At 70.9% G+C, this 57,029-nt stretch carries 50 protein-coding genes (2 of these 50 cut by a window edge); 19 read left to right on the plus strand and 31 right to left on the minus strand.

What is annotated here, in order from left to right; genetic code table 11:
- The 4 genes from ABZ738_RS10435 to ABZ738_RS10450 form a co-directional block, all read right to left on the minus strand.
- Positions 1-942, minus strand: the beginning of a protein-coding gene (locus ABZ738_RS10435) for a 3-hydroxyacyl-CoA dehydrogenase NAD-binding domain-containing protein (protein WP_357212334.1). Its footprint begins 1,125 nt before the window's first position; the window shows 942 of its 2,067 coding nt (coding positions 1-942); it begins with the start codon at positions 940-942; the stop codon falls past the left edge of the window.
- The gene (locus tag ABZ738_RS10440) at positions 939-2,135 is read right to left on the minus strand and encodes an acetyl-CoA C-acyltransferase (protein WP_131051954.1); all 1,197 of its coding nucleotides are present in this window, start codon (positions 2,133-2,135) and stop codon (positions 939-941) included. Before ABZ738_RS10440 ends, ABZ738_RS10435 begins: the two co-directional genes overlap by 4 nt.
- A 240-nt stretch (positions 2,136-2,375) precedes the next feature.
- On the minus strand, positions 2,376-3,740 hold the full coding sequence (locus tag ABZ738_RS10445) for a ribonuclease D (protein ID WP_357212336.1): 1,365 nt from the start codon (positions 3,738-3,740) through the stop codon (positions 2,376-2,378).
- A gap of 91 nt (positions 3,741-3,831) precedes the next feature.
- Complete coding sequence (locus ABZ738_RS10450; protein ID WP_131056944.1) at positions 3,832-4,404, minus strand: DUF3000 domain-containing protein; 573 nt, start codon at positions 4,402-4,404, stop codon at positions 3,832-3,834.
- A gap of 209 nt (positions 4,405-4,613) precedes the next feature.
- On the opposite strand from ABZ738_RS10450, the gene hemE reads away from it, so the two are divergent.
- From hemE to hemQ, 3 genes are read left to right on the plus strand one after another with little or no spacing between them, the layout of a single operon-like run.
- Positions 4,614-5,699: a uroporphyrinogen decarboxylase gene (hemE, locus tag ABZ738_RS10455; protein WP_131056946.1), complete on the plus strand. Its 1,086-nt coding sequence runs from the start codon at positions 4,614-4,616 to the stop codon at positions 5,697-5,699.
- 5 nt (positions 5,700-5,704) lie between these two features.
- Positions 5,705-7,114 (plus strand): protoporphyrinogen oxidase, encoded by a 1,410-nt coding sequence (gene hemG / locus ABZ738_RS10460; protein WP_357212338.1) that lies wholly within the window; start codon positions 5,705-5,707, stop codon positions 7,112-7,114.
- The gene (hemQ, locus tag ABZ738_RS10465) at positions 7,111-7,812 is read left to right on the plus strand and encodes a hydrogen peroxide-dependent heme synthase (RefSeq protein ID WP_131057853.1); all 702 of its coding nucleotides are present in this window, start codon (positions 7,111-7,113) and stop codon (positions 7,810-7,812) included. Before hemG ends, hemQ begins: the two co-directional genes overlap by 4 nt.
- Before the next feature lie 235 nt (positions 7,813-8,047).
- Here the strand turns inward: hemQ and ABZ738_RS10470 are convergent, their stop codons facing one another.
- The 3 genes from ABZ738_RS10470 to ABZ738_RS10480 all read right to left on the minus strand — a co-directional run bounded on the left by ABZ738_RS10470 (position 8,048) and on the right by ABZ738_RS10480 (position 10,218).
- Positions 8,048-9,076, minus strand: a complete 1,029-nt coding sequence (locus ABZ738_RS10470) for a lytic polysaccharide monooxygenase (RefSeq protein ID WP_236146023.1) — start codon at positions 9,074-9,076, stop codon at positions 8,048-8,050.
- A gap of 219 nt (positions 9,077-9,295) precedes the next feature.
- Complete coding sequence (locus tag ABZ738_RS10475) at positions 9,296-9,736, minus strand: GNAT family N-acetyltransferase (RefSeq protein ID WP_357212340.1); 441 nt, start codon at positions 9,734-9,736, stop codon at positions 9,296-9,298.
- Positions 9,737-9,957: 221 nt separating this feature from the next.
- Positions 9,958-10,218, minus strand: a complete 261-nt coding sequence (locus ABZ738_RS10480) for a Prokaryotic metallothionein (protein ID WP_131057241.1) — start codon at positions 10,216-10,218, stop codon at positions 9,958-9,960.
- Between the two features lie 359 nt (positions 10,219-10,577).
- Between ABZ738_RS10480 and ABZ738_RS10485 the strand changes: the two genes are divergently transcribed.
- Positions 10,578-11,321 (plus strand): lytic polysaccharide monooxygenase, encoded by a 744-nt coding sequence (locus tag ABZ738_RS10485; RefSeq protein WP_357212342.1) that lies wholly within the window; start codon positions 10,578-10,580, stop codon positions 11,319-11,321.
- 92 nt (positions 11,322-11,413) lie between these two features.
- The gene (locus ABZ738_RS10490; protein ID WP_357212344.1) at positions 11,414-12,022 is read left to right on the plus strand and encodes a DUF305 domain-containing protein; all 609 of its coding nucleotides are present in this window, start codon (positions 11,414-11,416) and stop codon (positions 12,020-12,022) included.
- A gap of 42 nt (positions 12,023-12,064) precedes the next feature.
- On the opposite strand, the gene msrB is transcribed toward ABZ738_RS10490, so the two are convergent.
- The gene (gene msrB / locus ABZ738_RS10495; protein ID WP_131052832.1) at positions 12,065-12,475 is read right to left on the minus strand and encodes a peptide-methionine (R)-S-oxide reductase MsrB; all 411 of its coding nucleotides are present in this window, start codon (positions 12,473-12,475) and stop codon (positions 12,065-12,067) included.
- 47 nt (positions 12,476-12,522) lie between these two features.
- Here msrB and ligD point away from each other — a divergent pair, with 47 nt between their 5' ends.
- Positions 12,523-13,548, plus strand: a complete 1,026-nt coding sequence (gene ligD / locus ABZ738_RS10500) for a non-homologous end-joining DNA ligase (protein WP_357212347.1) — start codon at positions 12,523-12,525, stop codon at positions 13,546-13,548.
- A gap of 152 nt (positions 13,549-13,700) precedes the next feature.
- On the opposite strand, the gene ABZ738_RS10505 is transcribed toward ligD, so the two are convergent.
- From ABZ738_RS10505 to ABZ738_RS10515, 3 genes are all read right to left on the minus strand, one after another.
- Positions 13,701-14,153, minus strand: coding sequence for a GNAT family N-acetyltransferase (locus ABZ738_RS10505; protein WP_131052830.1), 453 nt, complete (start codon positions 14,151-14,153; stop codon positions 13,701-13,703).
- 194 nt (positions 14,154-14,347) lie between these two features.
- Entirely contained in the window at positions 14,348-15,874 is a 1,527-nt protein-coding gene (locus ABZ738_RS10510; RefSeq protein WP_357212720.1) for an alpha/beta hydrolase, read from the minus strand.
- 114 nt (positions 15,875-15,988) lie between these two features.
- Complete coding sequence (locus ABZ738_RS10515) at positions 15,989-17,095, minus strand: ATP-dependent DNA ligase (protein ID WP_357212349.1); 1,107 nt, start codon at positions 17,093-17,095, stop codon at positions 15,989-15,991.
- A 136-nt stretch (positions 17,096-17,231) separates the two neighbouring features.
- Between ABZ738_RS10515 and ABZ738_RS10520 the strand changes: the two genes are divergently transcribed.
- On the plus strand, positions 17,232-17,444 hold the full coding sequence (locus ABZ738_RS10520) for a hypothetical protein (RefSeq protein WP_131052828.1): 213 nt from the start codon (positions 17,232-17,234) through the stop codon (positions 17,442-17,444).
- 29 nt (positions 17,445-17,473) lie between these two features.
- Here the strand turns inward: ABZ738_RS10520 and ABZ738_RS10525 are convergent, their stop codons facing one another.
- Positions 17,474-18,391 (minus strand): DNA-3-methyladenine glycosylase 2 family protein, encoded by a 918-nt coding sequence (locus ABZ738_RS10525; RefSeq protein ID WP_357212351.1) that lies wholly within the window; start codon positions 18,389-18,391, stop codon positions 17,474-17,476.
- Positions 18,392-18,868: 477 nt separating this feature from the next.
- On the opposite strand from ABZ738_RS10525, the gene ABZ738_RS10530 reads away from it, so the two are divergent.
- On the plus strand, positions 18,869-20,665 hold the full coding sequence (locus tag ABZ738_RS10530; RefSeq protein WP_131052826.1) for a stealth family protein: 1,797 nt from the start codon (positions 18,869-18,871) through the stop codon (positions 20,663-20,665).
- Between the two features lie 49 nt (positions 20,666-20,714).
- On the opposite strand, the gene ABZ738_RS10535 is transcribed toward ABZ738_RS10530, so the two are convergent.
- The 13 genes from ABZ738_RS10535 to ABZ738_RS10595 form a co-directional block, all read right to left on the minus strand.
- Positions 20,715-23,561: a stealth conserved region 3 domain-containing protein gene (locus tag ABZ738_RS10535; protein ID WP_131052825.1), complete on the minus strand. Its 2,847-nt coding sequence runs from the start codon at positions 23,559-23,561 to the stop codon at positions 20,715-20,717.
- Positions 23,558-24,550 carry a hypothetical protein gene (locus tag ABZ738_RS10540; protein ID WP_131052824.1) on the minus strand — a complete coding sequence of 331 codons (993 nt, stop codon included), beginning with the start codon at positions 24,548-24,550 and terminating at the stop codon, positions 23,558-23,560. The genes ABZ738_RS10535 and ABZ738_RS10540 overlap by 4 nt, the downstream gene beginning before the upstream one ends.
- On the minus strand, positions 24,547-26,352 hold the full coding sequence (locus tag ABZ738_RS10545) for a stealth family protein (RefSeq protein ID WP_236145693.1): 1,806 nt from the start codon (positions 26,350-26,352) through the stop codon (positions 24,547-24,549). The genes ABZ738_RS10540 and ABZ738_RS10545 overlap by 4 nt, the downstream gene beginning before the upstream one ends.
- A gap of 368 nt (positions 26,353-26,720) precedes the next feature.
- Complete coding sequence (locus tag ABZ738_RS10550; RefSeq protein ID WP_357212354.1) at positions 26,721-27,407, minus strand: hypothetical protein; 687 nt, start codon at positions 27,405-27,407, stop codon at positions 26,721-26,723.
- 195 nt (positions 27,408-27,602) lie between these two features.
- Positions 27,603-28,379 (minus strand): zf-HC2 domain-containing protein, encoded by a 777-nt coding sequence (locus ABZ738_RS10555; protein WP_131052822.1) that lies wholly within the window; start codon positions 28,377-28,379, stop codon positions 27,603-27,605.
- On the minus strand, positions 28,376-29,068 hold the full coding sequence (locus ABZ738_RS10560; protein WP_357212357.1) for a sigma-70 family RNA polymerase sigma factor: 693 nt from the start codon (positions 29,066-29,068) through the stop codon (positions 28,376-28,378). Before ABZ738_RS10560 ends, ABZ738_RS10555 begins: the two co-directional genes overlap by 4 nt.
- An 84-nt stretch (positions 29,069-29,152) precedes the next feature.
- On the minus strand, positions 29,153-30,010 hold the full coding sequence (locus tag ABZ738_RS10565; protein WP_357212359.1) for a fused MFS/spermidine synthase: 858 nt from the start codon (positions 30,008-30,010) through the stop codon (positions 29,153-29,155).
- Positions 30,010-30,966 carry a hypothetical protein gene (locus tag ABZ738_RS10570; RefSeq protein WP_357212361.1) on the minus strand — a complete coding sequence of 319 codons (957 nt, stop codon included), beginning with the start codon at positions 30,964-30,966 and terminating at the stop codon, positions 30,010-30,012. Before ABZ738_RS10570 ends, ABZ738_RS10565 begins: the two co-directional genes overlap by 1 nt.
- 115 nt (positions 30,967-31,081) lie before the next feature.
- Positions 31,082-33,556, minus strand: coding sequence for an SMC family ATPase (locus tag ABZ738_RS10575; RefSeq protein WP_357212363.1), 2,475 nt, complete (start codon positions 33,554-33,556; stop codon positions 31,082-31,084).
- Complete coding sequence (locus ABZ738_RS10580; RefSeq protein WP_131051780.1) at positions 33,556-34,704, minus strand: exonuclease SbcCD subunit D; 1,149 nt, start codon at positions 34,702-34,704, stop codon at positions 33,556-33,558. The genes ABZ738_RS10575 and ABZ738_RS10580 overlap by 1 nt, the downstream gene beginning before the upstream one ends.
- Before the next feature lie 35 nt (positions 34,705-34,739).
- Complete coding sequence (locus ABZ738_RS10585) at positions 34,740-36,545, minus strand: ATP-binding protein (protein ID WP_236145592.1); 1,806 nt, start codon at positions 36,543-36,545, stop codon at positions 34,740-34,742.
- A 160-nt stretch (positions 36,546-36,705) separates the two neighbouring features.
- Entirely contained in the window at positions 36,706-39,009 is a 2,304-nt protein-coding gene (locus ABZ738_RS10590; protein ID WP_357212366.1) for a hypothetical protein, read from the minus strand.
- A 56-nt stretch (positions 39,010-39,065) separates the two neighbouring features.
- Complete coding sequence (locus tag ABZ738_RS10595) at positions 39,066-39,812, minus strand: pyrimidine reductase family protein (RefSeq protein ID WP_131051778.1); 747 nt, start codon at positions 39,810-39,812, stop codon at positions 39,066-39,068.
- A 150-nt stretch (positions 39,813-39,962) separates the two neighbouring features.
- On the opposite strand from ABZ738_RS10595, the gene ABZ738_RS10600 reads away from it, so the two are divergent.
- The 7 genes from ABZ738_RS10600 to ABZ738_RS10630 all read left to right on the plus strand — a co-directional run bounded on the left by ABZ738_RS10600 (position 39,963) and on the right by ABZ738_RS10630 (position 49,108).
- The gene (locus ABZ738_RS10600; protein ID WP_131051777.1) at positions 39,963-40,508 is read left to right on the plus strand and encodes a plasmid pRiA4b ORF-3 family protein; all 546 of its coding nucleotides are present in this window, start codon (positions 39,963-39,965) and stop codon (positions 40,506-40,508) included.
- Between the two features lie 268 nt (positions 40,509-40,776).
- Positions 40,777-42,063 (plus strand): extracellular solute-binding protein, encoded by a 1,287-nt coding sequence (locus ABZ738_RS10605; protein ID WP_131051776.1) that lies wholly within the window; start codon positions 40,777-40,779, stop codon positions 42,061-42,063.
- A gap of 119 nt (positions 42,064-42,182) precedes the next feature.
- Complete coding sequence (locus ABZ738_RS10610) at positions 42,183-43,148, plus strand: sugar ABC transporter permease (RefSeq protein WP_357212369.1); 966 nt, start codon at positions 42,183-42,185, stop codon at positions 43,146-43,148.
- A 10-nt stretch (positions 43,149-43,158) separates the two neighbouring features.
- A complete protein-coding gene (locus ABZ738_RS10615) occupies positions 43,159-44,001 on the plus strand; it encodes a carbohydrate ABC transporter permease (RefSeq protein ID WP_357212371.1) in 843 nt (280 codons plus the stop codon).
- Positions 43,998-45,431, plus strand: a complete 1,434-nt coding sequence (locus ABZ738_RS10620) for a GH1 family beta-glucosidase (RefSeq protein WP_131051773.1) — start codon at positions 43,998-44,000, stop codon at positions 45,429-45,431. Before ABZ738_RS10615 ends, ABZ738_RS10620 begins: the two co-directional genes overlap by 4 nt.
- 81 nt (positions 45,432-45,512) lie before the next feature.
- Positions 45,513-46,559: a LacI family DNA-binding transcriptional regulator gene (locus ABZ738_RS10625; protein WP_176093100.1), complete on the plus strand. Its 1,047-nt coding sequence runs from the start codon at positions 45,513-45,515 to the stop codon at positions 46,557-46,559.
- A 119-nt stretch (positions 46,560-46,678) separates the two neighbouring features.
- A complete protein-coding gene (locus ABZ738_RS10630; RefSeq protein ID WP_357212373.1) occupies positions 46,679-49,108 on the plus strand; it encodes a hypothetical protein in 2,430 nt (809 codons plus the stop codon).
- Here ABZ738_RS10630 and ABZ738_RS10635 read toward each other — a convergent pair.
- Both ABZ738_RS10635 and ABZ738_RS10640 read right to left on the minus strand, forming a co-directional pair.
- On the minus strand, positions 49,082-50,302 hold the full coding sequence (locus tag ABZ738_RS10635) for an acyl-CoA dehydrogenase family protein (protein ID WP_357212722.1): 1,221 nt from the start codon (positions 50,300-50,302) through the stop codon (positions 49,082-49,084). The genes ABZ738_RS10630 and ABZ738_RS10635 overlap by 27 nt on opposite strands.
- Positions 50,302-51,366: a phosphotransferase family protein gene (locus ABZ738_RS10640; RefSeq protein WP_357212375.1), complete on the minus strand. Its 1,065-nt coding sequence runs from the start codon at positions 51,364-51,366 to the stop codon at positions 50,302-50,304. Before ABZ738_RS10640 ends, ABZ738_RS10635 begins: the two co-directional genes overlap by 1 nt.
- 146 nt (positions 51,367-51,512) lie before the next feature.
- Between ABZ738_RS10640 and ABZ738_RS10645 the strand changes: the two genes are divergently transcribed.
- Complete coding sequence (locus ABZ738_RS10645) at positions 51,513-52,211, plus strand: amino acid-binding protein (RefSeq protein ID WP_131051769.1); 699 nt, start codon at positions 51,513-51,515, stop codon at positions 52,209-52,211.
- Between the two features lie 111 nt (positions 52,212-52,322).
- Positions 52,323-53,384, plus strand: a complete 1,062-nt coding sequence (locus ABZ738_RS10650) for a GNAT family N-acetyltransferase (protein ID WP_357212378.1) — start codon at positions 52,323-52,325, stop codon at positions 53,382-53,384.
- A 343-nt stretch (positions 53,385-53,727) separates the two neighbouring features.
- Here ABZ738_RS10650 and ABZ738_RS10655 read toward each other — a convergent pair whose 3' ends face one another.
- Positions 53,728-53,919 carry a DUF397 domain-containing protein gene (locus ABZ738_RS10655; RefSeq protein WP_131051767.1) on the minus strand — a complete coding sequence of 64 codons (192 nt, stop codon included), beginning with the start codon at positions 53,917-53,919 and terminating at the stop codon, positions 53,728-53,730.
- Positions 53,910-54,677: a Scr1 family TA system antitoxin-like transcriptional regulator gene (locus tag ABZ738_RS10660; RefSeq protein ID WP_357212381.1), complete on the minus strand. Its 768-nt coding sequence runs from the start codon at positions 54,675-54,677 to the stop codon at positions 53,910-53,912. Before ABZ738_RS10660 ends, ABZ738_RS10655 begins: the two co-directional genes overlap by 10 nt.
- A 208-nt stretch (positions 54,678-54,885) precedes the next feature.
- On the opposite strand from ABZ738_RS10660, the gene ABZ738_RS10665 reads away from it, so the two are divergent.
- Both ABZ738_RS10665 and ABZ738_RS10670 read left to right on the plus strand, forming a co-directional pair.
- A complete protein-coding gene (locus ABZ738_RS10665) occupies positions 54,886-55,233 on the plus strand; it encodes a hypothetical protein (protein ID WP_357212383.1) in 348 nt (115 codons plus the stop codon).
- A gap of 25 nt (positions 55,234-55,258) precedes the next feature.
- The gene (locus ABZ738_RS10670; protein ID WP_357212385.1) at positions 55,259-55,543 is read left to right on the plus strand and encodes a hypothetical protein; all 285 of its coding nucleotides are present in this window, start codon (positions 55,259-55,261) and stop codon (positions 55,541-55,543) included.
- Positions 55,544-55,647: 104 nt separating this feature from the next.
- On the opposite strand, the gene ABZ738_RS10675 is transcribed toward ABZ738_RS10670, so the two are convergent.
- Both ABZ738_RS10675 and ABZ738_RS10680 read right to left on the minus strand, forming a co-directional pair.
- Positions 55,648-56,376 (minus strand): cutinase family protein, encoded by a 729-nt coding sequence (locus ABZ738_RS10675; RefSeq protein ID WP_131051763.1) that lies wholly within the window; start codon positions 56,374-56,376, stop codon positions 55,648-55,650.
- 178 nt (positions 56,377-56,554) lie between these two features.
- A protein-coding gene (locus ABZ738_RS10680; RefSeq protein ID WP_357212388.1) for a glycoside hydrolase family 9 protein crosses the window boundary here: on the minus strand, positions 56,555-57,029 show its final stretch. It continues 2,219 nt past the right edge of the window; 475 of the gene's 2,694 nt are visible here — the last part of the coding sequence; its start codon lies beyond the right edge, outside the window; the stop codon is at positions 56,555-56,557.

A 57,029-nucleotide genomic window follows, 5' to 3' on the forward strand; every position in this document is an offset into this window, starting at 1 on the left:
CGCGCCGGCCGGTCGCTTGGCCCGCCGCTGCACCAGGTCGAAGGCGTACAGGCCGCTGCGCAGCTCCTCGGAGAAGACCAGGTCGGCCAGGGCATCGTCCTCGGCGGCGGTGCCGGTGCCGAAGTCGGCGTCCTTCGCCGTCTCCAGCAGGTCCAACGCCCGGTACGCGGACGGGACCGCGCCGTGCAGCCGCTGGTCCAGGGTCTGGCGGGCGAAGTAGAGCACGCCCGCCCACATGTCCTTGTCGACCTCGGGTCGGGTGACGGTCACCTCGCCGCGCACCACCCCGGCGGCCCACTCCAGCGACCGCTCCAGGAAGTCGGCCGGCTCCAGCAGCACGTCGGCGATGCCCAGCTCGGCGGCCTGCTTCGGCTTGAGCATCTTGTTCTGCATCAACGGGTTCTGGATGATCACCTGGGTGGCCGCCGGGATGCCGATCAGGTTCGGCAGGAGCTGGGTGCCGCCCCAACCCGGGATCAGGCCGAGGGACACCTCGGGCAGGGCCAGCGCCGCCGCGCCGCCGGAGAGCGTCCGGTAGTGGCAGTGCAGGGCCAGCTCCAGGCCGCCGCCCATCGCCGCCCCGTTGACGAAGGCGAAGGTCGGGACCGGGCTGTCCTTGAGTCGGGCGAAGACCCGGTGCCCCAGCCGGCCGATCTCCAGCGCCTGCGCCCGGTCCGCCAGCAGCGGCAGACTGGTGATGTCCGCGCCGACACAGAAGATGTACGGCTTGCCGGTCACCGCGATGAACGCCGGATCGGCCGCCAGCGCGGCGCTGATCGCCTCGTCCAGGCTGGTGAGGCCGCCCGGGCCGAAGGTGTTCGGCTTGGTGTGGTCGAATCCGTTGTCGAGGGTGATCAGGGCGGCCGGGCGGTCCAGCCCGGGCACGTTCACCTGACGCAGCAGCGCCCTGGTGACCACCTCGTTCGGTGCCGCAAGGCTCATTTGTCTCCACCCTCCCGGTGCGGGTTCTCCCAGATGACCGTGCCGCCCATGCCGATGCCGATGCACATCGCGGTGAGGCCGTAGCGGACCTCCGGGTGCTCGGCGAACTGCCGGGCGAGCTGGGTCATCAGCCGTACGCCGGAGGAGGCGAGCGGGTGCCCGATGGCGATCGCGCCGCCCCACTGGTTGACCCGGGGGTCGTCGTCGGCGATGCCGAAATGGTCGAGGAAGGCGAGCACCTGCACGGCGAACGCCTCGTTCAGCTCGAACAGGCCGATGTCGTCGATGGTCAGGCCGGCGATGCGCAGCGCCTTCTCGGTCGACGGGATCGGGCCCACGCCCATCACCTCGGGCTCGACGCCGACGAAGCCGTACGACACCAGCCGCATGGCGATCGGCAGGCCCAGCTCACGGGCGACGTCCTCGGCGACCAGCAGGCTGGCGGTCGCGCCGTCGTTCAGCCCGGCCGCGTTGCCCGCGGTCACCTTGCCGTGCGGGCGGAACGGGGTCTTGAGCGTTGCCAGCTTCTCCAGGGAGGTGTCCCGGGGCGCCTCGTCCACGGTCGCCAGGCCCCAGCCGGTCTCCGGATCGCGGACCGCCACCGACACCAGGTCGTCCTGCAACTTGCCGTCGGCGTACGCCTTCGCGGTCTTCTGCTGCGAGGCGAGGGCGAACGCGTCGGTGCGCTCCTTGGTGATGTGCGGGACCCGGTCGTGCAGGTTCTCCGCGGTGGAGCCCATCACCAGCGCGGACGGGTCGACCAGCTTCTCCGCGACGATGCGCGGGTTCGGGTCGACGCCCTCGCCCATCGGGTGGCGGCCCATGTGCTCGACACCGCCGGCGATCGCGACGTCGTACGCGCCCACGGCGATGCCGCTGGCGACGGTGGTCACCGCGGTCATCGCACCGGCGCACATCCGGTCGATGGCGAAGCCGGGCACCGTCTTGGGCAGGCCGGCCAGCAACGCGGCGGTACGGCCGATGGTCAGGCCCTGGTCACCGGTCTGGGTGGTGGCGGCGATGGCCACCTCCTCGACCCGTTCCGGGGGGAGCTGCGGGTTGCGGCGCAGCAGTTCGCGGATGCATCGGATCACCAGGTCGTCGGCGCGGGTGTTGGCGTACATCCCACCCGCCTTGCCGAACGGGGTGCGGACGCCGTCCACGAAGACGACATCCCGAACTTCACGGGGCACTTGAGCCTCCTAGCCAGCACTGGCGTTTCCCCCGAATGCTACTCGCCAGTAATAACCAGTGCCGCCGTCCCCACTGTGGCCCACCCCACACCCACCCCCACACCGACCCCCACCCCCGCCCCCACCGCTCTCGCCGACGGCCGCTCTCACCGCTCTCGCCGACGGCCGCTCTCGTTGATCAAGAGGTTTGCGTCGGCGAACGGCCGCCTGCCGGACGCAAACCTCTTGATCAACCGCGGGTCAGGCGGGTGGGGTGGGGGAGGTGGGGGAGGCGGGGGGTGGGGGTGGGGGTGGGGCGGTCAGGGCTTCGGCCAGGTCGGGGAGGAGGAGGTCGATCTGCCAGTCCCGGGCGTGGTGGCTGCGCAGCGCCTCGGCGACGGTGTGTTCGGTGATCTCCTCGGGAGGCTGCCAGGCGACGCGGCGGATGGTGTCCGGGGAGATCAGGTTCTCCGGCGGCAGATGGTGCGCGCCGGCCACCCGCAGCACCACCTCACGGGAACGGGCCAGCCGGGCGGCGGCGGCCGGGTCCCGTTCGGCCCACCGGTGCGGTGGTGGCGGGCCCTCCACCGTCGGCGTCACCGGCAACTCGTCGTCCGGCAACTGCCGGGCGTCGTCCAGCGCCGTCAGCCAGGTCCGCGCCAGCCGGCGTACCGACCGACCGCCGAAACCGGGCAGGGTGAGCAGCGTCTTCTCGTCCTTCGGGTCCAGCTCGGCGGCGGCCACGATGGCCGAGTCGGGCAGGACCCGCCCCGGTGCCGCATCCCGACGGGCGGCGATCTGGTCGCGGGCGTACCAGAGGGAGCGCACCCGGGCCTGCGCCCGCGCTCCGCGTACCCGGTGGATGCCGGAGGTGCGCCGCCACGGGTCGGCCCGGACCCGGGGTGGACGGTCCCCGCTGTTCACCAGAGCAGCGAACTCCTCGGCCGCCCACGCGGACTTGCCCTGCCGGGACAGTTCCGCGTCGAGCGCGTCCCGCAGGTCGGTCAGCAGCTCCACGTCCAGGGCGGCGTAGGTGAGCCAGGACTCCGGCAACGGCCGGCTGGACCAGTCTGCCGCCGAGTGGTGCTTCTCCAGGCTGAACCCGAGCAACTGCTCGGTGAGCGCGGCCAGGCCGACCCGCTCGAACCCGGCCAGCCGGGCGGCCAGCTCGGTGTCGAACAGTCGGCGTGGTCGCAACCCCAGCTCGGCGAGGCAGGGCAGATCCTGGTTGGCCGCGTGCAGCACCCACTCCGTGTCGGCTATCGCCGCGTCGAGCGTGCTCAGGTCGGGTAGCGGCAACGGGTCGATCAGCACGGTGCCGGCGCCCTGGCGGCGTAACTGCACCAGGTACGCCCGTTGGCTGTAGCGGTAGCCGGAGGCGCGCTCGGCGTCCAGGGCCACCGGACCGGTGCCGGCCGCGAAACGGGCCACCACCTCGGTGAGTTGGTCCGGTGTCGCCACCGGTTCGGGAGTGCCCTCACGTGGGGCGGTCAACGGCACGGACTCGCCGCCAGTGGGTTCGGTCCCCGCGTCCGACGGCTCCGGCCGCGCCGACGGCTCGTGGTGCGTGTCGTTTCCCGTACGGCTTGCGGCGGTCCGACGGCGCAGGGGTGGTTCGTCGGTCACCTGGCAACCCTAGTGCGCCAATGGATCGTGCGGCGCGCACCCGCCCCGCCGCGTGTCGGCGGTTCGCCGCCTGGGTGCCGTACCGGCCCCGTCAACCGGCGGCCGCGGCGCGCCGCTCGGGCAGCGCGGTGACGCCCGGCGGCGGCAGACCCGCCGTCGAGGCGAGCAGCGTGCACCAGGCGTACAGGTGCGGGGTGAGCTCGATGCCGGTCGGGGTCCACGACGCGCGGATCTCGATGTCACAGGCGGCCGGCGGACCCGCCAGGTCGCCGAACCGGTTCGACGCCGTCTGGGTGATCGTGCCGCCGATCGCCCGGTGCCCGGCGTCGTGCGTCTCCAGCGCGTCGGTGAGCCAGGTCCAGGCCACCCCGGGCAGCAGCGGGTCGGTGGCCAGGTCGACCTCCAGCTCGGCGCTCACGTAGGTGACCAGTCGCAGGGTGCCCTGCCACCCCTCGTGGCCGGCGGGGTCGTGCAGCAGGATCAGCCGGGCGGTGGCCACCTCGTCACCGTCGCGCAGCACCGCCGCGGAGAGGGCGAAGGAGTACGGCGCCAGCCGCTGCGGCGCGCCGACCTCCTCCAGCACGATCTCCGGTCGAGGCGCCGACACCCGGAGCCCGGTGACCGCGCGGGCGAAGGTGTCCGGGAGCGCGATCGGGGCGGCCATGTTCGCAGCCTAAGCCGCCGCCCGGTTCCCGGCCCGGATGGCGCGCCGACGATCTCCCCACACGGGCGCGCTCCGCCCGCTTCTGTGTTAGCAGGGGTCCCCTGCTCTACCGCAGGCGTTAGCAGGGGGCCCTTCCTTGCACGCCCGCTACGTCACAAAGCCGGCGGTGGGCGCGGGGTGGGGATCGGCCGCGTGGCACGATGGCCGCGATGGCCACCGAGACCACGGGCGACGCCGCCCGAGACGACGCAACCCGCCCCGACGGGCCGGCCGACTCGCCCTTCGTGCGGGCGTGCCGCCGCCGGTCCGTCCCACACACCCCGGTCTGGTTCATGCGCCAGGCCGGCCGCTCGCTGCCGGAGTACCGCCAGATCCGGGCCAACGTGGCGATGCTGGAGTCCTGCCGCCGCCCCGAGCTGGTCACCGAGATCACCCTCCAGCCGGTACGCCGGCACCACGTGGACGCGGCGATCCTCTTCAGCGACATCGTGGTGCCGGTCGCCGCCGCCGGGGTCGACCTGGACATCGTGCCCGGGACCGGCCCGGTGGTGGCCGAACCGGTCCGCACCGCCGCCGACGTCGCGCGGATCCGACCCATCGACCGCAGCGACGTCGGGTACGTCGACGAGGCGGTCCGGATGCTGGTCAAGGAGTTGGGCGACACGCCGCTGATCGGCTTCGCCGGTGCCCCCTTCACGCTCGCCAGCTACCTGGTCGAGGGCGGGCCGTCGCGGACCCACGCCAAGACCAAGGCCCTGATGTACGGCGAGCCCGAGCTGTGGCACGCGCTGGCCGGCCGGCTGGCCGAGGTGACGTTGGCCTTCCTGCGCGTACAGATCGAGGCCGGGGTCTCCGCCGTGCAGCTCTTCGACTCCTGGGCCGGCGCGCTCTCCGAGGCCGACTACCGTCGCTTCGTGCTGCCCCACTCGACGGCCGTGCTCAGCGGGCTGGCCGACTCGGGTGTGCCCCGGATCCACTTCGGGGTGGGCACCGCCGAGCTGCTCGGCGCGATGGGCGAGGCCGGTGCCGACGTGGTCGGCGTGGACTGGCGTACGCCGCTGGACGTCGCGACCGGCCGGATCGGGCCGGACAAGGCCGTGCAGGGCAACCTCGACCCGTGCCTGCTGTTCGCCCCGTGGCCGGTGATCGAGGCCGAGGTGCGGCGGATCCTCGACGAGGGCCGGGCCACCCCCGGTCACGTGTTCAACCTCGGCCACGGCGTCCTGCCGGAGACCGATCCGGAGGTGTTGACCCGGGTGGTCGCGCTGGTCCACGAGCTCTCCGCCCGGGACTGACCGCCATGGCGACGCGGTGGCGGGTGGCGGTGGTCGGCGGCGGCATCACCGGGCTGGCCGCCGCGTTGCGGTTGCGCGACCGGGCCCCCGAGGGCACCGAGATCACCGTGTACGAGCAGTCCGGCGTGATCGGTGGCAAGCTGCGCACCGGCGAGCTGGCCGGCGGGCCGGTGGAGTTCGGCGCCGAGTCGTTCCTGATGCGTGACCCGGCCGGCGGTGAGTCGGCCGCGGTGACCCTGGTCCGCCGACTCGGGCTGGCCGACCGGATCGTGCACCCGACCGTCGGGCAGGCCGCCCTCGCCGTCGACGGCGGGCTGCGCCCGATCCCGGGCGGGACGCTGGTGGGCGTACCCGGGGATCTGGCGAAGGTGACGGCGGTGGCCCGGCCGACGCCGGTGGCCGACCACGACGGCGGTCGGCCGCTGCTCGGCCCGGACGAGGACGTCGCCGTCGGCGCGCTGGTCCGCGCCCGCTTCGGCGACGAGGTGGTCGACCGGCTGGTCGACCCGATGCTCGGCGGCGTGTACGCCGGCCGCGCCGACGACCTCTCACTGGCCACCACCATGCCGGCGCTGGCCCGGGCGGCCCGGACGGAGCACACGCTGCTCGGTGCGGTACGCGCGGCGCAGGCCGCCACCCCCCGCGCCCCCGGCGAGCCGGTCTTCGGCACCCTGTCCGGCGGACTGGGCACCCTGGTCGACGCCGCCGCGACGGCCGGCGGGGCGACCGTCCGGCGCAACGCGGCGGTCCGCGAACTGGCCCCGGTCGGCTCCGGCTGGCGGCTCACCGTCGGCCCCACCCGCGACCCGGAGCACGTCGAGGTCGACGCGGTGGTGCTGGCCGTACCGGCCCGCCCGGCGGCCCGCCTGCTCGCCGAGACGGCCGCCGAGGTGGCGGCGCGGATCGGCGAGTTGGACTACGCCAGCGTCGCCCTGGTCACCCTGGCCCTGCCGGAGCCGGCGCTGCCGGCGCTCTCCGGCTTCCTGGTGCCCGGCACCGAGGGCCTGCTGATCAAGGCGTCCACCTTCTTCACCACCAAGTGGGGACACCTGCGCCGGTCCGACGGGCTGGCCCTGGTCCGCGCCTCGGTCGGCCGCTACCGCGACGAGGCCCAGCTCCAGCGCCCCGACCAGGACCTCGCCGCCACCGTGCACCGGGAGCTGTCGGGGGTGCTCGACACGCCACTGCCCGCCCCGGTGGACGGGCACGTGCAGCGGTGGGGCGGCGCGTTGCCGCAGTACACCCCCGGTCATCTCGACCGGGTGGCCGCCGCGCGGGCCGCGCTGCGGGCGACACGTCCGACGCTGGCGCTGGCCGGTGCGGGCTACGACGGGGTCGGCATTCCGGTCTGCGTCCGCTCCGGCGAGACGGCGGCCGAAGAGATCATCACAGCACTGGAGGGATCGGGCAGATGACCGAGCAGAGCAACGCGGCCCGGCTGCGGGAACTCAACGACACCATCCGCTACACGATGTGGTCGGTGTTCCGGGCCAGCGCGCCGCTGCCGTCACTGCGCGACAACGTGACCGGCGAGGTCGAGTCGCTGATCGAGGAGTTGGCCGGCAAGGACGTCGTGGTGCGCGGCACGTACGACGTCTCCGGTCTGCGCGCCGACGCGGACCTGATGATCTGGTGGCACTCCTCGTCCAGTGACGACCTCCAGGACGCGTACCTGCGACTGCGGCGGACCGCCCTGGGGCGGGCGCTGACCCCGGTCTGGTCACAGATGGCGCTGCACCGGCCGGCCGAGTTCAACAAGAGTCACATCCCGGCCTTCCTGGCCGGCGAGGAGGCCCGCGCCTACCTGTGCGTCTACCCGTTCGTGCGCTCGTACGACTGGTACCTGCTGCCCGACGCCGAGCGGCGTGAGCTGCTCGCCGAGCACGGCAAGATGGCCCGGGGCTACCCGGACGTCCGCGCCAACACGGTCGCCTCGTTCGCGCTCGGCGACTACGAGTGGATGCTGGCCTTCGAGGCGGACGAACTGCACCGCATCGTCGACCTGATGCGTGACCTGCGCGGCTCGCGGGCACGGCTGCACGTCCGCGAGGAGGTGCCGTTCTACACCGGCCGCCGCCGCCCGATCGCCGACATCGTCTCCGCACTCGCTTGATACGCCGGCCGAGGTGTAAGGAAGGGCCCCGTGCTAACGCCTCGTGCATAGCAGGGGACCCCTGCTAACACCAACGCGTAGCGCACGGCACCAACGCGTAGCGCACGGCACCAACGCCCGGCGGACGCCGGCATCGCGCAGCGCAGCCGGCATCGCCCGGCGTGCGGCGGCATCGGCCGACGCGACGAGCCGGCCGGGGCCGCGCCCGAGGGAGTAGGCGCGGCCCCGTCCGGGGTCAGGTGGTCGCCGTGCAGGTCAGCGTCGGTGCGCTCGACCCGCTGCCGGAGGCCAGGAAGCCGAAGGTGGTGCTGGCTCCGGCTCCGAGGCCGCCGTTGTAGCTGACGTTCTGGGCGGTCACCGTCGAACCGCTGGAACTGAGGGTGGCGTTCCACGCCTGGCTGACCTGCTGGCCGCTGGCGTACGTCCAGGTCACCCGCCAACTCCGGATGGCCGCGCTGCCCGCGGTCACCTGCACCTCACCCTGGAAACCACCGGACCAGGTCGAGGTCACCCGGTACGTCGCCGCGCAGGCACCCGCCACCGGCGGTGCGGTGGTCGTCGGCGGCGTGGTGGGCGGGTCGAAGGTCGGCGTCGGCGTCGGCGAGGCCGGCGGGGTGGTCGGGGGAGGCGTGGTGCCGCCACCGAACTGCACGTCGCTGCAGATGTAGTACGACTGGTCCGTGTGGCTGGCCTGCCAGACGGTGAACAGCACGTGCCGTCCGCTGCGACCCGGCGCGTTCACCGGGATCTCGGTGGACACCCCGTCGACCTCGCGCTGCCACTGCGAGGCCGGAGTGTTACCGATCTGGCCGACCAGTTCCAGGTCGGACCAGGCCAGTGGCTTGGTCAGGACGTCGTAGCCCTGCCGGGAGGCGTACACCCGGATGTAGTCGGCACCGTGGCTGGCCTGGTCGAAGAACTTGAGCCGGAAGCTGTTGGCCACCGAGGTGGTCCGCCAGGCGCCGACGGCGTCCAACGCGTTGTAGCGCCCGCTCTCGGTACGGCCTCCGGAGCAGAGCTGGCCGTTCGGGATGGCGCCCTGGTGGTTGCCGGCCACCCCCTCGCGGAACAGGCCGTTCCAGTTCCACATGGCGTTCGGGTTGGCCTGCCAGGCCTGCCAGCACATCGGGTCCTCGGTGGCCATCCGCGGGTTCTGGAAGTCACCGCCCCAGCGCTGCCAGCAGCCGTAGTTGCGGGAGATCGGGTTGGCCACCGAACCGTGCGCGGACACCGGAGCGACAAGCGCTGTGGAGAGCAGCAGCATGGCACCGGCCGCCACACCCAACAGCGACAGTGCCCGTGATTTTCGAACTAGCTTGGACATGGAGCCCCCAGGGGGAGTCGTCGGATCGCGACATCGCCCGGATCGCACGGGAGTTGCCTCTCCCGGCCTGATCACGTTGCCCTGGCTTCGCCCGAAGAATGGCACACACCATCGCCACTGGTCAATTCGATGGTGGGCTGGGCGGGACTGCCCGGCTGCTCAGGCCACGCGGCGCATCGGGGTGTGCGAGATGCCGTCCTCGACGTACTCGGGCCCGCTGGCCGTGAAGCCGTACCTGGCGTAGAGCGCCACCAGGTGTGACTGGGCGTCCAGCACGCAGGGACGGTCACCGATCCGGGCCAGCGCCTCCGTCATCAGCCGCCCGGCGTGCCCGCCGCCGCGCGCCGCCGGGGCCACCACCACCCGTCCGATCCTGGCGACGCCGTCCGGGTCGGCCAGGATCCGCAGGTACGCGACGGGTGCGCCGCCGTGGGCCAGCCAGAGGTGCCAGGTGCCCGGTTCGACGTCCCGTCCGTCGAGTTCCGGGTACGGGCACTGCTGCTCGACCACGAACACGTCGGCGCGCAGGCGTACCAGGTCGTGGAAGGTCCGGGCGTCCAGGTCGGTGAAGCGCGCGACCCGCAGTTCGGTGCTCGACACCCGGCCAGGTTAGGCCGTGCCCGGTCGCGTGAAAGGAGGGGTCCCCTGCTAACGCCTCGTGCATAGCAGGGGACCCCTGCTAACGCGTGGGCCCGGCGGCGCCAGCGTGCGCGGCGGCGCTAGTGCGGTGCGGCGGCGCTAGTGCGGTGCGGCGGCGCTAGTGCGGTGCGGCGCTGGCGCGCGTGGGGCGGCGTTCAGCGGGGGAGCCGTCGCGCGGTGGGTCAGGCGGGGCGGGCGCCGACGGCGTCGCGGATCTCGGCACCCTGCTCCGTCTCCACCGCCCGTGCGCAGTGCCCGCAGCAGAAGAAGCGGCCGGAGACCTCCACGCCGTGTCCGAGGATCTTGACGCCGCAGTGTTCGCAGATGGGGGCCAGCTTGTGGCTGGCGCACTCGAAGCTGTCGAACGTGTGCACGTCACCGCTGACCGTGCGCACCTCGAACGCCAGCCAGTAGTCGTTACCGCAGACCTCACAGGTGGCCACGACGGATCCCTCCAGTTAGAGCCTTTTGTGCAAGTTTGCCCTGATCTCGGCTTGGTGCGACGCGAAATCGCGCTGACTCGTCCGGTTCGCTCGGCGTGTCGCCGACGCGCGTCGGCCACGGCGCGAGGCGTCCGGCCGGGCGCGGGCGGGCCGGTGGGCCGACGTCGGGCGGGCGCTGCCGGCTGATGATCGTGAGGCGGGAGGAAGTGTGGGCGGACCTGGATCGACGCGCGGGCGCGACCTGAGGGGCCTCGGATGCGCGCACCGTGCGTTTTATCGATAGCGGTCTTTACTGTTAACAAGGTTTAAATTATGTTGGTGGCACCTCACCAGGCAACATGCCGAAAGGGAGTGCCGCCATGCGTCGAAGAATCACCCTCCCGCTCGTCGCCGCCGGGGCCATGGTCTCCACCCTGGCCGTCGCGACCCCGGCCCAGGCCCACGGCTACGTCTCGTCGCCGCCTAGCCGCCAGGCGCTCTGCGCCCAGAACCGCGTACCGGACTGCGGCCAGATCCGCTGGGAGCCGCAGAGCGTGGAAGGCCCCAAGGGGCTCCGCACCTGCCACGCCAACATCTCCCACTTCGCCGTCCTCAACGACGACAACCGGGGCTGGCCCGCCACCTCGGTCGGCACCACGGTGACCTTCACCTGGGTCAACACCGCGCAGCACGCCACCCGCGACTGGGAGTACTTCATCGGCAACACCCGGGTCGCGGTGTTCAGCGGCGGCAATCGCCAGCCGGGTCCCACCGTCTCGCACACCGTGAACCTGTCCGGTTACTCGGGCCGTCAGAAGCTGCTGGCAGTCTGGAACATCTCGGACACCGCCAACGCCTTCTACTCCTGCGTCGACCTGCAGGTCGGTGGCGGCGGCAACCCCACGCCGAGCCCGAGCCCGACCACCCCGCCGGCACCGTCGCCCACCCCGACGACCGGCCCGACCACCAACCCGCCGGTCGGGGGCACGTGGACCGCCGGCCGGGCGTACGCCGTGGGCGACCAGGTCACCTACGGCGGGCGCACGTACCGCTGCCGGCAGGCGCACACCGCCATCGCCGGATGGGAGCCGCCGAACGTACCGGCGCTGTGGACCCAGGTCTGACCAGCGTGAGGTGCGGTCGGGCCCGGCCCGCACCGCACCTCGCGCCGGCTCCCCACCCGGCGGTACGCGCCGCCGCGTCCCACCGGCGTGCCGTGCGGTCCGTCGCGTCGCGTCGCTGGCCTGCCGCACTGCCCGCCCTGCTCGTCGTGCTGCTCGCCGTCGGATGCGGCGGCTCGTCCGGGTCTGCCGGGGACCAGGCGCCGAGCGGTACGCCGTCAGCGGTCGCCGCCCCGGCCACGCCCTCCGTCACGACCGAGATGACCGGCATCGACCTGCTGTTCCTGTCGATGATGGCCGGGCACACCGAGCAGACCCTGGAGATCGTCCGGCTGGTGCGGGGCCGGCTGGTCGACGATGAGCTACGGACCCTGGTGGCCGCCATCGAGGTGACCGAGACCGACGAGCTGGCCGACGCGCGTGCCTGGCTGGCGCAGGCCGGTCGCACCGCGCGGGCCGACGATCACGCCGGGCACGGCACCGGCCCGGACCAGTTGGCCCGGCTCCGCGACGCCGCGCCCGGCCAGGTCGACGCGGTACTCGTCGAGGTGCTCGGCGCCCACCAACAGGCCGCCGCCGACCTGGCCCGGGCGCACCTCGCGGCCGGCACCGACGAGCGGGTACGCGACCTCGCCCAACGCGTCGGGCAGTCGCGTACCGCCCAGGTGGCGATGCTGACCGCGCGCCCGGCGGCCGACGGCTGACCCGGCACGACGCGGGCCGACGGCTGGTGCCGCCGGCCGGGGTCAGGCGGTGCTGGGGTCCAGGCGGATGGAGAGCGAGTTCACGCAGTGCCGGGTGTTCTTCGAGGTGAAGCCCTCGCCTCGGAAGACGTGCCCCAGGTGGCTGTCGCAGCGGGCGCAGCGGATCTCGACCCGCCGCATGCCGTGGCTGTCGTCCTCGATCTCGGTGATCGCGCCCGGGATGGCGTCGTCGAAGCTCGGCCAGCCGCAGTGCGAGTCGAACTTGGTGTCGCTCGGGTACAGCTCCGCGCCGCAGGCACGGCAGCGGTACATCCCCGGCGTCTTGGTGTCGACGTACTCTCCGGTCCATGCCGGTTCGGTGCCGGCCTCGCGCAGTACCCGGAACTCCTCGGGGCTGAGCCGGACCCGCCACTCGTCGTCGGTGCGGGGCAGTTCGCTGTCGGGAAGACTCACCGGACAACCGTACGTCGAAGGTCGGACCCATCGCATATGGTCGCGCCATGGCAGGTGCGAAGGCTGCGGCCGAGGAGATCGAGGTCGCCGGGCACACGGTACGGCTCTCCAGCCCGGATCGGGTGATCTTCCCGAAGCGCGGCTTCACCAAGGCCGACGTCTTCCACTACTACCGCAGCGTCGGCGACGGCATCATGCGGGCGCTGGGCGACCGCCCGACGACCCTGCAACGCTTTCCGGACGGCATCGAGGGCGAGATGTTCTTCCAGAAGCGGGTGCCGACGCGGGGTGTGCCGCCCTGGGTGCGTACCGCCGAGATCAGCTTCCCCAGCGGACGCAGGGCGGCGGAGCTGTGCCCGGCGGACCTCGCCCACGTGGCGTGGGCCGCGCAGATGGGCACCGTGGTGTTCCACCCCTGGCCGGTACGCGCCGCCGACGTCGACCGTCCCGACGAGCTGCGCGTCGACCTCGACCCGCAGCCCGGCACCGACTTCGCCCACGCGGCCACCGCCGCCGCCGAGCTGCGCGTGATCCTCGACGAGCTGGGGGCGCCGGGCTGGCCGAAGACCTCCGGCGGCCGGGGCGTGCACGTCTACCTGCGTATCCAGCCGCACTGGAGCTTCGTCGAGGTGCGCCGGGCCACCATCGCGCTGGCCCGGGAACTGGCCCGCCGCCGCCCCGAGCTGGTCACCACCGCGTGGTGGAAGGAGGAACGCGGCGAACGCGTCTTCGTCGACTACAACCAGATGGCCCGGGACCGCACCATCGCGTGCGCGTACTCGTTGCGGGCCAACGCCCGGGCCACCGTCTCCACCCCGGTCACCTGGGACGAGCTGCCCGACGTCGACCCCGACGACTTCGACCTGCGGACCGTGCCGCAGCGGTTGGCCGAGCGCGGCGACCCGCACGCCGGCATCGACGACGCCGCGTGGGACATCACCCCGCTGCTGGAGTGGGCCGAGCGGGACGCGGCAGCCGGCGAGGGCGACCTGCCGTACCCGCCGGACCACCCGAAGATGCCCGGCGAACCGAAGCGGGTCCAACCCTCCAAGGACCGCGACCGCCCCCGCTGACCCGTGCCGTGCCGTGCCGCTGTCGACCCGGTGTGCTCGGCAAGGTCACGCTCGATCCTGGATCGAGTGGCTTTGGAGCGCGCGGACAACCACTCGATCCAGGATCGAGCGGGATCTTGAGCGGCTCACGGGACCGTCGGCCGAGGAGAGGGTCAGATACTGAGCTTCATGCCCTCGTGACTCGGGACGAAGCCGAGGCCGAGATAGAAACGGTGTGCGTCATGGCGGCTCTTGTCGCTGGTGAGCTGCACCAGCCCGCAGCCGCGCTGCCGGGCGCGGTCGATCGCCCAGGTCATCATCAGGCGGCCCACGCCCCGCCCGCGCCGGTCCGAGCGGATCCGCACCGCCTCGATCAACAGCCGCTCCGTGCCGTGCCGGCCGAGTCCCGGGATGTAGGTGAGCTGCATGCATCCCAGCACCTCACCGTCGGCCTCGGCGACGACGAGGTGGTTACGCGGATCGGCACCGATGTCGGCGAACGCCTTCTCGTAGACGGCGTCGACCTCCCCGACGTCACGGGTACGCCCCAACACGTCGTCGGCGAGGAGATCGAGGACGGCGGGTAGGTCGGCCCGGACCGCCTCCCGGAAGAACACGTCGCTCATCCCGCGAGCGTCCCACAGCGGCGCGAACCGATGCGCGGCGGAGCAGCGTCATCCGTCGTTCTGGCGGGTGACGCCCTGTATCACCGCGATCGGGGCGCCGGCGGGTCCGCACTCGACCGGCAGGGGCGGCAGGTGGCCCGGCGGCTCGTCCTCGGTGAGTGGGGCCTCGACGTATCCGGATCTTCCTCGGGTCGCTAACGGGCGGGGCAGCGCTTGCCTTCGGCGGGGACGGTGAGGTCGATCAGGTACGCGTCGACGGCCTCGGTGATGCAGGGCGTCTGCGGGTATGCGGTGTGCCCCTCGCCCTCCCAGGTCAGTACGCGTCCGACGCCGAGCATCTCGGCCAGGGCCGGGGTCTGTTCGTAGGGCGTGGCCGGGTCGCCGGTGGTGCCGATGACCAGGATCGGCGGGGCACCTTCGGCGCGACCGGTGGGGTAGGGGTCGCTGCCGCCGGGCCACTCGGTGCAGGAGATCAGGCCGGTGGCGAGCGCCGGACCGAAGAGCGGGTACTGCGTACGCCACTCGGACTGCAACTGGCGGATCCGTTCCAGGCTGGGGCGTTCCTCGTCGTCGGCGCAGTTGATCGCCGTGTTGGCGTCGAAGAGGTTGGTGTAGCGGCCGTTGTCGTCGCGGTCGGTGTAGTTGTCGGCGAGCTGGAACACCGCGTCGGGGTTGCCCTGGTCCAGCTGGTCGATGGCGCGGGCGAGCTGCCGCCAGCCGGTCTCGTTGTAGAGCGACGAGATGACCGCGTAGAAGATCCAGCCGGAGGTGGCCTCGCGGCCGTCGGCGGAGCGGACGGGGGAGGACCTGGCCTTGTCGATGGCGGAGACGACCGCGGCTCGGGCGTCGGGGGCGATCGGGCAGTTGCCGGCGTTGGCCGCGCACCACCGGCCGAAGTTGTCGAAGGCGCGCTCGAAGCCCTTGGCCTGGCTCTCCGAACCGGCGATCAGATTCTGCCGGGGGTCGACCGCGCCGTCGAGCACCAGCGCCCGCACCCGCTGCGGGAAGAGTTGGGCGTACGTGGCGCCGAGCAGCGTGCCGTAGGAGTATCCGAGGTAGGTCATCTTGTCGTCGCCGACGGCCGCGCGGATCGCGTCCATGTCCCGGGCGGTCTGCTCGGTGGAGTAGAGCTTGAGCTGGTCGCCGTACTTGTCGCCGCAGCTCTGGCCGATCCGCTTGGCCATGGTGACGTAGACGTCGAACTTCTCCTGGCTCTCCGGGTCGGGGTCGTAGCCGAAGACGCCGTCCAGGTCGGCGTCGGAGATGCACTCGACCGGGCTGGACCGGGCCACGCCGCGCGGGTCGAAGCCGATGATGTCGAACCGTTGCAGGATGCTGTCGGGCAGGCCGCCGAACTGCTCGCCGAAGGAGAGGTAGACGGCGGTGTCCACGCCCGAGCCACCCGGGCCGCCCGGGTTGATCAGCAGCGAGCCGATGCGGTTGCGCTGGTTGTCGGAACGGACCCGCAACAGGGCGATCTCGAAGGTCTCGTCGGCACCGGGACCGGTGGTGGCGCCGGTGCCGCCGGCCCAGTCGCGCGGCACCTGGATGCGGGCGCAGTCGTACCGGACGCCGGGGGCGCTGCGTCCGACCAGGTCGTCGGGGACCTCGGGGCAGGCCCGCCAGTCGGGTGCCGTGCCGGGTGGGGCGGCCGACCCTTGCGCCTCGACGTCGGCGCGCGGCGCGAAGGCCGGCAGCGTACAGCCGGCGGTGACGACCATGGCGGCGGTCAGGCCGGCCAGGGTGAGCCGCAGGCGGCGGATCCGGTCGGAAGTACGGGTCACGAGCTGGGCCTCCGTGATCGGGTCGACGGCCGCGGGTCGGTCGGGTGCGGGTCAGTCGGACGCGGATCCCACCGGCACCGCCGGGTCACCCCGCAGGACCTGGTCCACGTCGAACCGCACCGGCCGGTCGAGTTGATCGTATCGGCAGGAACGCGGGTCGCGGTCGGGCCGCCAGCGGACGAACCGCGCGGTGTGCCGGAACCGGTCGCCCTCCATCGCGTCGTACGCCACCTCGACCACCAGCTCCGGGCGGACCGGCTCCCATTCCAGGTTCTTGGTGCCGGTCCACCGGCTGACCCCGCCCGGGATGCGCTGGCCCCGCTCGTGGTCGCCGTGCACCCACGGATGCTCGGCGCCGACGTCGCGATAGGGCGCCAACTCCTCCAGCAGCTCGGCCCGGCGGGCCATGGTGAACGAGGCGCTCACGCCGACGTGGTGCAGCAGACCCTCGTCGTCGTAGAGCCCGAGCAGCAGCGAGCCCACCACCGGGCCGGACTTGTGCCACCGGAAGCCGGCCACCACCGCGTCGGCGGTACGCGCGTGCTTGACCTTGAACATCAACCGCTTGCCCGGCTCGTACGGCAGGTCGGCCGGCTTGGCGATCAACCCGTCCAACCCGGCGCCCTCGAACACGTCGAACCAGCGGCGGGCGGTGTCCGCGTCGGTGGTGACCTGGGTGACGTGCACCGGTGGGCGTACCCCGGCCAGCGCCTGCTCCAGTCGGGCGCGGCGGGTCGGGTAGGGCGCGTCGAGCAGGCTCTCGCCGTCCAGCGCCAGCAGGTCGAAGGCGACGAAGTCGGCCGGAGTGGTCTCGGCCAGCAGTGTCACCCGGGAGGCCGCCGGGTGGATGCGCTGGGCCAGCAACTCGAAGTCGAGCCGGGGCTGCCCGCCGGGGCCGTCCCGGCGGATCACGATCAGCTCTCCGTCGACCGCGCAGCGCTCCGGCAGTTGCCGACGGGCCTGCTCCACCACCTCGGGGAAGTAGCGGGTCATCGTCTTGCCACCCCGGCTGGCCAGCTCCACCTCGTCGCCGTCGCGGAAGACGATGCAGCGGAAGCCGTCCCACTTGGGTTCGTAGGTCATCCCGGTCGCGGTCGGGATCGACGCCACACTGCGGGCCAGCATCGGCTCCAGCGGCGGGTTGATCGGCAGGTCCACGGCGACCAGTCAACCAGACCACACCGACAACGGTGAGGCAGATCACCGCCGCGCCGTGGGCGCGGTGTCCGCCCGTACGCCCTGCCGCCCGGCCCGGGCGAATCAGGAAACCGCAGGTCAGAGCTACTTTCGCGGAGTGTCGGAGTGGGTGTGCGGGTGCTGCGGGCGGTGGCGGGTCAGCGTCGAGCTGATCCAGCGCCGGTACGTGTACCGGCTGGTCCAGCACTATCCGCAGCGCTTCGGCGGGGGCAAGAACGTCCTCGGCGAGGTGGGCTCGGTGCCCGAGCTGGCGGAGCTGCTGCGTCGGCGTACCCCGGTGAGCCTGGCGGACCTGCGCGAAGCCGCCTGATCCGCCCTGCGCGAAGCCGCCTGATCCGGTCAGAAGCGGGCGAAGGAGCGGATCGGCGCGCGGGGACCGAACTTCGGTGCCTGGACGCCGGCGACCTCCAGCAGCCGGCAGACCCGGCCCCGGTGTCCCCGGAACGGTTCCAGCAGCTCCAGCAGCCGGGCGTCGTCACCACGCGGCTCACCGGCCAACGCCCAGGCCACCGTGTTCGGTACGTGGTAGTCGCCGACGCTCACCGCGTCCGCGTCGCCGTACGCCACACGTACCACCTCGGCGGCGGTCCAGACGCCGATGCCGGCGACGGCGGTCAACCGGCGGGTGGCTTCGGCGCTGTCCGCGCAGCGCTCCAGCCGGTCGGCGACGGCGGCGGCCCGGCGCAGGGTCTCGGCCCGGCGCTGTTCGACCCCGAACGGGTGGAACACCCAGTACGGAGTGGCCGCGACGGCGGCCGGCTCGGGCGGCAGCAGCAACGGCACCGGCCCCGGTGCCGGTTCGGCGAAGTGACGGACGGTGGCGGCGTACGCCCGGTAGGCCTCCTTGCCGGTCACCTTCTGCTCGAAGACGGCCCGGAGCACCCGGGGGAAGACCAGGCCGGTGGCGGGCATCCGCAACCCGGCGTGTCGGGCCGCGAGTCGCGCCACCACGGGATGCGACCGGGCCAGATCGGCGAAGCCGGTCAGGTCGTCACGCAGCCCGGCGACGGCGTCGGCGTGCGCGACCAGCCAGTCGCCACCCGGCCCGTACCCGTCGGCCCGCAGCTCGGACCCGGTCCCGCGCAGCGCGAGGGTGCCGGGTCCCGTCGGTGTACGGGTCGCCCACCACAGGGTGCCGTCGACGATCCGGGCGCAGGGATCGTACGGGCTGAAGGTGAGCGGCCGGATCGTGGCGGCCAGCCGGTAGCCGGGTGGCGGGCGCAGCGTCCGGCTCGCGGTCGGCGCGGTCCCGGTCACCACCCCACTCTGCCATCCGGTCCGGGGCGCCGGGGCGGCGCGGTCCGGGGGTGCCCTCGGCGGCGGTGCGCGGGACGACCAGCGGACACCGTCCGTTCACCGCTGGGCCACCTGAACGGCCAGGATTCTTCGGGCAGATACTCCCAAACATAGATGTATCTGGCGAGATCATCGGGCTTCGGCGGCGAGGCCACGGATTCATCGCTGTCCCGCTCCCGGACCCGCTGCTATGGTCCGACCTGCGCGGCACCCGTCCAGTCAGCACCTGACACCGGTGCGTGGTCGAGGAACGGCCGAACGGTCAGCGAATCGATCACCGAGCCGCGCACAACGGGGAGCTGTGCAGAAAGGCATTCGGGGATGACTGCTGGAGCGGTTGTTCGGTCCGGGCGGCGGGAAGCCGTCGTCTCGTCACACCGGCGTCACCACTGACGTGGCCGCCCGGCAGGTGACCCGCCGAACTCGACGGCCGGTCACGTGATAGCGCTGCGCGTCTACCGCCTGCTGCCGCTCGCTGCCCGGCGCCGCCTGCTGCGGCTGCTTCCGGAGCACCGGCGGATCGGCGTCGTGCGTACCCTCACCCGACCTCGCGGCGGCGAGACCCTGCATCCGGTCGGCGCCTCGGTGACCGTCACCGACGACGGCGTCCGCACCGAGGCCGAGGTGGTCGCGGCGGCCACACCGTTGCAGATGTGGCACCGCAACCTGACCGCCGTCACCTCCACCCTGGAGTCCGCCGGCATCGAATACCACTGCGTCCGCAACGACGACTACCTGCGCAGCACCGTGGCGGTGCTGGACGACGAGCAGGACGACCTGCGTGACCTGGTCGGTTCCGCGCCGCAGCTCGCCGGGGCACACGTCCGCGTCGTCGAGGTCCGGCCCGGACGCCACCAGCCCGACCTGGCGCCGACCGAGGTGATCCAGGTGTGGTTCCCGGTGACCGACGTGCGGGCCGGTGTGGTGCTGGGCGCGGAGTTCGCCTGCGAGATCGAGCTGTGGACCCGCGTCGAGGACGTGGTGCGCGCACCCCGGCACAACGCGGTCATCGACGAGGCGCCGGCCGTCGCCGAGCCGGTCCGGGTCGCGGCGGCACTGCTCAGCCACTTCGTGCCCGAGGCCGACGACCACCACTACGGCACCCGCCGTGACCTCGCCGTACGCGCCCCGGACCGGGTCGGGTTCCCGATCGACGCGGTCTTCACCTGGGTGGACGGCTCGGACCCGGAGTGGCAGGAGCGCAAGCAGGCGGCACTCGGCACACCCGGCGACGCGCTGCACGCCATCGCCGCCAACACCTCCCGCTACCACAACCGCGACGAGCTGCGGTACGCGATGCGGGCGCTGCACAGCTTCGCGCCCTGGCTGCGGAAGATCTTCGTGGTCACCGACAGCCAACTGCCGAGCTGGCTCGATCCGAGCCACCCGATGATCACCGTGGTCTCGCACGCCGACCTCTTCGCCGACCTCGGCGGCCTGTCGTCGTTCAACTCGCACGCCATCGAATCCCGGCTGCACCGGATCGACGGCCTGGCGGAACACTTCCTCTATCTCAACGACGACGTCTTCCTGGGCCGCCCGCTCCTGCCCACGCACTTCTTCCATGCCAACGGGATCGCGAAGTTCTTCCTGTCCCCGGCGCAGTTCGGGCTCGGCGAGGCGAAGCCCGGCGACCCACCGGTGAACGCCGCCGGGAAGAACAACCGCCGGCACATCCAGCGGCAGTTCGGGGTGACCATCACGCAGAAGATGAAGCACACCCCGTTCGCCCTGCGGCGCAGCATCATGCACCAGATCGAGGAGGTGCTCCGGGCGGACGTCACCGCCACCGCCCAGCACCTGTTCCGGCACCACGAGGACCTGTCGATCCCGTCGTCGCTGCACCAGTACTGGGCGTACCTGACCGGCCAGGCCGTACCCGCCGACATCGAGTACGAGTACGCCGACCTCGGCCATCCGTCCACCCCGGCCCGTCTCGCCGAGCTGCTGGCGCGCCGCCACCGCGACGTGTTCTGCCTCAACGACACCGATTCGGATCCGCGCGCGTTCGCCGACCAGGAGCGGATGCTGGCCGACTTCCTGCCCCGCTACCTTCCCTTCCCCGCACCGTTCGAACTGCCCGACGACGAGGTGGCGGAACGCCGCACACTGAGCGCCAGCGCACTGTGGCGTGACGCGCAGCAGTCGGTGCCGAGTGCGCGCCAGCCCTCGGTGGACGCTCCGACGCTGCCGAACAGCATGCTCAAGACCCTCGGGAACTTCCGAGCATCCTGAGTCGAGCGCCGGGTCGATCAGTCATCCCGGCGCTCGACGACATGTCGCGCTACGCCGGCCTCAGCGCTCGGTTTCGCGCGCTGCCTCGTTCGAACTGGCTCGCGACAGGGAAGTAGCTCTCGAGGAACCCGGCGACGACTCTGTTCTGCTCGGCCTCGTCGAGGCTGCCGTGATGCGTGTCGTTGAGACAGAATGCGTCGTAACCCCGCGTCACGAGAATCTGTGTCAGTTGCGGGTGCTCCGTCGGGTCACCGGTGTTCACGTAGCTGACCCGGATGTGCCCCTGCACCGAGCGTCCGGTGAGATAGCTGTAGTAGTGGTGGAGGGAGGAAGCAACCGAGACATCGGTGTGGTCACGCAACCGGCTTGCCGCCGTCCGATTCACCTCGTTTGCGAACGCCTTGTCGAGGTCGTACGCGACGCTGCGACGCATCGGGTACGGCGCGTGTAGCAGTCCGTGGGCAAGGGTGGTGCCGAACGTCTGTTGGATGAGTCGCCGGTTGTTCTTGGCCGCACTGAAGTTGAAGTCGTCCTCCGGATTGATGTCGACCATCGGGATGGAGGTCGGCGAGAGGAAGAACTGCGCCAGGCCACTGCTGCGGAAGAACAGTGACGGCGCGACCGAACGTCCCAGAAAGAAGTCGTCGTTGAAGTAGATGAAGTGCTCGGCCAAGCCGTCGATATGGTGCAGTTGCGATTCGATGGCGTGCGAGTTGAAGGTGGGCAGAGCGCCCCGTTGGCCGAACACGTCCCGATGATCGACGATGGTGACCCTTGGATGATCGGCGTCCAGCCACGCCGGTGCCTGCCCGGCCGTGACCAGATAGATGTTGCGCACCCAGGGCGCGTACATGTCGATGGAGCGCAGCGAGTAACGCAGTTCCTCGCGGTCCCGGAACCGCGCGATGTTCTCCGCAGCGTCGACCAGGGGCCGGCCTGACGCCGCGAGGGTGCTGTTCTTGCTCGCCAGCCAGGCGGGGTCAGCGCCGTCGACCCAGGTGTAGACGACGTCGATGGGAAAGTCGACGTCAGAGACCAACCTTCGGGTCAGCGGCTCGATGGTGGGATGCTCCCGGTCGCGGATGATGACCGTCGCTGGCACCATCGCCGCGACCGGCACGGTGTCACCCAGAAGAGTGCGGCGGGTCGCAGTGAGCGAGTCGCCGTCTGCCGTGGGCGTCCAGAATTCGACGTCGCAGCCGACGGCAGGTCCGTAACGAAGGGTCCGGGACGGAGAGACGACCGGTTGAAATACCCGCAGACCGACAGCTTCTACTGCCCGCGCCTCAGCGGCCAGGCAGGCGACCAAGGTCACCCCGGTGACCTTGGCGCCAGCGGCCAGGGTTTCGGCGTAGTAGGGAGCCATGGCGAAGGAGGTCGTCAGGACGCCGAGAGTTACGTCCCGATAGTCGAGCGGAACGACGACACGGTGCCTCACCCCGGAGTCGCGGGCGACCCAGTAAGGGATGTCGTGCTCCTCCAGCACGTCGACCACTGCGGCGAAGTTGGCGTACGCGACCTCAGTGGGAACAAGGTCGTCGCGGACGATGCTCAGCCGACCACCAGTGCGGACCAGCCCGGGGACTGCTTGCTCGATGCGCTGCTCAAGCGTCTCCAGGTCCCGGCCAGTCGTGGTGTGGCCGGACCGAGGGGCGACCGGTGCGAAGCCGGACCCACCGGCTCGCGCCAGCCAGGTCGCGAGTCGGTCGGCGCGAGTCCGTTCGGTGTTGGTGTGCTCGGCCACAAGCTCTGCGAAGAGATCCTCCCAGCGCTGCATGATCGGCTCGATGCGGTAGCGATCGGCGGCGACGAGGGCGTTCGCGCCGAAACGTAGGCGCAGGTCGTCGTCGGCGATGAGCCGGATCAGGGCCTGCGCGAGCTGATCTTCGTCACCAGCGCTGACCAGCAGACCATCCACACCGTGTGTGATGATCTCGGCTGGCCCGGTCTGGATGTCGTAACTCACCGCCGGGACACCTGCGGCGAACGCTTCCAGCAGCACCAGCGGCAGGGCCTCGCCGTCTTGCGAGGACAGCATCGCGATGCTTGCCTTGGACCACTCTTCCGTCATTCGGTCAGTAGCCCCGACGAGTTGCACGTTGTCGTGTAGACCAAGGTCGGCGGCGAGCCGACGCATGTCCGGCAGCAATGGGCCGTCGCCGTAGACGCGTAACGTCCAGTCCGGATGGGCGGCAGCGACCTTCCCGAAGGCACGAATGGCGTGGTCGATCCGCTTCTCCGGCACCATCCGTCCGGCGATGGCTACCACCGGGTTGCGCAGGTCGGACCGAGGTCGAAAACCGTCAGGGATACTGTTGGGGATCACTTCGAGGCGAGGGCAGGACGCGCCGAAGGTGTCGACGAACCAGTCACGAGTCCGATCGGTCAGCACTATCAGGGCGTCCAGCCGTGGGGACATCTGGAACAGCGGTTGGCCGGTCCCGCCGCGTAGCTGTGACGGCCTGTGCTCCTGATGCACGGTCACGACATGAGGTGGCGCCAGGGTCGTCGCCAGCGACATCAACGCGGGTGACGACGAGACCAGTACATCAGAGTTCAGTGACCGCAGCGCGTGCTCGACCTCCAGATCGGCCAGGCGGTTGAACTGCTTCTCCCATGCCTTCGGAACGAGTCGGCTACTGCTGCGGGCAAGAAGGTCGCAGGCGGCATCGTCCAGGGTGGTCGGGCGTTGCGGTCGCGGCGTGGACCCGGTGAGGTCGACCAGGTAACGCCGCCGCACCCGATCGTCCATCCCGAAGAAGCTCGTTGCGCTGGTACGGAACACACTGATCACTTCGACGTCGTGTCGACGCGCCAGGTGGTCGGCCTGCGTCAAGATGGCCCTTTCGGTGCCACCGAGGGCGTCGGCCGTGTTCAGGAGAAAGGTGATCTTCATGTCGCTGTCCTTGTGAAGTGCAGGCAAGCCACGGCCAGGTTGCCGGCTTTGGTGTAGTAGGGCCGATAGCCCACGAAGTGGTGATCACCGATCGCGACGGTGGTCCGGCTGACTCGGAAGACACTGCGTGGATCGCGTAGATCGTGCAGGAAGCGGCCTAGGCGGATCATCCGAGTGGGAGAGGTGCGTACCCACGCCTCCCAGATCACCTCGACCCCTGGCGGACCGGAGACCAGGTCGGCCAGCGGCACCGTGACCTCGAACCGCCCATCGACCGGATCGATCGGGACGATCACGTCCGAGCCGCCACCGCGTGGAGAGAACACCATCGCCGGATGCTCCACCGCGCGCACACCAACGAGACGCGCCTTGATCTGTGCGTCGGTTCGTCCGGTCGCGAGTCGTGTCACCTCGGCCCGAGCCTTGGCCGCTGCCACGTTCAGCTGGGCCAGTCCCTGGTGGCAGCAGGTCGGCTCGTACCGCCATCCGGAGATCGGGTGCGGCGGACTTGGGACCGTTGGTCCGTCGTCCTCCGACGATGTGCCGGTGCTCAGCCCGAACCGCCGTTCACCGAACTCGTCGGAGAGGGAGAGCACGAGCGACCAGACACCTTTGTCGAGCAAGACTTCGTCATTGCCGTTGCCGAAGGAGACCCTTGCGGTCACCGAAACGACGTCGCCCTCTGTACCTACCGTTGCCGAACACGTCGCCGCGACCCGTTCCCCCTGAACGAACAACAGCGCCGCCCGCTCAGGTGCAGGTATGTCGACGGCGGGCACCAACGCGTGCAGATGCAGCGTGCGTCCGTCGAGCACTGCGAGATAGCCGCAGGCGGCCCGAGGGAGATCGGCGACCGGGTCGCGGCGGAGGTGGTTGGCGCGCTGGGTCAGCCGGTCCGCGACCTGGCCCGCCCGGCGTCGGGCGCCGCTGACCACTTGGAGGAGACGCAGCGGTGGCTCGGCCGACCATCGGCGTTGGCTCGAACTCATCCGACCGGCTCCCGGCCGTTGACGGCACTGCCGACCTGATTCTCCTCGCGAAGCTGTCTGATCGGGCTGCTCGTGTGCTCCAGCGGTAGGCTCGACGCGGCGAGCGCGGTCGCGGTGTGGCGTGAGCGCTTCGCCTCGACGTCGGCGGGAAGCTCGAACGGCGCCCGGAACGGGAAGTACGCCGAGAGGAACTCCGTGAGCATCGCGTGCTGCTCGGTGACCGAGACCGTTCCCGAGTCGGTGTCGTTCAAGCAGAAGGCGTCGCGGTCGCGGCGCGCGAGGAGCCTTGCCAACTGAACCGGTGTGGACGGACTGGCCAGATCGGTGTAGGCGTACGAAATGGAACCAGGGGCCGCCTTGCCCGAAAAGTACGACCAGTAGTGCTGCAGGGACGATGGGATGGACAGGTCGGCCGGGTGTCGGAACTGGTGCCCGGCTGTCGCGATCACTTCGTCGGTGAGATGCCGCTCGATGTCCTCCAGCACACTCTTACGCAGGGGGTAAGGCACGTGGCGCATCTTCTGGGTGATCGTACGTCCGAAGATCTCTTGGATGTGCCGCCGGTTGTTCTTTCCGGCAGCGGTGACCGGGGCGTCGTGGACGGTCGCCGGTCCGACATCGAGCTGGGCCGGTGAGGGGAAGAACTTTGCCAGACCGTTGGCATGGAAGAACTTGGTCGGCAACAGGGGACGGCCGAAGAACATGTCGTCGTTGATGTAGATGAAGTGCTCACTGAGTCCCTCGATGCGGTGCAGCCGGGACTCGATGGCGTGCGAGTTGAAGGTGGGCAGCTCACCGGTGTCGCGGAAGATGTCGCGGTGCCGTACCACCTTGATCATCGGGTGGGCCACGTCCAGCCACGGCGGGATCTGGTCGTCTGTCACCAGATAGATCATTCGGATCCACGGCATGAAGCTCACCACCGAACGCAATGAGTGGCGAAGCTCGTCCCGGCTGACGTAACGAGACGAATGGGCCGCGACATCGCTGATCTCGGTCTTGGCCTGATCACGCAGAGCCTGGGTCTTGCGCTGGAGCCAGTCGGCGTCGTTGCCGTCCACCCAGGTGTAGACGGCGTCTATCGGGAAGGTGACGTGTTCGTGGCCGAGATCCGCGAACTCCGTCCGGCTCTGGTACCGGGCCGGAGCGTCCCTGTCGGGGGCCAGCCGAGTCAGCCGTGAGGCCGGCACTCGGACCGATTGGCCCTGCGCTGGCAGGGTAGTGGCGACCTGGTTGCCGCGCGGCGCGACGATCTCGGTGATCGGTCGATCGCTGGGCGTCATGACCGTCCAGAACTCGACCTCGGAAGCGAAGCTCCTGCCGAAGACCGTCGTTCCGGTCGCGTTGGATACTGCGTGGAAGACTTGGACGATCCCGTCACGCTGCTTGGTGCTGACACGCTTCCCTACCGCGTTGACCACACGCACCGTCACCTCAGGTCGGCGGGCGAGTTGCTGGAGCACCCGGAGTGCCGCTCCCTTGCGGGCCAGTGGCACCGCGACCGCGCTGCGCATGTCGTCGGTGTGGCGGACGCAGAAGTGCTCGATCCCTGCCTGGTCGAGCGTTTGCGTGACCAGGTCGAGGTTTCGCTGCCAGAGCGCGAGTGGAGTCACCTGATCAACCACCTGGGCGCCCACCCGGATGCCCCGGTCGCGGACACGGTGTACTCCACCGATCGGCGTCTTAGCCCGTCGTGGCGCGAGTCGGGTGAGCCTGCGGACCAGCCAGAGTTGACGCTGCGGAGGAAGAAGTTGGACCAGCCGAAGTCGATAGCGTTTGGGCACTACCCGGTAGAAGCGCATGGCGGGCATCATCGCTTCACTTCTGTTATGGCCGATTTGAACGAACCACGATGCCGGAGAATGGCAGCAGACAAGCCGAGATCCCCACGTTATCTCCCCGGTCGATGCCGGAGAATCCCCGATAGCTTCGTCGACTCCCGGAGCGGCTGGTCGGCCCGTTGCGCGTGGCCGACGCCCGGGCGCGCGACGTGTCGCAATGTATCAGCCCGACAGGGCGGGCAGGTACGTGCTGTTCGGCTACGTGCTACCGGCTGTTCGGCTCAATCGGAACATTGCTGAGGAAAGGAATATCGCAGACTTGCCTGAGAGACGACCGTGGCCGGCCGCGCCCGTAACGGGCTGCGACCGGCCACCGGTGACGGATCGGATCAGTAGTCCGAGCCGCTGTCCGACTTGGTCTTCGAGGGCGGGGAGACCGCCTTCGGGGTGCCCTTCGGCAGGCACTCCAGGTTCTTGCTGCCGTCCGGGTTCACCACGAACCAGGTACCGCCGACGCCCTGGCCCTTCCACTGGCCGGGCTTCTTGTCACCGATGTAGGTGTAGAGCGGCCAGCCGTCGAGCGTGATCTGACGGGTGCCGTCGGGGCGGGTGATGGTGCCCACCGCGTCGTCCGAGACGCCCTTGAGCTTCGGGTTGCCGTCGGTCAGCGCGGCCGGCCACACCTCGATGCACTGGCCCTCGCAGTTGCTGGCCGGCGGGTCGTTGGTGTCGTTGTCGAAGCGGTACAGGAGGAATCCGTCCTGGTTGACGACCGCGCTGCCCATCCGGGGGAACTTCTTGCCGGTGAGGCTCTCGGTCAGCTCGACGCCGTCGGGCAGGGGAACGTCGTTCGCCTCCTCGGCGCCGGGTGATGCCGAGGCACCCGGGGTGGCGCTCGCCTCCGGGTTCGCGCTGACCTCCGGGTCGGCGGTCACGGTGGGCTCGGCCGCGGCAACGGCGACCGGCTCGACCGCGCCGGCGTTCGTCCCGTCGTAGCCTGCGGGAGCGCAAGCCGTAAGTACGACCATGGCGCCCACGGCGCTCACAGCGATGACGGTCCGCTTGATCTGTGCCACGTGCCCTCCTCATGCTTGACAGTCACCGGGATATACGGGGACGACAGTGTCAAGGTTGAATGCGAAACGGTGGCTCATTTCACAGCGGACCGTTGAACCGGACGGCCCGAACCTGCGTATGAGTGCGTATCCGCAGACCAGCGCCATGAAGGCCCGCCTCCGAACGGAGACGGGCCTTCACTCACGCGGTACGGATCAGGGGGCGGGCACGGTCAGCAGCGACCGGGCGGTGCCCCTGCCGTTCACCTCCTGCACCTCGACGTGCTTGATGTCCTCCATCTGCACCGACGTGGTCGCGGAAAGGGCGGCCCGGGTCGGGTTGCTGTTGGTGCCGTACCCGGACGTCGGCACCGTCCAGGTGGAGACGACCTCGGTGCTGTTGTCCTTCTTGACCACGACCAGACGGCAGGTGCGCGGACCGGGCAGCCGGCCCAGGCTGAAGTCCATCTTGGTGCCGAAGTCCTTGCCGATGAGCCAGAACGTGCCCTCGACACCAGTGCTCGGGTCGGTGACGTCGACCTGCTCGCCCTCCTGCTCGTTGCCGCCGACGCCGGGGCCCGGGTTACCGGTGCCGCCGCCCGACGGGTCGAACGGGGCGCTGCTCGGCCCCCCGGCGATGGGCGGCGCGCTGTTGTCACCGGCCAGGTTGCTGAACACCACGCCGGTCAGGCCGCCGAACACCACCACGGCCGCCGCAGTCGCCAGGATCTGCCGGAACCGGGCCTTGCGCCGGTGGCTGCGCAACGCCACGAGCGTACGGTCCAGCAGGACCGGATCGGAGTGTGTCTGCTCCAGCGCCGTCACCGACTCCTCGTCGATGTCGGAGAGCAGCCCGACCACCGGCACCATCGATTCCAGTTCGGCGGCGCAGGCCCAGCAGGTCGCGAGGTGTTCCTCGAACCGCTCCATGTCCTGTTCGTCCAGTACGCCGAGCGCGTACGCGGCGACGTCCATGTGGTCTACCCGGCTCATTCCGTCACCCCCCGTTCCTGTAGAGCTGTGCGCAGCGCGCGCAGTGCGTAGTAGACCCGCGACTTCGCGGTGCCCAACGGCAGCCCGAGTTCCTCGGCCGCCTCCGGCACCGTCCGGCCCCGGAAGTACGTCGCCACCAGGATCTCCCGGTGCGATTGACTCAACGTCCGCAACGCGTCCGCCACCGTCATCGAGCGCAACACCCGATCGCTGCTGTCCGACTCGGCGAAGGCGGTCAGGTCCCGGTCGTACGTCTCGGCCGGCCGGGCCTGCTCGCTGCGGTGCTCGTCGATGGCGATCCGGCGGGCCACCGTCACCAGCCAGGGCCGAAGCGATCCCTGTCCCTGCGTGCCCAACCGGTGCGCGTTGCGCCAGGCCCGCAGCAACGTCTCCTGGACGATGTCCTCCGCCCGCTGCCGATCCCCACCGGTCAGCCGCATCACGAACATCAGCAGCGGGCCGGCGTGTTCGGCGTAGAGCGTGCGGATCAACTGGTCGGAGTGGGCGGCCTCGGTCGTCGTGGCCTGGTGTCGGCCAGGGGCAGGTCGCGGCGTCACCGGGCTATTCTGGCGAGACGTCGCGCGGGAGTCGACCCCACGGTCGGACGTGGTCGGCCGCGACTGGGACCGAGCGGACATCCAGTCCACCCGCACCCGGTCGCCCTGCCAACCGACCGCCAGTGCATGCATGCAGACCTCCGGATGTCCATGGACAGAAAGCCGTCCCCCCACGGGCATGGCTGCCGAGTAGTACGGAGGGCCTCGCCGAACGGATCAACGGCGGACGGAAAAAATCCCCGGTGGGGGTGGTGTGGAGTCGCTGGCGTCGCTGTCGCGTACCGCCGGGACGCCTCCGACGAACCGGTCCAGGTCCGCGCCGGCAAGCACCCGGCCCGGGAACCAGTCGCCGGCGGCCCGCCGCGTCAGCGCCGCCACCGGCGGATCCTGACGGCCGGCGACCAGCACCAGGTTGCCGTAGCGCCGCCCGCGCAGCACCCCGGCGTCGGCCACCAGGCAGGCCCGGGGCAGCAGTTCCCGGACGGTCGCGACCTGTCCACGGGCGTACCGCAGCGGCGGGCCGTCGGCCAGGTTCGCCAGGTACCAACCGCCGGGCCGGAGCACCCGGGCCACCTCGGCGGCGTACTCGACCGAGGTCAGCCGGGCCGGTGTCCGGGAACCGGCGAAGACGTCCGCGACGATCACGTCGTAACCGGCGTCCCGCCCGGCGGCCAGCACCGCCCGCGCGTCGTCCACCCGGACCTTCACCCGCGCATCGGGTCGCCAGGGCAGCTCCCGGCGGACCAGCTCGACCAGCGCACCGTCCACCTCGACGACCCGCTGCACCGAGCCGGGGCGGGTGGCGGCGACGTACCTCGGCAGGGTGAGCGCACCGCCACCCAGGTGCAGCACCCGCAGTGGCGCGCCGGCGGGTGCGACCAGGTCGATCGCGGCGGCCAGCCGGCGGACGTACTCGAACTCCAGGTGGGTCGGGTCGGTCAGGTCCACATGCGACTGCGGGGCGCCGTCCAGCAGCAGCGTCCACGACCCGGGCCGGTCCGGGTCGGGTGCCAGCTCGGCCTGCCCGGTGTCGACCTGCGCGGTGATCCGGTCGGCGTCGCGCCGCCGACCCATCAGCGACCCCTCCGGGCGGCGGCGGTCAACGCGCGGTGCAACAGCCGGGAGTCGCCCAACCGGGAGCGCAGCAGCCGTTCCAGCCCGGCGATCGGCACCAGGTTCTGCGGGGCGCGGGGGTCCTTGTAGGGAGTGGAGGCGAACCGGGGCAGGGTGACCAGCGACAGGTCGGCCAGCCGCACCACCTCGGCGATCTCCAGGTCCGCCGAGCACTCCAGCCGGACGATCCCGGCCCAGGGCGCACCGGCGGCCACCGGCAGCCGGACGTACCACGCCCAGCCGCCCCACGCGGTGCCCAGACGGAACACCGGGGAGCGGTGCCCGGCGGCGAGCCCGGTGACCACCGCGGTGAGCCGGGCGTCGAGATACTGGCTGTGCTGGGTCTTGATGTAACCGAGGGTGCGCGGCAACTGCCGCCGGTTGCGCAGCGGTCCGTCCACCACCAGCAGGTCGTCGTCGGTACGCGCGGCGGACGAGACCTCCACCTCCAGCGCGGTCAGCGGCCCCTGCACGGCGGCCGGCAGCTTGGCCAGCTCCCCGGTGCCGCTGACCCGGTGCACCGGATAGCGGACGGTGCCGGCGACCACGTCGGCGGCGGACGGGCTGGCCGTGAAGAGTCCCCGGCCCACCTTGGCGCCGGCCAGCTGGGCCGCACCCCGCTCCAGGTCGCACCGGACCACCCCGGCGGCGTACGACGCGGCCAGGCCCGGGAACGAGGTGCCGTCCTCCTCCGCCGTCCAGACGCTGGCGTCGATCCGGCGTACCCCGTCGACCAGCAGCACCACGTCCGGGGCGCGGACCCCGGGCCGGGGGCCGATCGCCCGCCAGTCCACCACCGGCAGTTCGTGGTCCGCCTCCACCTGGGCGCTGCTCGGCGCGGCCGGTCCGGCCGACGCCTCGAACGAGGCCCCGTAGGCCGGATCCCACGCGTCGACGAAGAACCGTCCCGCGCTCACGGGACGAACCTTTCGTTCGCGACTGCGGGGCTCCGCTGCGCTGCACTCCTCGCGCTCACGGGGTCACGCCTTTCGTTCGCGACTGCGGGGCTCCGCTGCGCTGCACTCCTCGCGCTCACCGGCCGGTCCGTTCGATGCGGGCCGAGCGGGCGTCCTTACGGACCTCGAAGCGGACCGGGATGCGTTCCGCCAGGGCCGGCACGTGGGTCACCACGCCGACCATCCGGTCACCCCGGGCGGCCAGGTTCTCCAGGGTGGCGGCGACCGTGTCGAGGGTGGCCGCGTCGAGGGTGCCGAAGCCCTCGTCCAGCACGATCGACTCCAGGCTGGCCGCCGTGGTGGACATCCCGGCCAACTGCTCGGAGAGCGCCAGCGCCAGGGCCAGGGACGCCTGGAACGTCTCACCGCCGGAGAGGGTACGCACACCCCGGCGCAGCCCGGCGTCGTAGTGGTCGACGACGAAGAACTCACCCTTGTCGTGGACCAGGTCGTACTGCCCGCCGGAGAGTTCCCGCAGGATCCCCGAGGCGCCGTCGACCAGCAGGTCCAGTGCCTCGGCCAGCAGCCACCGCTCGAAGTTGTTGGCGCGCAGGTGCCCGGCCAGCGCCCGCGCCACCTGCGCCTGGCGTTCGTGCTCGGCCCGCTGGGCGCGCAGCTCCTCGGCCTGGGTGCGGCGTTCGGTCAGCCGGCGCAGGTCGGCCTCGGCCCGTTCCACGGCGACCGTGGCGGCGCGTACCGGATCGTCGGAAGCGGGCAGACCGGCGGCGGTGAAGATGCCCGCGATCCGGGCCGCGACCTCGGTGGCCACCGCCTCGGCCGCAGCGACCGACTGCGCCGAACCGGCCCGCTGCGTCCGGCGCTGCCGCACCTGCTCGTCGGCCCACTCCGACAGCGTCGTCCACGCGGCGGCGACGTCGTCCCGGTCGGCCGCCGGTGGCCCGAACCGGGCCACTCCGTCGCGTACCCCGTCGAAACGCCGCCACGCCGACCGTAGGCGCTCCTGTGCCGCGTCCAGCGTGCCCCGGGCCCGCCGGGCGGTGTCCCGACCGGCCCGCACCCCCGCCGCCGCCTCGTCGAGTGCCTGCCGCAGCCGCGCGTGCTCGGCCACCGTCGCCCGCAGCGCCTCGGCGGTGGCCGCCCCGGCCAGCCGTTCGTCCACCTCGGTGAGGCGGGTCCGCAAGCCGTCCTGCTCGGCGCGGGCCCGCAACAGCACCCGTTCCAGGTCCCGGGCGGCCGAGTCGCGCTCGGCCAGCAGCCGCTTGGCCGCCTCGCTGGCCGCCCGCGCCGCCTTGCCGGCCGCGACCGCCTGCGCCACCGCCGAACCGGCGGGCATCGCCGGCACCTGGGCGACGGTCTGCTCGCAGACCGGGCAGGAGTCGCCGTCGCTCAGGTGCGCCCGCAACGCCGCCGCCTGGTCGGCCGCCTTCGCGTCCTCGTGGGCCTGGAACGCCGCCGCCAACTCCGCCTCGGCCCGGTCGGTCGCCGCCCGCGCCTCGGCCAGCGCGCCGGCCGCCGCCTCGTGCTCGGCACCGGCGGTCCGCACCACGGCGCGTACCTGCTCCGCCTCGGCGGCGAGCCGGTCCCGGTCGGCGTACGCGCGCAGCAGCATCCGCAGCGCGCTCTCGTCACCGGCGGCGGCCAACTCCCCGCGCAGCTTCTCCTCACGCTCCTCGGCCAGCGACACCGCGCCCGCCGCCGCGTCCGCCTCGGACCGCGCGGCGTCCACCGCCCGGGCCACCTCGGCCACCCCGTCCGGCGCCCGGACCTCGCCCAGCACGGTCAACTCGGCGTCCAGCGCCGCCAGCGCCGACCCGGCCTCGCGCACCGTCGCCCGCGCCGCGTCCAGCTCCGGTACGGCTGCCGCCACCGCCTCCGCCAACTCCCGCATCCGGCCAACATGGTCGGTGACCTGCGCCAACGTGGCGTCGTCGGCGTCGGCGAGCCCGGCCAGCAGTTGGTCGACCGTCTCCAGTCTGGCCTCGGCCTGCCCGGCGCGGGCGGTGGCCCGCTGCTGCACCTGCTCGTAGACGCCGAGACCGAGCAGGTTGACCAGGATCTGCTGCCGGGTCGCGGGACGGGCGTGCAGGAAGTCGGCGAACTGCCCCTGTGGCAGCACCACGCAACTGGTGAACTGCTCGTACGGCAGACCCACCGCCTCCAGCACGGCGGTCTCCATCTCGGCCGGCGTACCGGCGACCACCTCGCCCAGGTCCTCCGGGCTGAGCCCGGTGTCCAGCTTGGTGACGTCGAAACCGTCGGGCATCAGTTGCAGACCGGCGTTCGCGGTCTTGGCGTTGCCCCGGCTGTCCCGGCGCACCACCCGGGTGGCCACGTAGCGGGCCCCGCCGGACTCGAAGACCAGCCGGACCCGCGCCTCGGTCGACGACGGGGCCAGCGCGTTGCCGAGCCCGCGCGCGCCACCCCAACGCGGCACCGTGCCGTAAAGCGCGAAGCAGATCGCGTCGAGCACCGTCGACTTGCCCGAACCGGTCGGCCCGACCAGGGCGAAGAAGTCGGCGTCGGTGAAGTCGACGGTGGTCTCGTCCCGGAAGACGGTGAAGCCCGCCATGTCCAGCCGCATCGGCCGCATCAGTGCTCGACCTCCTCGATCAGCTCGTCGAAGAGTTCCCGGACTCCGTCGTCGGCGTGCCCCCGGTTGTCCAGGTAGTCGGCGAAGAGTTGGCGGGGCGACCGGCCGGCCCGCTGGGCGACCCGGGTGCCGCTGCCCGGCGCGGGCACCAGCTCCGGATCGATGCGGATCTCCAACGCGCGGGGGAGCAGCTCCTGCACGTCCTCCCGCAGCCCGGCCCGGGGCTGCTCGCGGACGTACACCCGCAGCCAGCCCTCCGGCGCGGTGATCTCGGCGAGCTGGGCCAGCGTGCCGCGTACCGTGTGCAGCGCCGTCGCCTCCGCGACCGGCACCTCCCGGACCCGTGCCGCCGTCGTGGCGGTCACCTCGACCAGGGTCACCGACGGGACGTTCTCCTGCTCGCCGAAGTCCACCGCCAGCGGGGCGCCGCTGTAGCGGATCGGGCACGGCCCCTGCACCCGCTGGGCGCGGTGCAGGTGCCCCAACGCGACGTAGTGGGCGGTGCCGGGGAAGACCGTGGCGGGCACGGCGTACCCGAGCACGGTGTGCGCGTCCCGCTCACCGCCACCGGTGCTCGCGCCCACCACGGTCAGGTGCGCGGTGACCAGGTGCACCCGGTCCGGCTCGTCGAAACCCTCGGTGAGCCGGGTGAGGATGCGGCCCAGGTGGTCGGCGTACGTCTGGTTGGTCTCGGCGGCGGTCAACTCGTACATCTCCACCGCGCGGATCGCGTACCGCTGGGACAGGAACGGCAGCGCGGCCAGCCGCCAGCGTTCCCCGTCGGCGGTGGTGCCGTCCACGACGTGCTCGGCCGGATCCTCGCGGACCGCACCGCGCAAGGTGATGCCGGCGGCCTCGGCCCACGGGCGCAGCGCGTCCAGCGCCGCGCCGTTGTCGTGGTTGCCGCCGATGGCCACCACGTCGGCGCCGGTGCGGCGCAGCGCGGTCAACGCGCGGGTGACCAGGCGGGTCGCCTCCGCCGTCGGCGCGGCGGTGTCGTAGAGGTCGCCGGCGATGACGACCAGGTCGGGCCGCTCTTGGCGGGCGATGTCGATGACACCGGCCAGCACCTGCTTGTGCTCCTCGGCCCGGGACTGCCCCTTGAGGACCTTGCCCACGTGCCAGTCCGAGGTGTGCAGGATCTTCACGGGTAGCCCTCTCCTCGTGGCGAAGACGATGTCGTCTAGAAGGGGATGTCGTCGTCGGCGCTGCCGCCGCCGGAACCCACCACGGCGAACGGGTCGGCGGACTGGGTGATCGAGCGCAACGTCTGCGACGGTGCCGCACCGGCCTCGGAGACCCGGGTCGCCCAGGCCGGGAACGGGAACTCCAGGCAGAGCGGCACCGGGATGTCGGGCTGGTTGACGAACATCGTGCCGGGTTTGGCCAGCAGCGCCCGCTGCCGTTGCGCCGGGGGCAGGAAACCGTACTCGGGGCGGGACGCCTCGGCCGGGTCGAGCCGTCCGACCACCCGGATCGCCGAGTTGGTGACGATGCGCCGCTCCACCTCGCTGGCGGTCTGCTGCGCGCCGATCAGGATCACCCCGAGCGAGCGGCCCCGCTCGGCGATGTCCAGCAACACCTCCTTGATGGGGGAGGAGCCCTCGCGGGGGGCGTACTTGTTCAACTCGTCGAGCACCACGAAGAGCAGCGGCTTGGCGCCCTGCTTCTCCTTGTTGTCGAACTCGGTCTTCAGGGTCACGCCGACCACGAAGCGCTGCGCGCGATCCGGCAGGTTGTGCAGGTCGACGACGGTGACCTGGGCCGACTCGGCGGTGTTGATCGAGTGTGGGCGGCGGGTCGCCAGGTCGCCCCGGATCAACCGGGACAGGTCCTTCTTGCTGCCGATCAGCCGCCGGGCGAAGGCGTTCACGGTGCCCAGGCCGACCGCGCTGCCCGCCCAGTCGCTGCGGGTCTCGTCGTCGCTGAGCTGCTCGACGATGTGGTCGACCAGGTCGGCGTACGTGCCCAGGCGCACCCCGTCGACGCTGACCCCGCCGTCGGCGGGCTGGGCGTAGCGGGCCAGGTGCGCGGCGACCGAGTGCACCACCATCGTGTACTGCTGCCGCTCGTCGTCGGCGTCGGCGAAGACGTACGGCAGCAGGCGCTTCTCGCAGAACTCGGTCAGCGTCCAGTAGAAGCTGTCCACCCCGGTCAGGCGGTTGTGTACGTCGGGCGTGCCGGAGGAGTCGCCGACCCTGGGTGGGGCGTACACCCGGACGTCCGGGAAGGCGTCGGCGACCAGGCCGAGCCGGGCGTACGCGGCCCGGGTGGGATCGTCCAGCCGGGCGTTCGGGTGGTCGAGGAAGAGCAGGTCCTCGCCCTTGACGTTGAAGATCAGCGCCTTGGCGTTGACCGCGTCCCCGCCGAGCTGGCCGGAGCGGAACACCGAGTAGAGCAGGAAGGTGGCGAAGCTGGTCTTGGTGGCCACCCCGGAGATGCCGGAGATCGACACGTGGGCGCCACGGGTGCCGTCGAGGAAGTCGGCGTTGAGGTAGACCGGCACCCCGTCGCGCCCGGTGCCCATCGGGACGCGTCGCTCCATCCGGTCGAAGTGCAGCGCCCGGGCGCGCGCGTCCCCCTCGGCCCGGTGCACCACCGCGCCCGGGTGCGGCGGCACGTAGAACTCCGGGTCCACCCGGGTGGTGGTGATCTCCGCTGCCTCCTGCACCTGCGCCGGCAGCGTGCCGTCGGCGATGGCGAACACGTCGGAGTCGAACTGTGCGCCCTCGTGCCGCGCACGGACCTGGGTGACCACCCCGGCGATGGTCACCGGCTCGCGGTCCGGCAGCTCCCGCCGGGTCACCACCACGTCGTCGAGCTGGAGGTAACTGCCGGGGGCGACCGCCGTCCAGAACTGCAGCGGCGTGGCGTCGGCGGTGCCGAGCACCCGACCGACCCCCTCACCCGGGCCGTCGAGCCCGCCCGGGTCGACCCCCTCGCGCGGGCCGTCGAGCTCGCCCGGGCGGTGGATCCCCTGGTCAGTCATCAGACGGCTCCGGTCGGCTGGTCGTCGCGGTCGGCACACACGCCCTGCATCCTGCCGGAGGAGTACGACAGGCCGCCACGCGACGCGGCGGAGACCACGCCCCGGCCACCCGCCGGGCGCGTACGGCGACCGACCGTGGACCCTGCGTGCCGGTGGCCGCCTACCGGTGTCGTCGTGGCGGCTGCCCGGTCGGGTCGAGCCGCCCGGCCAGCTCGTGCACGGCCGCCTCGTACCCCCGGTCGGTGTGGTATGGCCAGTGCTGGTCGATCGGGGGCGGGACGGTGTCGTCCGGGTCGACGACGACCGCGCGGGGATCGCGGAGCCGACGGTCGACCGTACCGGCCGGCCCCGACACGCGTGGACGCTCGCCCGGGTGGTGCGCGGAGAAGATCGGCCCGCCCACCGGGTCGGTGTCGCGCCACAGGTTCACCCACCGCCAGCCGATCCGGTCGCCCAGCTCGTGCAGGGTCGCGTCGCCGAGGAAGGCGGGGAAGAGGCGGGCGTAGAGCCGGTGCAGCGGGCTGCCGTGGGTCAGCAACGCCACCCGCTGCCGTACCGAGTCCGGCAACTGGAGCAGCGTGGCGGCGGCGAGGACGGAGCCGTGACTGTGCCCGGAGAGCACCACGTCGCCCCGGGCGGTCAGTGCGGTGACCCGCTTGGCCAGCTCCGGCACGGCCCGCTCGGCGTAACAGGGCGGCGCGAACGGATGCACCGTACGCGGCCAGAACGTGCCCAGGTCCCAGATCACCGCCACCGTGCGCCGGGTCTCCTCGGACCGGTACGAGAGCACCCCGAGCACCAGGATGCCGAGGCCGACCAGCCCGATCACGTACATCCCGACGTCGGTGGCGATGGCCAGGTTCGTGGTCGCCGTGCCGTCGGTGTGGATCATCCGTCGGCTCAGGTCCGACGGTCCGATGCCGATCAGGTCGAGCCCCACCGCGGCCACGCCGATCAGCGAGAGCACCAGGAAGACGATGAAGGCCGGGGTGAGCTGCTCGGCGATCGCGGCCCGGGCGACCACCTCGCGGACGGCCCGGCGTCGGTTCACGGCCTCCGGCGGCACGTCGGGGAAGTCCCGCCGCACGACCTCCTCGGCCATCCGACGTCGTCGGCGTCGGCTGCTCAGCACCCGCCACATGGTCGTGGCGGCCACCACCACGATCGCCACCAGGCCGGCGAGCGCGGCCCACCGGTAGGAGACGGGTGGTTCCAGCGGTGGTGCGCCGGGCAGGTTCGGCCGGGCCGGGTTCGGGATCTCGCCCCGGTCCAGGAAGTCGGCGACCCGGTAGACCAGGGCGGCGGAGAACCCGTACGCGGCGGCGATCGCCGCCGCGGCGAGCACCGGCGCGGCCAGCCCGCTCAACCAGGACGTGCCCTTCCCCGCGCCGTGTCGTCGCTGGTGCAGCGTGGCGGCGGTGAGAACGGCCAGCAGGGCGGCCTGGACCGCGACCAAGGCGGCCACCGCCCCTTCGTAACCGGGCAACTGCTCACGGGGCGGGGGCGGCTCCAACGGGATCACGGTGTAGATCAGCGCCAGCACGGTGAGCCCGGTGGCCACGACCCGCACCGGGCGGATGCCCCGGAAGTCCACCGGTCCCCGGCCCTGCCCGTCGCCGACCCGGCGAGCGGGCATCGTGAGCAATACCACGCAGGCCGCGAGCAGCAACCAGGCCGCCACGAACAGCACGTACGCGATCGGGGTGGGAAAGATGTTGATCTGTGCGCCGAGCAGGATGACGTCAAGGGTGCCCAGCCCGACCGCCCGGTGGATGGCGCGCAGCCGCTGCACCACGAGCGCGTCGTTCCAGAAACCCGGACTGTCGATCCGGTCCTCCCCGTCGCCGCCCCGGTCCTGGCCGCGTGCGGCCGGGAACGCCTCGAAGACCCGGGCGGACCGCTCGCCGAGCCACCAGAGCAGCCGCAGCGCACCGATCGGGACCAGCGCGAGCAGCGCCAGGCGCGGTCCCAGCGGCAGGTACGACAGCCAGGACAGGTACGGGCGGTTCCGCACGCAGGGTTCGTAGGGCGTGCACTGCCAGCCGACGATGTCCACGGTCACGCCGACGATGGAGAGAACGAACGCGACCGTCAGGGTGGCGGCGAGCAGACGGCAGAGCGGACCGATGGGGCTGCCGCTGCCGCCGGTCGGCGGCCGGGCCCACACCGCCAGGTTGACCAGCATGAAGGGCAGCAGAAAGAGCAGCGACAGGGTACGCACCGCGCCGCCCGCGGTGAGCGCACCCCAGCGGTACGCCTCCACGTGCATCCCGCCCGGCCGGTCGCTGATCCCGAAGCCGGGGCGGGGGCGGTAGAACCCGGCGTTCGTGTCTCCGGCGACCCGGATCACCACGGGATGGTCGAGCAGCGACTCGGCGGAGGTGCCGGAGACACCGTGCACCCGTAGCTCGACCACCTCGTGTGCCAACGCCCCGCCTCCCGGCAGTTGCCGATCCGGGTTCACGGTAGTGAGCCGACCTGCGGCTACGTGGCGGATTACGGCAACTCGCCCCGGTGGCGTCAGCCTCGGGCGTAGCGCAGCAGCAGGGTGCCGTCGGCGGCGTGCAGCACGTGCCGCAGTGGCAGGTGTCGGGCGGGACTCGGGTCACCGGCGGTGATCCGACCCGCGCCCGCGCCCGCGAGCAGTGGGGCGACCGACAGGCAGACCTCGTCGACCAGGTCGTCGGCGGTGAGCGCGCCGAACAGGTGCGGGCCGCCCTCACAGAGCACCTGGTCGAGCCCGCGTCGGCGCATCTCGGCGAGGCCGGCGACGAGGTCGACCCGGTCGTCGCCGCAGGGCACCACGTCGGCCACGGTGGACAGCCCGGTCGGTGGGACGGCGTCGGACCGGGTGAGCACCAGGGGGCGTACCGGGGCGTCGGCGAAGGCGGCCTGCTCCGGGTCGAGTCGTCCGCTGGCGGAGACCACCACCAGGGTCGGGTACTCGGTCAGCCCGTGCCTCCGCCGCCAGGCACGACGGCGTTCGTCGAGCCGGATCGCCCGGTAGCCCTCGTGGCGCAGCGTGCCGGCGGCCACCAGCAGCGCGTCGCAGAGCATCCGCAGCAGCCCGAACACCCGCTTGTCGGGCTCACCGGAGAGCCCGGCGGAGTAGTCGTCGAGGCTGACCGCGCCGTCGACACTGGTCACGAAGTTCATCCGCAGGTGCGGTCGGTCGGCACGCCGGTAGAGGGCGGTCAGCGCGTCGTCGTCGACCGGCCCGGGTGACGGCTCGGGCCAGAGTGCGTGGATCGGAAGTCCGACGGTCATTCGCCGGCCGGACCGGTGACCGGAGGGGTGGGGCGAGGGGTACGGTGCTGGCAGTCGCACCAGTTACGGCCCGGACACTCGTCGTGCCGCCGTGTCCGGCACGCTCGGCAGATCATGCTGGCAGCCTATGCCGGGGGAGGATGACGCAGCATGTCACGTCAGATCTTCACGCTGCGGATGTCGCTGTCCGGGCTGCGTCCCACGATCTGGCGACGGGTCCTGGTGCCCGGTGGTTACACCCTCGACCGTGTTCACCGGGTGGTACAGCACGCGATGGGGTGGCGCGACTGCCACCTGCACTCGTTCGAGATCGACGGGGTGCAGTACGGCGAACCCGACCCCGACGGCGAGTTGGGCGTGCACGACGAGTTGGACGTACGCCTGGACGCGGCGGTGGGCAAGGGCGCCCGGTTCCACTACACGTACGACTTCGGTGACTGGTGGGAGCACGACCTGGTGGTGGAGGACGCCTTCGCCGCCGATCCGGACGAGCGCTACCCGATCTGCCTGGACGGTGAGCGCGCCGGGCCGCCGGAGGACGTCGGCGGTCCGCAGGGTTACCTACTGCTGCTCGCCGCGCTGAGCGACCCCGGCCACCCGGAGCACCGGGCGATGCGGGAATGGGTGGGTCCCGGATTCGACCCGGACGCCTTCGACGCAGGTAGGGTCAGCACGCTGCTGCGCCGACTCTGCTGATTCGTTACTCAGCGATCACGTTGAGCAGCCCCGCGCTTCGTTCGTGAGCGCGGGGTAAACATTTTCGCGGTAACGATCTGGGAACGCTCCCAGCGGGCTATTGACACTCCGGATACCTCCCGGCAATCTCATGGGAGCGTTCCCAAGATGGCGTGGATCACAGTCCCGCCCCGAGCGCCCGACACCGACAGACCAGGTCGGTGCCGGATGGCGCTGCGGCACCCCCCACCACACATAAACCAGCCTCACCACTGAAAGAGGGGTCAGGATGAGCCTCACCACGCGGCGTACCCGCCTGGCGGCAGGCGCGCTGGCGGCGGTCACCGCTGTCGGCGGTCTCGCGGCCTGCGGAAGCGACGACAGCAACACGGGCGAGGGCGGCAAGCCCGCCAAGCTGGTCGTCGACACCTTCGGCGAGTTCGGCTACGACGAGCTCGTCAAGCAGTACGAGCAGGAGACCGGCATCAAGATCGAGCTGCGGAAGACCGCGCAGCTCGGCGAGTACCGGCCGAAGCTGGTCCGGTACCTGGCCACCGGCAAGGGCGCGGCGGACGTCACCGCGCTGGAGGAGGGCATCCTCAACGAGTTCAAGGCCAACCCGCGCAACTGGGTCGACCTCAACCCGCTCGTCGAGGACCACTCCAAGGAGTTCCTGCCCTGGAAGTGGGAGCTGGGCAAGGCTCCCGACGGGCGCCTGATCGGTCTGCCGACCGACGTCGGCAGCCTCGCGGTCTGCTACCGCAAGGACCTGTTCCAGGCCGCCGGCCTGCCCACCGAGCGTGACCAGGTCTCGGCGCTCTGGCCGGACTGGAACGGCTTCCACCAGGCCGGTAAGAAGTACAAGGACGCGACCGGCAAGGCGTTCATCGACTCGATCACCGCGGTCTCGAACGGTGTGCTGTTCCAGCAGGGCAGCGACCTGTTCTACGACAAGGAGAACAACATCATCGCGGACTCCAGCCCCGCGGTGAAGGCCGCGTGGGACACCGCGACCTCGATGTCGGACATCTCCGCCAAGGCGGCGACCTGGTCGCCGGAGTGGTCGGGCGGCTTCAAGCAGGGCACCTTCGCGGCGACCTTCTGCCCGTCCTGGATGCTCGGCATCGTGGCGGACAACTCGGGTGAGGCCAACAAGGGCAAGTGGGACGTCGCGGCCGTGCCGGGCGGCGGCGGCAACTGGGGCGGCTCGTGGCTGGCCGTGCCGGAGCAGAGCGCGCACCAGAAGGAGGCGGCGAAGCTCGCCGAGTTCCTGACCAAGGCCACCAGCCAGGTCGACGCCTTCAAGCTCAAGGGCCCGCTGCCCACCAACCTGGAGGCGCTGAAGGACGAGGCGTTCCTCAGCTACACCAACGAGTACTTCAGCGACGCGCCGACCGGCAAGATCTTCGGTGAGAGCGTCGCCAAGATCGAGCCGGTTCACCTCGGCCCGAAGCACCAGGCGGTCAAGGAGAACGCGCTCGAGCCGGCCCTGCGGTCGTTCGAGAACGGGCAGGCCAACAAGGACAAGGCCTGGGAGCAGTTCGTGAAGGACGCCGCCATCCAGGGCGCCTTCTGACAGTGATTTCCCACCGGTGGCGTCCGGGGACTACCCCGGGCGCCACCGGTCGGTCCCCGTCTGGGTTGCACCCTGCGCGTGGGCCCCCTCGGAAGGGCTCCCGCCGGGAAAGGAAAATCATGAGCCTCTCGGCCACGACGGCCCCCCCGTCGAACGTCACACCACCCGGCTCCGAGCCCCCGCGTCGGCGCGGGTTCCTGCTCAACCGCCTGGATCTGAAGTACTCCCCGTACCTCTACATCGCGCCGTTCTTCCTGATCTTCGGCATCTTCGGGTTGTACCCGATGCTGCGTACCGCCTGGATGTCCCTGCACGACTGGGACATGATCGGCGACCAGACGTTCATCGGGCTCGACAACTACGCCGCCCTGATCAAGGACGACTACTTCTGGAACGCGCTCTACAACACGTTCGGCATCTTCGCGCTGTCGACCATCCCGCAGTTGCTGCTCGCGCTCTTCCTGGCGAACCTGCTCAACAGCACCCTGCTGCGCGCCAAGACCTTCTTCCGGCTGGCGATCTTCATCCCGAACGTGGTCTCGGTGGCCGCCGTCGCGATCGTCTTCGGCATGCTGTTCCAGCGGGAGTTCGGCCTCATCAACTGGCTGCTCAGCTTCGTCGGCGTCGACAACATCGACTGGGACGGTCAGCGGTGGAGCTCCTGGACCGCGATCGCGACCATGGTCAACTGGCGCTGGGTCGGTTACAACACCCTGATCCTGCTCGCCGGGATGCAGGCCATCCCGAAGGACCTCTACGAGGCCGCCTCGATCGACGGCGCCGGCCCGTGGCGGCAGTTCTGGCAGATCACCGTCCCCATGGTCCGCCCCACCCTGATCTTCGTGATCATCCTCTCCACGATCGGCGGCATGCAGCTCTTCACCGAGCCGCTGCTCTTCGCCAACGGCAGCATCCTCGGCGGTAACCAGCGGGAGTTCCAGACCCTGGCGATGTACATGTACGAGAAGGGCATCGAGAACCTCAACACCGCTGGCTACGGCGCCGCCGTCGCCTGGGCGATCTTCCTGATCATCGCGTTGATGTCGCTGCTCAACTTCCTACTCGTCCGCCGTTCGGCCAAGTGAGGAGAGAGCTGTGACCTCGGCTTCCCGGCGCCTGTGGCGCACCAGTCCGCTGACCTACATGGCGCTCGTCCTGGCGGCGCTGCTGTCGATCTACCCGTTCTACTACATGATCGTGATCGGGACGCGCACCCTGGACTCGATCAACGACGTACCGCCGCCGCTCACCCCGGGCGGTGCCTTCGGTGACAACTTCGGGCGCGTCCTCGACAACGACGCGGCCAACTTCCTCACCGGCCTGATGAACTCGATCATCGTCTCCTCGGTGGTCACCCTGTCGGTGGTCCTCACCGGTTCGCTGGCCGGCTTCGCCTTCGCGAAGCTGCGCTTCCGGGGCCGCAACATCCTGCTGCTGATGATCGTCATCACCATGATGATCCCGACCCAGCTCGGCATCATCCCGCTCTGGGGCATGATGCAGGAATTGAACTGGTTCGGCACCCTGTACGCCGTCACCGTGCCGTTCCTGGTCAGCGCGTTCGGCGTGTTCATGATGCGGCAGTACGCCAGCCAGGCGATCTCCGACGAGCTGATCGAGGCCGGTCGGGTCGACGGTGCCAGCACGTTCCGGATCTACTGGAACATCGTGCTGCCCGCGCTGCGTCCGGCGGCGGCCGTGCTGGGTCTGCTGACCTTCATGGAGACGTGGAACTCCTTCCTCTGGCCGTACGCGATCCTCACCCCGGAGAACCCGACCCTCCAGGTCTCGCTCTCCTTCCTCTCGTACGCCTACTACACCGACTACTCCCAGGTCTTCGCCGCCACGGCGGTCGGCACCCTGCCACTGGTCCTGGTCTTCATCCTGTTCGGCCGCCAGATCATCGGCGGGATCATGGAAGGTGCTGTCAAGTCGTGAGCAACCCCGCCATCCCACCCGCGGTGGGCGTCCTCGACGAACGCGCGCCGTTGACCTTCCCGTCCGACTTCCTCTGGGGCGCGGCCACCGCCGCCTACCAGATCGAGGGCGCGGCGAGCGAGGGTGGCCGTACCCCGTCGATCTGGGACACCTTCAGCCACACCGAGGGCCGGACGGTTGCCGGGCACACCGGCGACGTCGCCTGCGACCACTACCACCGGCTCGGGGACGACGTTCGCCTGATGGCCGAGCTGGGGCTGAAGTCGTACCGGTTCTCGGTGTCATGGCCGCGGGTGCAGCCGGGCGGCACGGGCCCGGCCAACGCCGAGGGGGTGGACTTCTACCAGCGGCTGGTCGACGAGTTGCTGGCCAACGGCATCGAGCCGTGGCTCACCCTCTACCACTGGGACCTGCCCCAGGAGTTGGAGGACGCCGGTGGCTGGCCGGCCCGCGACACGGCGGCCCGGTTCGCCGACTACGCGCAGCTCATGGCGGGGGCGCTGGGCGACCGGGTGAAGTACTGGACCACGCTCAACGAGCCGTGGTGCTCGGCGTTCCTCGGGTACGGCTCGGGCGTGCACGCGCCCGGCCGCCAGAACGGTGCCGACTCGGTCCGCGCCGGACACCACCTGATGCTCGGCCACGGGCTCGCCGTCCAGGCGCTGCGCGCGGCCATCCCGAGCGCCCAGCTCGGCGTGACCGTCAACCTGTACCCGGTGACCCCGGCCAGCGACGCTCCCGGCGACCTGGACGCCGCCCGGCGCATCGACGGGCTGGCCAACCGGTTCTTCCTGGACCCGATCCTGCGCGGGTCGTACCCGGAGGACCTGGTCGCGGACCTGGCGAAGGTGACCGACTTCGCGCACGTCCACGACGGGGACCTGGCGGTCATCTCCACCCCGCTGGACGTGGTCGGCATCAACTACTACAGCCGGCACGTGGTGGCCGCGCCGGTGCCCGGCGAGGACCCGGAGGAGTACTGGCGGGCCCCGTCCACCTGGCCGGGCAGCGAGAACGTCCGGTTCGTCACCCGGGGCTTCCCGGTGACCGACATGAACTGGGAGATCGACGCTCCCGGCCTGGTGGAGACCCTGCGTCGGGTGCACGAGGAGTACACCGACCTGCCGCTCTACGTCACCGAGAACGGTTCGGCGTTCGTCGACGCGGTGATCGACGGCCAGGTCGACGACGTCGACCGGCTGGCGTACTTCGACGCCCACCTGCGCGCCTCGCACGAGGCGATCAGCGCCGGCGTGCCCCTGCGGGGATACTTCGCCTGGTCGCTGTTGGATAATTTCGAATGGGCCTGGGGTTATACCAAGCGGTTCGGGATGATCTACGTCGACTACGACAGCCAGACTCGTATCCCCAAGTCCAGCGCCAGGTGGTACGCGGAGGTGATCCGACGCAACGGTCTGGCCGCACAATAAGGCGACGGCCAGCCAGTAACGGGTGGCCCGGCACCATCGCTGAACCAGGTGCCGGGTCCGCCCATGTCGGAGGAGCAGACGATGACAACGCAGCGCACCCGGTCGCTCGGGCGCCCGACCCTCGACGCGGTCGCCGCCCGCGCCGGAGTCGGCCGCGGCACGGTCTCCCGCGTGGTCAACGGCTCCCCGCAGGTGAGTCCCGAAGCCCGCGCCGCCGTGCAGCAGGCAATCGCCGAGCTGGGGTACGTGCCGAACCGCGCGGCCCGGGCCCTGGTGACCCAACGCACCGACTCGGTGGCCCTGGTGGTCAGCGAGTCCGGTGAGCGCATCTTCGCCGAGCCGTTCTTCGCCGGCATCGTGCGCGGGATCAGCTCGGTCCTGCTGGAGACGCCGTTGCAGCTCTGGCTGGCGATGGCCCAGTCGCCGCTGGAGCGGGAACGGGTCGAGCACCACCTCACCAACCAGCACGTCGACGGGGTCCTGCTGCTGTCGCTGCACGACTCCGACCCGCTGCCCACCCTCCTTGAGGAGCGGGGGCTGCCCACCGTGCTGGGCGGACGCCCGGCCCGGATGCTGCACCCCGAGGCCCAACCCGCCTCCTTCGTCGACGTGGACAACGCCGGCGGCGCGCGGCAGGCCGTGGAGTACCTCGCCGCCCGGGGGCGACGCCGGATCGCCACCATCGCCGGCCCCCAGGACATGGGCGCCGGCCTGGCCCGGCTCGCCGGCTACCGGGACGCGGTCCGCACCGCCGGCTTCGGCGTCAACCCTGACCTGATCGGGTACGGCGACTTCAGCGAGGAGAGCGGGGCGACCGCGATGCGGCAGCTGCTGGACCGCTGCCCCGACCTGGACGCCGTCTTCGTCGCCGCCGACCTGATGGCCTTCGGCGCGATGCGGACGCTGCGCGAGACCGGCCGCCGCGTACCGGAGGACGTGGCCGTGATCGGCTTCGACGACGCGCCCATCGCCCGACAGGCCAACCCGCCGCTCACCTCGGTGTTCCAGCCGGTCGACGAGATGGGCCGGCAGATGGCCCGCCTGCTGGTGGCCCGGATCCGCGGCGACCAGATCCCCGATCCGCACATCGTCCTGGACACCCAACTCGTCGAGCGCGCCACCGCCTGACCCTGAGTATCGCTATTGCAGATCAGCTGGCCGCTGCGGCTGGTCGACAGCCTCTCCTACTCTGACAGGCCCGGACAGAGTGTGCGCTGGAGGCTTCCAACGTGGCGACGCTTCATTCGATGCAGACCGATACCCTTTCTCCCGCAGCGGTAGCCGATGCCTTGACGGAGGCACTCAAACACCACAACGCACGACCTTTTCAGGACTTGTTGTCGCGAACGGGGCACGCGCACGCCCTGGCTGACCTCAATGACCTGTTCGTTGTTCCGCCCCCCGATTCGGAGATCGTGCGGGCAGTCCTCCGCGCACAGATCGGACACGTTGCCGGGCGTGCCGAAATCCTTTTGGCGCTCGTCGCGTACCTGTATGCGCGAATGAATGAAATGTGGGATTTTTACGCCGATCAGAGTGAAGTGCCGATCGCGATCATCGAGGTGTTGGGCGCGGATTTTCCGGACTTGTTCGAGGAAAGTCGCCGAAAGGGATGCGGTGCTCGTTCCACAGCAATGACGGAACTATCCTCGATCATGGTGGAGAACATCCGGCTCGTGTCGCAGGGGATGGCAGTCAGTAGGGCCATCAATTCTTCCTGCCTGGACGAGGTGGAAGAGCAGGCGTGCCCGATTGTGGCAGCGACAGAGGATCAGATCAGTCGTATTCGCTCAATTCGGGGCGGCGGCGAGTTGACCGATTGGCTGTCCGAGCACGCGTACGAGACGCGTGACTATTATCAAGCCCTCGTCGTTTGTGCACGGGCCACGCGTCAGTTTCTTGTGGCCGGGACGAAGGCTAGCGATCAGAGCGGCCACAAGCCCCGGGAACTGCTGGCCGAGGAGTTGGCCGGCTTCCTCGGGGAGGTGGAGCAGGCACGGTATCGACACCCCCCAGGGGCCTGGCTTTCCGGTGACCTTGCAGCACTCACGGCGAACCTGCGGACAATGCACGAGTGGGCGAACCGGGACTTCCTCTTCGTCGAGGACGCCACGGTCGTCTACATCTACCCGTTCGCGATTCCCAGCGCTCTGCTGGACCGGACGCGGCTCACGCCCGGTTGGGACGGATCGAGCGTGTCGACCGAATATGGATCCGACCCGATCAGCGCGATCAGGAGACGTTGTGAAGAGCGACGGGTGCGGGTGCACGGACGATCGATAAGCGCGGTCGTGGATCACGCGGTCGGCGACGACTGGGGGGCGGACTCCGACTATCGGGTGCTAGACGTCTCGCTGCCTCCGGTGATGGTCACGATGACAGACGCCGCAAGAACACAGGCGAACTTCATCGCCACGCTGAGGGTCAGCAGTCTCGGGAATCACAGCCTCCGAATCGAAGGCAGCCTGGTCGATGCGGACGTGCACGTCGTCAACCAGGCGCTCCGTCGTCCATCGGTCGTCATGGGAGCCAGCGAGAAGGTGTGCCTGACGGGCTCGGGTCGTACCCAGGAGTGGAGCAGACTGTCCGAGTACGCCCACGAAGTGATCACGGACTTCCTCAACGGGCTGAATGACGATCCATCGGTGGATCCGTCCTTCGGTGACGTCGTGCAGCGCGCCGCGGCGTCGGCCGTGGCTCTGAGTCACTCGTTGCTGGTGGTTCATTCTCTTCAGGTCATTCAGGCCGACGGAACCACCCGATACGCACGCGGCTCCGAAATCCGTGATCCCGCTATCGTGGGCAGTAGCCTGTTCGTCAGCCCGGTCGGCCGGGATGCCGTGACACTGGAGGAGTGGGTGCGTTATCGCCCATCGCCGGATGCCACCGACATCCTCGGCGACTACGGATACGACGGTGACATCGTCTTGCGTACGGCGAACACCACAGTGGTTTCCGCGCCAGAGACGCCGGACTGGATGGCTCTGAGCTACAGCGCTCAGGCCGAGTTCATCGCCACGCTTCCTGGCGTACTGCTCGGCTGGACTGCGGAGATCACCGAATACATCCGGCAGGCGCGGGACCAGCTCGACACGGCCCGACGGCTTCTTCAGGAGGCGCCGATGTCGACGGTCCAGGAGAGAAACGCACTGCAGCACACCATCTTGTCACTCGAACAACGGTATGCCGACCTCAGACTGGTCACGAGTGACGTCCGGGCCAAGCTTAACGGAATCAATTCCCCCACCCTCTTGCGTGACCTGATCAGGCGTTCCTATTTCGACCGCCTGTACGAGGCGGCTGGTCTTGCCGCGTACGAACGTTCCTTGTTGAGTCGGATTCAGGAGGCTGAGGATCTGTACCAGGCCGCCTCGGGGCTGTTCCGCGCCTTCGACGATCGGCTGGCCGCTGCCGAATCCCACCGGCGTCGGCGCCTGAACACCATCCTGACCACGTCAGCGACTCTTCTCGCCATCGCCTCCACTGCCGAGCTCTATGGACTGCTCAACGACCTCATCGAACCTCGGCCATGGGTGCTGGCGGTCGAGGTCACCTCGATCGGCGTATTTACCCTGGTCATGGTGGGAGTTCTCGTTCTGGTCGGACGGCAGCCCCGAGCCAAAAACGCACGCCGTTCGTGGCGGGTGCCGTCAGGCGGGGCGGGTCCAGCGGCGTAGTTCGCGTTTGGCGAGGCTGGCGCGGTGCACCTCGTCGGGGCCGTCGGCGAGGCGGAGCGTACGGGCGTGGGTCCAGAGTGCGGCCAGGGGAGTGTCCTGGCTGACGCCGGCTGCGCCGTACGTCTGGATCGCCTTGTCGATCACCCACTCGGCCATCGCCGGCGTGGCGATCTTGATCGCCTGGATCTCGGTGTGTGCGCCCTTGTTGCCGACGGTGTCCATCAGCCAGGCGGTCTTGAGTACCAGCAGGCGGGCCTGCTCGATGCGGACCCGGGACTCGGCGATCCACTCCCGCACCACGCCCTGCTCGGCGAGGGGGCGGCCGAACGCGACCCGGTCGGCGGCTCGGCGGCAGAGCAGTTCCAGGGCCCGTTCGGCCATGCCGATCAGGCGCATGCAGTGGTGGATGCGGCCGGGGCCGAGCCGCGCCTGGGCGATGGCGAACCCGGTGCCCTCGGCGCCGACGAGGTTCTCCGCCGGCACCCGTACGCCGTCGAAGTGGATCTCGGCGTGACCACCGTGCGGGGCGTCGCTGAAGCCGAAGACGGTCATCCCCCGGCGGACCGTGACCCCGGGAGTGTCCCGGGGGACCAGGATCATGCTCTGCTGTCGGTGCCGGTCGGCGCCCGGGTCGGTCTTGCCCATCACGATGAAGATCTCGCAGGCCGGGTCCATCGCCCCGGACGACCACCATTTTCGGCCGTCGATCACGTACTGGTCGCCGTCGCGGCGGATAGCGGTGGCGATGTTCGTCGCGTCGGAGGAGGCGACGTCCGGTTCGGTCATGCAGAACGCCGAGCGGATCTCACCGGCCAGCAGCGGGCCGAGCCACCGCTCCTGCTGGGCGGGGGAGCCGAACTCGGCGAGCAGTTCCATGTTGCCGGTGTCCGGCGCGGCGCAGTTGAGCGACTCCGGGGCCAGGTGCGGGCTGCGGCCGGTCAGCTCGGCCAACGGCGCGTACTGGAGGTTGGTCAGCCCGGCGCCGTGGCGCGGATCGGGGAGGAAGAGGTTCCACAGGCCACGTCGGCGCGCCTCGTCCTTCAGCCCCGCCAGCACCGGCGGTCGGGCCCAGGGGTCACCGGCAGCGGCCACCTCGGCGGCGTACACGGCCTCGGCCGGGTAGACGTGGTCGGTCAGGAACTCGGTCAGCTCCCCGCGCAACTGCTCGGTGCGGTCGTCGTACCCGAAGTGCATCATGCCTCCCTCAGCGTGGCCAGCCCGTGGGCGACCAGCGGGGCGACCATGCCGCCGATGGTGTCGAAACCCTCGCCGAGGGTCTGCCCGAGGGTGTGCCGGTAGTGGATGCCCTCGCAGATCACCGCGAGTTTGAAGCAGCCCAGTGCCACGTGCCAGTCGAGCGGGCCGACGTCGACGTCACTGCGGGCGGCGTACCGGTCGATCAGCTCCGCGCCGGTCGGGAACCCGGCACGCGGGCCGGGTCCGTCGGCGACCGGGTTGTCGACGGAGACGCCGCCGCCGCCCAGGACGTCCCAGTACGTCAGCAGCAGCCCGAGATCGGCAAGCGGGTCGCCGAGGGTGGCCATCTCCCAGTCCAGCACCCCGGTCACGGTCATCGACCCCGTCGCCGGGTCGACGGCGGCGAGCAGGTTGTCCAGCCGGTAGTCGCCGTGCACGAGACGGCCCGTACCGGTGCTGTCGGGGACCGTGGCGGCGAGCCGGTCGCGCAGCTCGTCGATGCCGGGAAGCGGTCGGCTGCGGGACCGGTCGAGCTGCCCGGCCCAGCGGCGTACCTGCCGGGCCAGGTAGCCGTCGGGGCGGCCGAAGTCGCCCAGGCCGACCGCCGCCGGGTCGACGGTGTGCAGCGTGGCGAGGGTGTCCATCATCGCCATGGCCAGGTCGTGCCGCTGCCCGGCACTGAGCCGGTCGGTCTGCCGGCGCGCCCGGTACACCTCGCCGGGCACGCGCTCCATCAGATAGAACGGCGCGCCCAGCACCTCCGGGTCGGCGCAGAGCAGCAGCGCGCGGGGGACCGGCACGTCGGTGGCGGCCAGCGCCGAGATCACCCGGAACTCTCGGGCCATGTCGTGCGCGGTGGCCAGCACGTGCCCGAGCGGTGGTCGCCGCAGCACCAGGTCACGGTCGCCGGCGTGGACCAGGTAGGTGAGGTTCGACCGCCCACCGGCGATCAGGTCGGCCCGCAGCGGCTCCCCGGCCGACTCCGGTCGATGCGTCGCGAGGTACGCGCCGAGACGGCCGAGGTCCAGACCGGCGGGGAAACGGGCAGCCGGATCGGTCATTCGGACAGTTGATGGCAGCCCCGTCAGGTTGTCAAGGTCAGGTTTTGCCCAGGGGACATGCCGCAGCAACAGGGACGAAATGGTCAACTGCCACGCTCGGGTTCAGCCTGCCGGGATTGTGCCGGCCCGCCGAGCGGAGGGTTCAGATGTTGCTGCGTGTACGGGTCACCCTGCCGGACCGTCCAGGCACGCTCGGCCAGGTGGCGCGCACCCTCGGGGTATCGGGCGCGGACATCGTCCAGGTGGTCGTCCTGGAACGGCTCGGCGGCCGGGCGGTCGACGACTTCACCGTGGTCTGGCCGGGCGCCGCCCGGGTGGAACGGTTGCTGGCCGGTCTGGCCGCGATCCCGGGCGTACGCGTCGACGGGGTGTGGCGGGCGATCGGCGCGCCCACCACCACCGGGCAGGACGCGGAACTGCTGGCCCAGGTCGCCGCCAACCCGGCCGACGGGCTGGCCACCCTCGTCGACGCGGTACCCGGACTGCTCGCCGCCGAGTGGTCCGTGGCCGCGGTCGTACCGGTCGACTGGGCCTCCCGCACCGGCGGCGGCGGAGCGACGGTCGGGCACGCGAGCTGGCGTACGCCGATGCCGCCCCGGCTGCCGGAGGTGACCCCGCTGCGCGCCCGGTCGATGACCATGCCCGACGGCAGCCACTTCGCCATCGCGCCGTTCGGTCGCGCCGGACTGGTCCTCGTGGTCTCCCGCGAGCACAACGAGACGTTGACCCCGGCCGCCTTCCACAGCACCGAGGTCGACCGGCTCGCCCAGCTGGTCCGGGCCAGCGCGGTGATCCTCGGCGACCGGCTCGACCTGGTCGGCTCCCCGACCGTCGCCACCCCCTGACCGGCCGCGACCTGGTGTGACGCAGACCGCAGGGCCCGTGGCCGCTGGACACGACGGGGCAACCGGCCGGCAACAGCGGCAGGCCAGGGTGACAGGTGAAAGGAGGCGACCATGACGCTGTGGCGGATCCGGGCCACCGTGGACGACCGACCGGGCTACCTGTCGGTGCTCACGGCGAGCCTCGCGCTACGTGGGGTCAACATCCTCACCGTGCAGGTGCACACCACCGAACGTGGCGCCGTCGACGACTTCCTCGTGGACGCGCCGGACACCCTCGACGAAGCGGGTCTGATCGCCGCCGTGGAACGGGGCCGGGGCCGGGACTGCTGGGTGGCGCGCAGCGAGGCGCGCGGCCTGGCGGACCAGCCGACCCGCGTACTCGGGCTGGCCACCCGGCTGGTCCACGACCCGGACGCCACCGGCGAGGTGCTGCGTGCCCTCCTCGGCGCGGACGAGGTGACCTGGCGTCCGGCACTCGCCGAGATGCGTATCGGAGTCGACGAGGCGACGATGCTGCTGGCCGACCCCAACGGCGGCTCCTACCTGCTGCGCCGGGTCGCGCCGAGCTTCACGCCCGCCGAGTACGCCCGCGCGCAGGCCCTGCTGGAGCTGGGCGCCACCGCCGCCCGCCGCACGACCGAGCAGGTCACCGTGGTCCTGCCCGACGGCGCCGAGCTGACCGTACGCCCCGCCGTCGCCGACGACCTGGCGGCCGTGACCGAACTGCACGAGGCGTGCTCGGCGGACACCCGCCAACGCCGCTACCTTGGCGGTGCCTGCCTGCCCACCCCGGCCCGGATGCGTCAGCTCCTGGAACCGGCGCGGGGGCAGACCCTGATCGCCGCGACGACCGGCTCCGACGGGGCGGCGGAGTCGGTCGTCGCGATGGCGAACCTGCTCGCCGAGGGCGACGAGGCCGAGGTGGCCCTGCTGGTCCGCGACGACTGGCAGCGGCGCGGCCTCGGCTCGACCCTGCTGCGCCGGTTGACCCGGCAGGCCGAGTCCGCCGGGTACGCGGCCATGGTGCTGCACATCCAGGCGGACAACACGGCCATGCTGCGTACCCTGCGTCGGCTGACCCGACCCACCACCGCCGACCGCGACGGCTCCCTGCTCACCATGACGGTCCCCCTCGGGGCCGAGGTGTCGGCGGCGACGGAACGCGCCGGCTGACAGCACAGACGACCGACCTCCGGTGCGGAGGACGGTGAGGTGGGCGGGACACCCGATGCGGGAGCCCCGCCCACCGCCCTTTCCCGTCCCTCACGCGCGTGTTGCGGCCGTCGTGTGTCGTGTCGCGCGCTGTGCCGTCGCGCGCTCTGCAGCGGCGCGCGCTCTGCTGCGTCGATCATGGAGTTGTGGTGCCCGTTGTCTGATGAAACGCCCCTGTTTGTCGATGCCACAACTCCATGATCGGCGGGGGTGGTGGCTGGCGGGGAGGTGTTGGGGCGGCTGGGGACGGGGAGAGCGCCCGGCCCCGGTGGGGCGAGCGCTCTCGGATGTCCGCAGTGGTCGGTCAGGCTCGTTTGGCGAGTTGGGCGACGAACGCCTGCCAAGCGGTCGGCGCGAACGCCAGCGTCCCGCCGTCACGGTCCTTGGTGTCGCGGACGAGGACGGTGCCGGGAAGGTTGTCCGCCACTTCGACGCAGGATCCGCCGTTGTTGCCGCTCTTGCTGCTCTTGTGCCACCGTGCGCCGGTCAGGTCCATGATGCTGCCGCTTTCCTGATGACGTCGAGGGATTGTGGGCGAGAGAGTGCCTCACTTCTGATCCGCTCCCACCTGCGACTCAGCGTAGCAACGTCGGCTGCTTCTCCGATGATCTGCGCAGGCGCCTGGCTGTCGACGTGAGCGACGTGCTGACCGCTGGGCAACTCGGCGATGATGAAGCCGCCGCCGAGACCCGGATACATGCCTACGTCCCTCGGCACGATCAATACCTGCACGTTGGGCAGGGCGGCGCATCGGGCGAGGTGTTCACACTGGTCGCGCATCAACTCGCGGTCGCCGTAGGCGGACTGGAACAGCACCAACTCGTGAATGACCGCGACCAGCAGGGGCGGACGCTCGCGCCGGAGAATTGCCTGTCTATCGAGGCGGGAGGCCACGATGTCTCCCACCTCCTCGGCCGTGAGGGCTTCGCCGGTCAGCGTCGCGGGTGCGTAAGCCTCGGTCTGGAGCAAGCCCGGCACCCACGAATGCTCGAACCAGCGCAACGAGACGGCTTCGCGCTCCCAGTCGATCCACTCGCGCAGCCACTGCGGCTCGCGACGTTTGAGGACATCGGGCCATAGGTCACCAACGTCCCGACCGAGGATCGTGGCTACCTTCACGCGCCGAGCGGGCTGCGGAACGCGTCCCGGGCTGATCCATCTGGCCGCTGTCTTCGGGTCAACGCCCGTCTGAGCAGCGAGGCTTTCGGCTGTCTCGCCTGCCTCCGCCATGGCCACTCGAAGTGCATCATTCATCCTGCCTCCCCATGAATGTCCCGGACGTCCCCAGGGAACACTCCTTCGTCGTGTACTGATCCCATCACTCTCGGCAAGGTTTCGGTAGATGGCGCGTTCGGTGGAGGTCGATTCCCCCTGGCCCGGCGGGCGCGTTCGTCCCGGGGGTCGCCGCCGGGCGAGCATCCGCGGCGACCCCCGGTCCACCGAGGCGACGAGGGAGGCTCCCGTGTCCACACCGAGACTGACGAACGATGTGCCGCCGTCGCGCTGGTCGGCGCACGCCGATGGATGTTCATCCGTGCCGTCGCTCGCCGCAGTGCTCGGTGGGGAGGCGGTGGGCACCGTGGCGGTGGGGGACGTGATCCGGGTGCCGGAGGGGGCGTACCTGCCCGGGGTGGGAGAGTTGCTGCTCTACGTGGCCGAGATTATCGGCCGGGCGCAGCAGGCGGACGGCCATGTGTGGGCCGAGGTGAGCGGGCACGCGGTGCAGCGGGACGGGTCGCTCCAGGTCCGTCGCCGGTACGCCCGGGTGCGGGTGGACCAGGCTGTGGTCGTACCGCGTCGTGCCTGGTGAGCGGCGTCGGCCGGACGGGACGCCGATGGTCGAGCCCGGTGTGTACCTGTTGACTCGCGAGGCGAGCCCGCAGTTTCGCACGCCGATCGCGGTGCGGGTCGTCCGCGAGCAGGCCGACTGGCATCCGCCGTACGGCTGGACCTGGATCCAGTGTTACCAGCTCGACCGGTACGGAGACGCGGTCGAGAAGCGGCAGTTGTTCGTGATGCCCGCCGGGTTGCGGCGACTCGTGCTCGCCCCATCCCCGCACACCCGACCACACCGCCACGATCGTGCGGTACGGATGTCTATCTTGGACAGTTTCCGTTAGCTCCTAACGGAAACTGTCCAAGATTGCCGTCGCCGCAGTACGGCCGTCGCCGGCCCGTCGGCGGTGTGCCGCAGCGGCGCCCGCAGATGGAACCAGCCGCGAGGTCAGCGGGGTACGTCGGCGGTGGCGCGGGCGGCGGCGAAGCGGGTGGCCTGGGGGTGGAATCCCTGGTAGTTGACGTGTGCGGCGAAGCTGAATCCGCCCTGGCAGAAGCGGTCGTTGGCGTTGCAGTACGACTGGATGCGGTCGGCGAAGCCGTTCAGTCGCCCTGCGCCCCGGGGGAAGATGCCGGAGCGTCGGCCGGCGGTGACGTTGAAGGGTTCACCGGCGGTGAAGGAGGGGTCGCCGAAGAGGAGGACTGACGAGACCCGGGTGGCGAGGTCGGCGGGGAGCCCGGTGCGCCCGCCGAGTCGGCTGCCGGTGCCGGCCAGCGCGTCGCCCATCACGTCGGCGCCCTGGGAGTAGCCCATCAGGACGAAGCGGGTGCCGGGGCACTGCGCGGCGGTCGCGGTCATCACCCGCTGCACCTCGGTGACGCCCTGGCGGACGCTGGCAATGTAGTTGCCGGAGGCGGGGTAGTCGAGCGGGGTGGTGCGGACGGTCTGCGGCAGGTCCCGGGTGATCTGCCGGGCCAGCGGCGTCAGCACGATGCCGAGGCCGGGGCGTTCGGTGGTGCCGCGTGCGCCGATGACCTCCAGGTCGGGGCAGGTGTTGCGGGGTGCCTCGGCGGCGAAGGTCATCGGGGCGATCGCGAGCCCGGCGAGGGCCACCACCCCGACCGCCACCAGGGCCAGCAGGCGTGTCCGACGTGTCCGACGGTGTCGTCCGCGCATTGTTCAGCTCCTTTTCCCAGGTCGACAGGGGTGCCGTTGGGTACGGGAGCGGTCGGCGTACGGGTGGATCTTATGGATGTTCACACAATCTGCACTGATGGTGAACCGATTGGTATGTCGGCGCGTGCTGGAGGGGCGGTGTGGCCGAGCGCGTCGGCCGGCCACACCGCCCCCGGGGTCAGGCGACGGTGCAGGTCGCCCCGTTGACCGTGAAGCCTGTCGGTCGGGGGTTGCTGCCGGTGTGCGTACCGTTGAAACCGATGCTTGTCGATGCGCCCGGCGCGAGAGTGCCGTTGTAGGACAGGCTGGTCGCGGTCACCGAGGCGCCGGTCTGCTGGAAGGTCGCCCCCCAGCCCTGGCCGACCCGTTGTCCGCTGTGCGGGAAGGTGAACGCCAGCGTCCAGCCGTTGATGGTCGAGGTGCCGGTGTTCGCGATGGTGATGTTCGCGGTGAACCCGGTGCCCCAGTCGTTGGTGCCGTAGGTGACCCGGCAGGGCGTCGTCGGCAGCGGTGCCGAGGTGGTCACCGAGACCTTCGCGGTGGGCGGCGAGACGTTGCCGCCCGCGTCGACGGCCACCACGTGGAAGCGGTACGTGGTCTGCGCGGTCAACCCGGTCGCCGCGTACGTGGTGCCGGTGACGGTGGTGACCAGC

This window comes from Micromonospora sp. NPDC047793 (assembly GCF_040642635.1).
In the GTDB taxonomy this organism is placed as follows: domain Bacteria; phylum Actinomycetota; class Actinomycetes; order Mycobacteriales; family Micromonosporaceae; genus Micromonospora.

What these genes read in the sequence shown, in the direction of transcription:
- ABZ738_RS10655 (WP_131051767.1), bottom strand. Translation starts at nt 53,919, where the DNA reads ATGGACCTGACCGGCGCACGGTGGCACAAGAGCAGCAAGAGCGGCAAC.
- ABZ738_RS10510 (WP_357212720.1), bottom strand. Translation starts at nt 15,874, where the DNA reads ATGGTCGTCACCGCCGGCTGTACGCTGCCGGCCTTCGCGCCGCGCGCC.
- ABZ738_RS10450 (WP_131056944.1), bottom strand. Translation starts at nt 4,404, where the DNA reads ATGGCCGCCCCGATCGCGCTCCCGGACACCTTCGCCCGCGCGGTCACC.
- ABZ738_RS10675 (WP_131051763.1), bottom strand. Translation starts at nt 56,376, where the DNA reads ATGCGCGGACGACACCGTCGGACACGTCGGACACGCCTGCTGGCCCTG.
- ABZ738_RS10640 (WP_357212375.1), bottom strand. Translation starts at nt 51,366, where the DNA reads ATGACCGATCCGGCTGCCCGTTTCCCCGCCGGTCTGGACCTCGGCCGT.
- ABZ738_RS10565 (WP_357212359.1), bottom strand. Translation starts at nt 30,010, where the DNA reads ATGGGTCGGCGGCGCGACGCCGACCGGATCACCGCGCAGGTCGACACC.
- ABZ738_RS10650 (WP_357212378.1), top strand. Translation starts at nt 52,323, where the DNA reads ATGACGCTGTGGCGGATCCGGGCCACCGTGGACGACCGACCGGGCTAC.
- ABZ738_RS10505 (WP_131052830.1), bottom strand. Translation starts at nt 14,153, where the DNA reads ATGAGCGACGTGTTCTTCCGGGAGGCGGTCCGGGCCGACCTACCCGCC.
- ABZ738_RS10485 (WP_357212342.1), top strand. Translation starts at nt 10,578, where the DNA reads ATGCGTCGAAGAATCACCCTCCCGCTCGTCGCCGCCGGGGCCATGGTC.
- ABZ738_RS10670 (WP_357212385.1), top strand. Translation starts at nt 55,259, where the DNA reads ATGGTCGAGCCCGGTGTGTACCTGTTGACTCGCGAGGCGAGCCCGCAG.
- ABZ738_RS10540 (WP_131052824.1), bottom strand. Translation starts at nt 24,550, where the DNA reads ATGAGTTCGAGCCAACGCCGATGGTCGGCCGAGCCACCGCTGCGTCTC.
- ABZ738_RS10605 (WP_131051776.1), top strand. Translation starts at nt 40,777, where the DNA reads ATGAGCCTCACCACGCGGCGTACCCGCCTGGCGGCAGGCGCGCTGGCG.
- ABZ738_RS10625 (WP_176093100.1), top strand. Translation starts at nt 45,513, where the DNA reads ATGACAACGCAGCGCACCCGGTCGCTCGGGCGCCCGACCCTCGACGCG.
- ABZ738_RS10610 (WP_357212369.1), top strand. Translation starts at nt 42,183, where the DNA reads ATGAGCCTCTCGGCCACGACGGCCCCCCCGTCGAACGTCACACCACCC.
- hemG (WP_357212338.1), top strand. Translation starts at nt 5,705, where the DNA reads ATGGCGACGCGGTGGCGGGTGGCGGTGGTCGGCGGCGGCATCACCGGG.
- hemQ (WP_131057853.1), top strand. Translation starts at nt 7,111, where the DNA reads ATGACCGAGCAGAGCAACGCGGCCCGGCTGCGGGAACTCAACGACACC.
- ABZ738_RS10560 (WP_357212357.1), bottom strand. Translation starts at nt 29,068, where the DNA reads ATGCATGCACTGGCGGTCGGTTGGCAGGGCGACCGGGTGCGGGTGGAC.
- hemE (WP_131056946.1), top strand. Translation starts at nt 4,614, where the DNA reads ATGGCCACCGAGACCACGGGCGACGCCGCCCGAGACGACGCAACCCGC.
- ABZ738_RS10635 (WP_357212722.1), bottom strand. Translation starts at nt 50,302, where the DNA reads ATGCACTTCGGGTACGACGACCGCACCGAGCAGTTGCGCGGGGAGCTG.
- ABZ738_RS10595 (WP_131051778.1), bottom strand. Translation starts at nt 39,812, where the DNA reads ATGACCGTCGGACTTCCGATCCACGCACTCTGGCCCGAGCCGTCACCC.
- ABZ738_RS10630 (WP_357212373.1), top strand. Translation starts at nt 46,679, where the DNA reads ATGCAGACCGATACCCTTTCTCCCGCAGCGGTAGCCGATGCCTTGACG.
- ABZ738_RS10600 (WP_131051777.1), top strand. Translation starts at nt 39,963, where the DNA reads ATGTCACGTCAGATCTTCACGCTGCGGATGTCGCTGTCCGGGCTGCGT.
- ABZ738_RS10555 (WP_131052822.1), bottom strand. Translation starts at nt 28,379, where the DNA reads ATGAGCCGGGTAGACCACATGGACGTCGCCGCGTACGCGCTCGGCGTA.
- ABZ738_RS10545 (WP_236145693.1), bottom strand. Translation starts at nt 26,352, where the DNA reads ATGCGCTTCTACCGGGTAGTGCCCAAACGCTATCGACTTCGGCTGGTC.
- ABZ738_RS10575 (WP_357212363.1), bottom strand. Translation starts at nt 33,556, where the DNA reads ATGCGGCCGATGCGGCTGGACATGGCGGGCTTCACCGTCTTCCGGGAC.
- ABZ738_RS10660 (WP_357212381.1), bottom strand. Translation starts at nt 54,677, where the DNA reads ATGAATGATGCACTTCGAGTGGCCATGGCGGAGGCAGGCGAGACAGCC.
- ligD (WP_357212347.1), top strand. Translation starts at nt 12,523, where the DNA reads ATGGCAGGTGCGAAGGCTGCGGCCGAGGAGATCGAGGTCGCCGGGCAC.
- ABZ738_RS10585 (WP_236145592.1), bottom strand. Translation starts at nt 36,545, where the DNA reads ATGACTGACCAGGGGATCCACCGCCCGGGCGAGCTCGACGGCCCGCGC.
- ABZ738_RS10470 (WP_236146023.1), bottom strand. Translation starts at nt 9,076, where the DNA reads ATGCTGCTGCTCTCCACAGCGCTTGTCGCTCCGGTGTCCGCGCACGGT.
- ABZ738_RS10645 (WP_131051769.1), top strand. Translation starts at nt 51,513, where the DNA reads ATGTTGCTGCGTGTACGGGTCACCCTGCCGGACCGTCCAGGCACGCTC.
- ABZ738_RS10535 (WP_131052825.1), bottom strand. Translation starts at nt 23,561, where the DNA reads ATGAAGATCACCTTTCTCCTGAACACGGCCGACGCCCTCGGTGGCACC.